Origin of the sequence: Streptomyces sp. NPDC091271, assembly GCF_044757505.1 — a bacterium.
Classification (GTDB): domain Bacteria; phylum Actinomycetota; class Actinomycetes; order Streptomycetales; family Streptomycetaceae; genus Streptomyces.
Genome location: NZ_JBIVVD010000003.1, coordinates 57,672 through 115,342 on the forward strand (window position 1 = coordinate 57,672; position 57,671 = coordinate 115,342).

The 57,671-nt window shown below is 70.9% G+C and carries 49 protein-coding genes and 1 other RNA gene (2 of these 50 cut by a window edge); 32 read left to right on the plus strand and 18 right to left on the minus strand.

The features are described from left to right. A protein-coding gene (prfB, locus tag ACIQM3_RS12015) for a peptide chain release factor 2 (RefSeq protein ID WP_401622540.1) crosses the window boundary here: on the plus strand, positions 1-1,090 show its 3' portion. Its footprint begins 17 nt before the window's first position; the window shows 1,090 of its 1,107 coding nt (coding positions 18-1,107); its start codon lies beyond the left edge, outside the window; it ends in the stop codon at positions 1,088-1,090. A 109-nt stretch (positions 1,091-1,199) separates the two neighbouring features. Here prfB and ACIQM3_RS12020 read toward each other — a convergent pair whose 3' ends face one another. The 12 genes from ACIQM3_RS12020 to ACIQM3_RS12075 all read right to left on the minus strand — a co-directional run bounded on the left by ACIQM3_RS12020 (position 1,200) and on the right by ACIQM3_RS12075 (position 14,108). Continuing rightward, a complete protein-coding gene (locus ACIQM3_RS12020; RefSeq protein WP_401622543.1) occupies positions 1,200-2,393 on the minus strand; it encodes a hypothetical protein in 1,194 nt (397 codons plus the stop codon). Between the two features lie 83 nt (positions 2,394-2,476). Further along, complete coding sequence (locus tag ACIQM3_RS12025; protein ID WP_401622546.1) at positions 2,477-3,763, minus strand: MFS transporter; 1,287 nt, start codon at positions 3,761-3,763, stop codon at positions 2,477-2,479. Then, positions 3,760-5,070: a hydrolase gene (locus tag ACIQM3_RS12030; protein WP_401622549.1), complete on the minus strand. Its 1,311-nt coding sequence runs from the start codon at positions 5,068-5,070 to the stop codon at positions 3,760-3,762. The genes ACIQM3_RS12025 and ACIQM3_RS12030 overlap by 4 nt, the downstream gene beginning before the upstream one ends. Next, positions 5,070-6,323 (minus strand): ATP-grasp domain-containing protein, encoded by a 1,254-nt coding sequence (locus ACIQM3_RS12035; RefSeq protein WP_401622552.1) that lies wholly within the window; start codon positions 6,321-6,323, stop codon positions 5,070-5,072. The genes ACIQM3_RS12030 and ACIQM3_RS12035 overlap by 1 nt, the downstream gene beginning before the upstream one ends. Positions 6,324-6,358: 35 nt before the next feature. Then, positions 6,359-7,318 carry a transketolase family protein gene (locus ACIQM3_RS12040; protein WP_401622555.1) on the minus strand — a complete coding sequence of 320 codons (960 nt, stop codon included), beginning with the start codon at positions 7,316-7,318 and terminating at the stop codon, positions 6,359-6,361. Beyond that, entirely contained in the window at positions 7,315-8,160 is an 846-nt protein-coding gene (locus ACIQM3_RS12045) for a thiamine pyrophosphate-dependent enzyme (RefSeq protein WP_401622559.1), read from the minus strand. Before ACIQM3_RS12045 ends, ACIQM3_RS12040 begins: the two co-directional genes overlap by 4 nt. Next, positions 8,160-10,013, minus strand: a complete 1,854-nt coding sequence (locus ACIQM3_RS12050; RefSeq protein WP_401622562.1) for a M20/M25/M40 family metallo-hydrolase — start codon at positions 10,011-10,013, stop codon at positions 8,160-8,162. The genes ACIQM3_RS12045 and ACIQM3_RS12050 overlap by 1 nt, the downstream gene beginning before the upstream one ends. Further along, entirely contained in the window at positions 10,010-11,083 is a 1,074-nt protein-coding gene (argC, locus tag ACIQM3_RS12055) for an N-acetyl-gamma-glutamyl-phosphate reductase (RefSeq protein WP_401622565.1), read from the minus strand. The genes ACIQM3_RS12050 and argC overlap by 4 nt, the downstream gene beginning before the upstream one ends. Further along, entirely contained in the window at positions 11,076-12,395 is a 1,320-nt protein-coding gene (locus ACIQM3_RS12060) for an aminotransferase class I/II-fold pyridoxal phosphate-dependent enzyme (RefSeq protein WP_401622567.1), read from the minus strand. Before ACIQM3_RS12060 ends, argC begins: the two co-directional genes overlap by 8 nt. Next, on the minus strand, positions 12,392-13,021 hold the full coding sequence (locus ACIQM3_RS12065) for a DegT/DnrJ/EryC1/StrS family aminotransferase (protein WP_401622570.1): 630 nt from the start codon (positions 13,019-13,021) through the stop codon (positions 12,392-12,394). Before ACIQM3_RS12065 ends, ACIQM3_RS12060 begins: the two co-directional genes overlap by 4 nt. Before the next feature lie 20 nt (positions 13,022-13,041). Then, complete coding sequence (locus ACIQM3_RS12070; RefSeq protein WP_401622573.1) at positions 13,042-13,923, minus strand: RimK family alpha-L-glutamate ligase; 882 nt, start codon at positions 13,921-13,923, stop codon at positions 13,042-13,044. Next, complete coding sequence (locus ACIQM3_RS12075) at positions 13,920-14,108, minus strand: lysine biosynthesis protein LysW (protein WP_104786329.1); 189 nt, start codon at positions 14,106-14,108, stop codon at positions 13,920-13,922. Before ACIQM3_RS12075 ends, ACIQM3_RS12070 begins: the two co-directional genes overlap by 4 nt. A gap of 230 nt (positions 14,109-14,338) precedes the next feature. Between ACIQM3_RS12075 and ACIQM3_RS12080 the strand changes: the two genes are divergently transcribed. Beyond that, positions 14,339-15,268 (plus strand): hypothetical protein, encoded by a 930-nt coding sequence (locus tag ACIQM3_RS12080; protein WP_401622576.1) that lies wholly within the window; start codon positions 14,339-14,341, stop codon positions 15,266-15,268. A 40-nt stretch (positions 15,269-15,308) separates the two neighbouring features. Here ACIQM3_RS12080 and ACIQM3_RS12085 read toward each other — a convergent pair whose 3' ends face one another. Next, on the minus strand, positions 15,309-15,998 hold the full coding sequence (locus tag ACIQM3_RS12085) for a 50S ribosomal protein L11 methyltransferase (protein WP_401622579.1): 690 nt from the start codon (positions 15,996-15,998) through the stop codon (positions 15,309-15,311). Between the two features lie 343 nt (positions 15,999-16,341). Here ACIQM3_RS12085 and ACIQM3_RS12090 point away from each other — a divergent pair, with 343 nt between their 5' ends. After that, positions 16,342-18,291, plus strand: a complete 1,950-nt coding sequence (locus ACIQM3_RS12090) for a helix-turn-helix domain-containing protein (protein WP_401622582.1) — start codon at positions 16,342-16,344, stop codon at positions 18,289-18,291. On the opposite strand, the gene ACIQM3_RS12095 is transcribed toward ACIQM3_RS12090, so the two are convergent. Next, positions 18,267-19,637 carry an IS701 family transposase gene (locus ACIQM3_RS12095; protein ID WP_401622585.1) on the minus strand — a complete coding sequence of 457 codons (1,371 nt, stop codon included), beginning with the start codon at positions 19,635-19,637 and terminating at the stop codon, positions 18,267-18,269. The genes ACIQM3_RS12090 and ACIQM3_RS12095 overlap by 25 nt on opposite strands. Before the next feature lie 308 nt (positions 19,638-19,945). Between ACIQM3_RS12095 and ACIQM3_RS12100 the strand changes: the two genes are divergently transcribed. Next, positions 19,946-21,481, plus strand: coding sequence for an arginine decarboxylase (locus ACIQM3_RS12100; protein WP_401622588.1), 1,536 nt, complete (start codon positions 19,946-19,948; stop codon positions 21,479-21,481). A gap of 4 nt (positions 21,482-21,485) precedes the next feature. After that, positions 21,486-23,045 (plus strand): class I adenylate-forming enzyme family protein, encoded by a 1,560-nt coding sequence (locus tag ACIQM3_RS12105; RefSeq protein ID WP_401622591.1) that lies wholly within the window; start codon positions 21,486-21,488, stop codon positions 23,043-23,045. Between the two features lie 32 nt (positions 23,046-23,077). On the opposite strand, the gene ACIQM3_RS12110 is transcribed toward ACIQM3_RS12105, so the two are convergent. Next, positions 23,078-23,269 carry a hypothetical protein gene (locus ACIQM3_RS12110; RefSeq protein WP_401622594.1) on the minus strand — a complete coding sequence of 64 codons (192 nt, stop codon included), beginning with the start codon at positions 23,267-23,269 and terminating at the stop codon, positions 23,078-23,080. Between the two features lie 258 nt (positions 23,270-23,527). On the opposite strand from ACIQM3_RS12110, the gene ftsE reads away from it, so the two are divergent. From ftsE to ssrA, 5 genes are all read left to right on the plus strand, one after another. After that, on the plus strand, positions 23,528-24,217 hold the full coding sequence (gene ftsE / locus ACIQM3_RS12115; protein ID WP_031100680.1) for a cell division ATP-binding protein FtsE: 690 nt from the start codon (positions 23,528-23,530) through the stop codon (positions 24,215-24,217). Between the two features lie 23 nt (positions 24,218-24,240). Beyond that, positions 24,241-25,161, plus strand: a complete 921-nt coding sequence (gene ftsX, locus ACIQM3_RS12120) for a permease-like cell division protein FtsX (RefSeq protein WP_356708698.1) — start codon at positions 24,241-24,243, stop codon at positions 25,159-25,161. A gap of 68 nt (positions 25,162-25,229) precedes the next feature. Further along, entirely contained in the window at positions 25,230-26,417 is a 1,188-nt protein-coding gene (locus tag ACIQM3_RS12125) for a S41 family peptidase (protein WP_401622598.1), read from the plus strand. An 18-nt stretch (positions 26,418-26,435) separates the two neighbouring features. Beyond that, positions 26,436-26,924 (plus strand): SsrA-binding protein SmpB, encoded by a 489-nt coding sequence (gene smpB, locus ACIQM3_RS12130; RefSeq protein ID WP_104786319.1) that lies wholly within the window; start codon positions 26,436-26,438, stop codon positions 26,922-26,924. 124 nt (positions 26,925-27,048) lie between these two features. After that, positions 27,049-27,436, plus strand: a transfer-messenger RNA (tmRNA) gene (gene ssrA, locus ACIQM3_RS12135). A 66-nt stretch (positions 27,437-27,502) separates the two neighbouring features. On the opposite strand, the gene ACIQM3_RS12140 is transcribed toward ssrA, so the two are convergent. After that, entirely contained in the window at positions 27,503-28,711 is a 1,209-nt protein-coding gene (locus tag ACIQM3_RS12140) for an MFS transporter (RefSeq protein ID WP_401622601.1), read from the minus strand. An 83-nt stretch (positions 28,712-28,794) separates the two neighbouring features. Here ACIQM3_RS12140 and ACIQM3_RS12145 point away from each other — a divergent pair, with 83 nt between their 5' ends. The 7 genes from ACIQM3_RS12145 to ACIQM3_RS12175 all read left to right on the plus strand — a co-directional run bounded on the left by ACIQM3_RS12145 (position 28,795) and on the right by ACIQM3_RS12175 (position 37,434). Further along, a complete protein-coding gene (locus tag ACIQM3_RS12145) occupies positions 28,795-29,766 on the plus strand; it encodes a LysR family transcriptional regulator (RefSeq protein WP_401622604.1) in 972 nt (323 codons plus the stop codon). Positions 29,767-29,921: 155 nt separating this feature from the next. Continuing rightward, a complete protein-coding gene (locus ACIQM3_RS12150; protein ID WP_401622606.1) occupies positions 29,922-30,587 on the plus strand; it encodes a hypothetical protein in 666 nt (221 codons plus the stop codon). After that, positions 30,588-32,786, plus strand: a complete 2,199-nt coding sequence (locus ACIQM3_RS12155; RefSeq protein WP_401622609.1) for a glycosyltransferase — start codon at positions 30,588-30,590, stop codon at positions 32,784-32,786. Continuing rightward, positions 32,783-34,087, plus strand: coding sequence for an acyltransferase (locus ACIQM3_RS12160; protein WP_401622612.1), 1,305 nt, complete (start codon positions 32,783-32,785; stop codon positions 34,085-34,087). Before ACIQM3_RS12155 ends, ACIQM3_RS12160 begins: the two co-directional genes overlap by 4 nt. A gap of 154 nt (positions 34,088-34,241) precedes the next feature. Continuing rightward, positions 34,242-35,573 (plus strand): nitrate/nitrite transporter, encoded by a 1,332-nt coding sequence (locus ACIQM3_RS12165; protein WP_401622615.1) that lies wholly within the window; start codon positions 34,242-34,244, stop codon positions 35,571-35,573. 131 nt (positions 35,574-35,704) lie between these two features. Continuing rightward, positions 35,705-36,850, plus strand: a complete 1,146-nt coding sequence (locus ACIQM3_RS12170; RefSeq protein ID WP_401622618.1) for a uroporphyrinogen-III synthase — start codon at positions 35,705-35,707, stop codon at positions 36,848-36,850. A gap of 20 nt (positions 36,851-36,870) precedes the next feature. Further along, a complete protein-coding gene (locus tag ACIQM3_RS12175) occupies positions 36,871-37,434 on the plus strand; it encodes a GNAT family N-acetyltransferase (RefSeq protein ID WP_401622621.1) in 564 nt (187 codons plus the stop codon). Here the strand turns inward: ACIQM3_RS12175 and ACIQM3_RS12180 are convergent. Next, positions 37,367-37,972, minus strand: a complete 606-nt coding sequence (locus ACIQM3_RS12180) for a GNAT family N-acetyltransferase (protein ID WP_401622624.1) — start codon at positions 37,970-37,972, stop codon at positions 37,367-37,369. The two genes, ACIQM3_RS12175 and ACIQM3_RS12180, sit on opposite strands and share 68 nt — an antisense overlap. Positions 37,973-38,079: 107 nt before the next feature. Between ACIQM3_RS12180 and ACIQM3_RS12185 the strand changes: the two genes are divergently transcribed. The 6 genes from ACIQM3_RS12185 (at position 38,080) to ACIQM3_RS12210 (ending at position 45,230) form a co-directional block, all read left to right on the plus strand. Further along, positions 38,080-38,667, plus strand: coding sequence for a CGNR zinc finger domain-containing protein (locus tag ACIQM3_RS12185; protein WP_401622627.1), 588 nt, complete (start codon positions 38,080-38,082; stop codon positions 38,665-38,667). 121 nt (positions 38,668-38,788) lie between these two features. Further along, positions 38,789-39,376 carry a sigma-70 family RNA polymerase sigma factor gene (locus ACIQM3_RS12190; protein ID WP_401622630.1) on the plus strand — a complete coding sequence of 196 codons (588 nt, stop codon included), beginning with the start codon at positions 38,789-38,791 and terminating at the stop codon, positions 39,374-39,376. Beyond that, a complete protein-coding gene (locus ACIQM3_RS12195; RefSeq protein ID WP_401622633.1) occupies positions 39,373-40,233 on the plus strand; it encodes an anti-sigma factor family protein in 861 nt (286 codons plus the stop codon). The genes ACIQM3_RS12190 and ACIQM3_RS12195 overlap by 4 nt, the downstream gene beginning before the upstream one ends. 103 nt (positions 40,234-40,336) lie before the next feature. Next, complete coding sequence (locus ACIQM3_RS12200) at positions 40,337-42,706, plus strand: HelD family protein (RefSeq protein WP_401622636.1); 2,370 nt, start codon at positions 40,337-40,339, stop codon at positions 42,704-42,706. Between the two features lie 406 nt (positions 42,707-43,112). Further along, on the plus strand, positions 43,113-44,546 hold the full coding sequence (locus ACIQM3_RS12205) for an NAD-dependent malic enzyme (protein WP_401622639.1): 1,434 nt from the start codon (positions 43,113-43,115) through the stop codon (positions 44,544-44,546). A 402-nt stretch (positions 44,547-44,948) separates the two neighbouring features. Further along, on the plus strand, positions 44,949-45,230 hold the full coding sequence (locus tag ACIQM3_RS12210; protein ID WP_003968811.1) for an HU family DNA-binding protein: 282 nt from the start codon (positions 44,949-44,951) through the stop codon (positions 45,228-45,230). A gap of 349 nt (positions 45,231-45,579) precedes the next feature. Here the strand turns inward: ACIQM3_RS12210 and murA are convergent, their stop codons facing one another. Next, a complete protein-coding gene (murA, locus tag ACIQM3_RS12215) occupies positions 45,580-46,920 on the minus strand; it encodes a UDP-N-acetylglucosamine 1-carboxyvinyltransferase (protein ID WP_329037820.1) in 1,341 nt (446 codons plus the stop codon). A 297-nt stretch (positions 46,921-47,217) separates the two neighbouring features. Between murA and ACIQM3_RS12220 the strand changes: the two genes are divergently transcribed. The 9 genes from ACIQM3_RS12220 to ACIQM3_RS12260 all read left to right on the plus strand — a co-directional run. Then, a complete protein-coding gene (locus ACIQM3_RS12220; RefSeq protein WP_401622642.1) occupies positions 47,218-47,790 on the plus strand; it encodes a YqgE/AlgH family protein in 573 nt (190 codons plus the stop codon). A gap of 30 nt (positions 47,791-47,820) precedes the next feature. Beyond that, complete coding sequence (locus tag ACIQM3_RS12225; protein ID WP_042837321.1) at positions 47,821-48,123, plus strand: DUF3039 domain-containing protein; 303 nt, start codon at positions 47,821-47,823, stop codon at positions 48,121-48,123. Between the two features lie 294 nt (positions 48,124-48,417). After that, a complete protein-coding gene (locus tag ACIQM3_RS12230) occupies positions 48,418-49,722 on the plus strand; it encodes an extracellular solute-binding protein (RefSeq protein WP_401622645.1) in 1,305 nt (434 codons plus the stop codon). 2 nt (positions 49,723-49,724) lie between these two features. Beyond that, a complete protein-coding gene (locus ACIQM3_RS12235) occupies positions 49,725-50,696 on the plus strand; it encodes a carbohydrate ABC transporter permease (protein WP_401622648.1) in 972 nt (323 codons plus the stop codon). Beyond that, on the plus strand, positions 50,693-51,541 hold the full coding sequence (locus ACIQM3_RS12240) for a carbohydrate ABC transporter permease (RefSeq protein ID WP_401622650.1): 849 nt from the start codon (positions 50,693-50,695) through the stop codon (positions 51,539-51,541). The genes ACIQM3_RS12235 and ACIQM3_RS12240 overlap by 4 nt, the downstream gene beginning before the upstream one ends. Positions 51,542-51,544: 3 nt before the next feature. Further along, entirely contained in the window at positions 51,545-53,182 is a 1,638-nt protein-coding gene (locus ACIQM3_RS12245) for a beta-N-acetylhexosaminidase (protein WP_401622653.1), read from the plus strand. Between the two features lie 249 nt (positions 53,183-53,431). Next, positions 53,432-54,328: an FAD binding domain-containing protein gene (locus ACIQM3_RS12250; RefSeq protein WP_401622656.1), complete on the plus strand. Its 897-nt coding sequence runs from the start codon at positions 53,432-53,434 to the stop codon at positions 54,326-54,328. Next, on the plus strand, positions 54,325-55,842 hold the full coding sequence (locus ACIQM3_RS12255; protein ID WP_401622659.1) for a 2Fe-2S iron-sulfur cluster-binding protein: 1,518 nt from the start codon (positions 54,325-54,327) through the stop codon (positions 55,840-55,842). The genes ACIQM3_RS12250 and ACIQM3_RS12255 overlap by 4 nt, the downstream gene beginning before the upstream one ends. A 79-nt stretch (positions 55,843-55,921) precedes the next feature. Further along, positions 55,922-57,671, plus strand: the 5' portion of a protein-coding gene (locus tag ACIQM3_RS12260; protein ID WP_401622662.1) for a xanthine dehydrogenase family protein molybdopterin-binding subunit. It continues 584 nt past the right edge of the window; the window shows 1,750 of its 2,334 coding nt (coding positions 1-1,750); it begins with the start codon at positions 55,922-55,924; its stop codon lies off the right edge, out of view.

A 57,671-nucleotide genomic window follows, 5' to 3' on the forward strand; every position in this document is an offset into this window, starting at 1 on the left:
TTCCGAAGAGCTGAAGTCCCTCTCCTCGACCATGGGGTCGATCGAGGCCGTCCTGGACCTCGATGCGCTGAGGGCTGATATCGCCGCGCTCGAGGAGCAGGCGGCGGCGCCGTCCCTCTGGGACGACCCGGAGGCGGCGCAGAAGATCACCAGCAAGCTTTCGCACCTCCAGGCCGAGGTCCGCAAGACCGAGGCGCTTCGTGGCCGGATCGACGATCTCGGCATCATGTTCGAGCTCGCCGAGGACGAGGGTGACGCCGATGCCCTCGGCGAGGCGGAGGCCGAGCTGGAGTCCGTGCGCAAGGCGCTGGACGAGATGGAGGTCCGCACCCTCCTCTCCGGCGAGTACGACGCGCGCGAGGCCCTGGTCACCATCCGGGCCGAGGCCGGTGGCGTCGACGCCGCCGACTTCGCCGAGAAGCTCCAGCGCATGTACCTCCGCTGGGCCGAGCGGCACAACTACAAGACCGAGGTCTACGAGACGGCGTACGCCGAAGAGGCCGGCATCAAGTCGACCACCTTCTCGGTGGAGGTCCCGTACGCCTACGGCACGCTCTCCGTGGAGCAGGGCACCCACCGGCTCGTCCGGATCTCGCCGTTCGACAACCAGGGCCGCCGCCAGACGTCCTTCGCGGGCGTCGAGGTGCTGCCCGTGGTCGAGCAGACGGACCACGTCGAGATCGACGAGTCCGAGCTCCGCGTCGACGTGTACCGCTCCTCGGGCCCCGGCGGCCAGGGCGTCAACACCACGGACTCCGCGGTGCGCCTGACCCACCTGCCGACCGGGATCGTCGTCTCCTGTCAGAACGAGCGCTCGCAGATCCAGAACAAGGCGTCGGCGATGAACGTCCTCCAGGCGAAGCTCCTCGAGCGCCGCCGCCAGGAGGAGCAGGCGAAGATGAACGCCCTCAAGGGTGACGGCGGCAACTCCTGGGGCAACCAGATGCGTTCCTACGTCATCCATCCGTACCAGATGGTCAAGGACCTGCGTACGGAGTTCGAGATCGGCAACCCGGAAGCGGTCTTCAACGGCGAGATCGACGGCTTCATCGAGGCCGGCATCCGCTGGCGTAAGCAGAGCGAGAAGTAGCGGCGGTCGTACGGCTGTTGGGCCCGGACAGGCTTTCCTGTCCGGGCCCTTCCGTGTTCTCACCCCGCCGGGAACGCAGGGGAGTTGAGGGGGAGCTGTGGTGAATGAGTCACAGTCGTGGTTCCGAATACCCGTCAAGAACCCCCATAGCGGCCCGAATGCCCCGGAACGGCCTTGACGTAGTCCTTAACTCTGGACAGGGTGCTAGAGCAGCACGCGTATGTCTGGGACAGGTGTGAACGGGGGCGGGCGGGATGACCACGGTACGGCGTGGCCCTGCAGAGAGTGTGACCCCGCAGGGCCGTGGACCGCATAGGGCTGCTCCATCGACGAGATCAGCTACTGGGGGTAGCAACATATGACCAAGAAGACGCGAATCCGCGTCGCGCGGATAGCCGCTGGTGCGGTTATCGCCGCGGGTGCCTCGCTTACCGCAGCGGGCGCAGCGCAGGCCGTGGGCATCGGCATCGGCATCGGTGTCGACGAGAACGGTGTCGACGCACAGGTCAACGCGACGACCGACGGCGGCCTGCTCGGCGGCGTTGACGGCGGTGCCGATGGTGGTGCTGACGGCGGTGCCGACGGCGGTGCCGACGGTGGTGCCGATGGTGGCGCCGACGGTGGCCTGCTCGGCGGCGTTGACGGTGGTGCCGATGGTGGTGCTGACGGTGGTGCCGATGGTGGCGTTGACGGCGGTGCTGACGGTGGTGCCGATGGTGGCGCTGACGGCGGTGCCGATGGTGGTGCCGATGGTGGCGCTGACGGCGGTGCCGATGGTGGTGCCGATGGTGGCGCTGACGGCGGTGCCGATGGTGGTGCTGACGGCGGTGCTGACGGCGGTGCCGATGGTGGTGCTGACGGCGGTGCCGATGGTGGTGCCGATGGTGGTGCTGACGGCGGTGCCGATGGTGGCGTTGACGGCGGTGCCGATGGTGGCGTTGACGGCGGTGCCGATGGTGGCGCTGACGGCGGTGCTGACGGCGGTGCCGATGGCGGTGCTGACGGCGGCGTTGACGGTGGTGCCGATGGTGGCGCGACCGGCGGCGACACCGGCGCGCCCACGGCTGAGCCCTCGGACCCGTCCTACCCGGACACCGGTGACAACACCGACACCGACAGCATCGGCAACCAGCCGGTCGAGCAGGGCAAGGGCAAGGACGAGCTCGCCGAGACCGGTGCGGCCGAGACCACGTTCCTGCTGCTCGGTGCCGCGACGATGATCGCCGGTGGCATCGGCTTCCGCATCCTGCCGCGTCTGGCCGGCGGCGGTCGTACGGCCGCCTAGCAGCCGACGGCGGTACACGCACACACAGAGGGGCCCGGTCCGCGCATTCGCGGGCCGGGTCCCTCTGCGTGTGGGGGTGTGTGGGGGGATGGAACGAACCGTCAGGCCGTGGTGTCGGCCGCCTGCCGGGTTTCCGTGGCGGCGGGCGGCTCCTCGGCCTGCACGAACGCCGGTGTGCTCTCCGCCGAGACGCTCTCCTTCTTCGCGGAGGAGAAGCTGACGGCGGCGCAGACCACCGCGATCGCACCGACGACGTACCAGTTGAGGCCCGGGATGTCGGTGGAGTGCGAGAGGTCGTAGAGCGCGCCGGCGGCGAGGGTGCCGACCATGTTGCCGAAGCTGCGGAAGAAGTGCATGGCGCCCATCGCCCGCGCGAGGCGGTCCGCAGGCATCCGGTTGGCGACCCAGAGGTCGAAGGACGGCGTGAACAGGATGTCGCCGAAGACCACGACCAGGCAGCCCACGACCACCCACACCGAGGTCTGCCCGGCACCGAACAGGGCGTACGCCGCCGCCATCGCGAGGAACGCGACACCCATGACCTGACCGGGCCGCAGGCGCTTCGACATGTAGCGGAACGCCGGGTACTGAAGCACCAGGAGCGCCAGGCCGGTGATCCAGAAGGGGGTGGAGACCGGAAGGTCCGCGGCGAACTCCTCCATGTGCAGCGGCATACCGACCAGGAAGCTGATCGACAGGATCCAGAAGACGCTGGAGAGCAGGAAGTAGCTGCCGCCACCGCCGAGCTGCAGGCCCTTGAGGATCGCCACGTTGACCAGCGGGGTGTCCTTGGCCGCCGGGGCGGCCTGCCCGCCCGCGTCGGCCGGGATGAACGAGGCCGCGGCCGCGCAGTAGCCGGCGAACAGGACGAACACCACCAGGAACAGGACCGTCATCGAGGAGCCGAGGAACAGACCGCCGATCACGGCACCCGCGATGACACCCAGCTGGCAGGACATCTGGAACGAGGAGAAGGCCTTGGGCCGGTCCGCCTCCGGCAGCGTGCCGAGGATGTTCTTCAGCCCCGGGAAGGAGATCCCCGAGCCGAATCCGACGAAGAAGGCCAGCAGGCTGTAGAACGGCACCCCGTCCGCGAAGCCCATCCCGCCGAGCGCGACGGCCTCCACGGCGATGCCCGCGATGATGCTCGCGCGGGTTCCGAACCGGGCCGCGACACCCTCGTAGAAGAAGGTCGCGCTCAGCCGTCCCACGTACGTCAGGAACATCACGAACCCGGCCCAGAAGCCGCTGTACTCCACGCCGAGCGTCGAGATCAGATGCGGGAACCAGATGTAGTTGCCGATGTGGGCGAGCGCGATGCCGGAGTTGACGCCCAGCAGCACCTTGCGGGTCTGTGGGCTCAGGACATGGCGTTCCTGGCTGCTCATGCGGTGACCTTTCCTCGGGTTGGGGTGGCGCGCAGGTCCTGGATGGCCGCGACGACCGCCGCACGGTCCACGGCCACGCCCCGCACGTACGTGGCCCGGGGAAGCTGCGACAGCTGCTTACCGGCCGCGGCCGGGTCGATCAGGTTGAACGTGGCCGGGCGGCCCTCCGCGATGAGATCCGTGCCGGGCTCGCGTCCGGACAGTTCGTCGAAGAAGCCACGGGCCGTGGTCGTCGCCGTACGCAGCAGTGCCTCGCGCAGACCGGGCTTGCCCAGGTCGTCGCCGGCCAGCAGGTCCAGCTCGCCCTTGAGCGCGTCGCCGTGGAACGCACCGGTGTTGCCGCAGTCGGTGCCGATCAGCAGCGCGCCGCGTTCCAGCGCCGCCAGGCTGTTGTCGCGCATGTTGACCAGCGCCGCGGTCCGGGTGTCCTGGACCTCGTACTGGATGCCGAACGGTTCCTCGATCTTCGACACGTAGTCGAGGTTGGCGAGGTCCTGGGTCTCGCGGAACCCGGGCCTCTCGTACTCGCGCAGGAAGTCCTCGCGCTCCATGATCATGGGGCGCAGGCCGCTGAGCGTGGACACGAACCGGGCGCCTTCGAGCGCCTGCCAGTCCGCGGCCGAGAGCATGAGGTCCCGCACCGGGTGGGCGAAGATGCGGAAGCCGAAGGCGTAGGCCTGCATCACCTCGTCGCGGGTGTTGCAGTCGATGACCGTCTTCAGGCCCTGCTCGGCGGCGAGGCGGGGTACGTGCGCCAGGAGGTTGCCCGGGAGCCGGGAGAAGCGCTTGGTGCTCTCCGGCTGTTCGGCGCCCTCGGTGTACATGACCTTCAGGAAGGTCGCGCCGCGTGCCTTGTTGGCCGCGAGCACCGTGGCCAGGTCCTCCTGGACGCTCAGCATGAAGACGGGGGCCGGGAATTCGACGCCGTGGCCGTAGTGGCCGTCGAGGTCCTTGGTCGCCGTGGCCGCGTAACCGCAGTGGGCCACCTCGGGCCAGGGGAGCGGCGACTCCTGCCTGCCCTTCTCCCAGCCCTCCTTGACCAGCGGGAAGCCGAACATGTCCACGACGTGCGTGACCCCGTGGTAGAGGTACTGCATCGCGGAGATGCGCGGGTCGTCGAGCGAGTCGTCGAAGTTGGCCGGGAGCGCCAGGTGGGCGTGGGCCTCGGTGAAGCCGGGCCACAGCTCCGGGGTCTCCGCGTCGTTCACGTCGCGTTCGGCGACGGCCCGGACGGAGGAGAAGTGCCCGTCGTCGACGGTGACGTCGTACAGGGTGGCCGGATCGAGTTCCGGAATCGCGACGCGCATCAGCGGGCCACCTGGACCTTGATGGTGAAGTCGATGTCGTCGAGGGCGGCCCGGACGCGGCCGGTGGCCTCGTCGCGGTCCTTGCCGGTGTAGATGAGGTGGCCGAGCCAGTCGAAGTTGCTCTTGGAGAGCCGGGACACGGTGCGGCCGGGCTTGGCGTAGGCCAGCGCCTCCTCGAAGCCCGGGGTCCCCTTGAGCTTGTCGAAGCCGATGGAGACGAGCTCCCCGTCGACGGGCGAGCCGAACCAGTGGCCGCCCGCGATGACGTCACCGGGGATGGGCAGTTCGGGCGTCTCGCCGAGGGCCTGGCGGATGACCTCCAGGTAGGGGTTGACGCCGCTGGAGAGCTCCATCAGCTGGGGCACGATGCCACCGGTGAGCCGGCCGTTCACCTCGCAGAGGACGGGTCCGTCGGCGGCGAGGAAGTACTCGGCGTGGATGAAGCCGAAGTCGACACCGAGACCCTTCAGCACCTGCTCGTTCATCGCGAACAGCTCGTCCTGCAGCGGGTGGCCGCTGAAGTAGGTGAGACCCATCTCGATGAAGTACGGGAAGCCGCTCAGGTTGCGGTCGGTGATCCCCAGGTTGACGATCTCGCCGCTCTGCAGCACGCACGCCTCGACCGAGACGAGCTCGCCCTCGATGAACTCCTCGACGACGATCTCCGGGATGCGGGTGACGCCGCGGCCGTAGTCGTCCACCTTCGCCAGCTCGGCCAGGTAGTCGGTGAGCTCCTGGTCGTCGCGGAGGAGGAGCACGTGCAGGCTGGCGGTGCCGTCGGACGGCTTCACCACGCAGGGGAAGCCGATCTCGTGGACCGCGGCCGCCATGTCCTTCGGGTCCGAGACGGCGACGAAGCGCGGCTGGCGTACGTCGGTGTTCTCCAGCGTGAGGCGGGTCCGGTGCTTGTGGCGGGCGTTGAGGGCGCCCTCCACGCTCATCCCGGGCAGGCCGAGCGAGCGGGCGACCGAGGCGGCGTGCACCGTGTGGTACTCGCTGTAGGTCATGACGCCGTGGACGGGCTTTCGCGCGTTGATCTCCTTGGCGAGCCGCTCCAGCTCGTCGATGGAGAAGGCCTCGGTGCTCTTGATCACGTCGCACCTGTCGTGTGCGAAGGCGGCCTCGGCCAGCGGCGAGGCGCCGAGGTAGAAGTCGGGGTCGGCGGAGACGAAGGTGACGTCGTGGCCCAGCTCCAGGGCGTTGGCGATGCCGGCGATGCCGTTCGGGTTGCATTCGACCATGAGGATGTGCATGAGAAATCCTTAGTTTCGAAGGGGGTTCGGAGAGTTCAGGAGAGGCCCTGGTGATCAGGCCTGCGCAGCTCGGCAGCCGCGGAGAGGACGGCGGGCAGGTCGAATCCGAGCCGGGCCATCACCTCGTGGTGGTCGCCGCCCTCGGCCGGCCAGGAATGACCCGCGTTCACACCCACGACCTCGCACCGGGGCATCAGCAGCGCCAGGGCCTCGGCGACACCGCCCTCGCGCCGGTGCTCCTCGACGACCACGAACCGGCGGTGGCTCCCGGCCAGTTCGGCGGCCGCCCGGGTCAGGTTGTCGTGGTCCAGGTACACGAGGTGGGCGTGGGCGAGCTCCGGGTGCCGCTCCCGTGCTTCCAGAGCGAGGCGGGTGCCCTCCTCGCCCACGGAGACCAGGCAGGGTTCGCCGCTTGTACCGGTGGAGTCCCAGGCCACCAGGGAGAGTTCGCCGTCCTGGCCGGGCAGCGAGGTGTATGCCGCGTTGCGTCCGGTACGGATGTAGTGCGGCTTCCCCGACCGGGCCGCCGCGCGTACGACGGCCCGCATCTCGGCCTCGCCGTACGGCGCCGCGATGGTCACGCCGGGCACGCTGCGCAGGACGGCCAGGTCCTCCAGGCAGTGGTGCGTCGTGCCGAACCACGCCCCGGAGACACCGGCGTACGGTGCGACGACGGTGACCCCCGCGTTCAGATACCCCAGCGTCAGCTTGAGGCTCTCCGCCGCCCTGAGCGCCGCGAACGGCGCGAAGGTGGAGAGGAACGGCCGGTAGCCGCCGACCGCCAGTCCGGCGGCCATGTCGACCATGGCGCCCTCGGCGATGCCCAGGTTGAAGAACCGGTCGGGATGGGCCCGTTGGAACGGATGGTTCTTGCCGCCGAGGTCCGCTTCCAGGCAGACCACCCAGGGGTCCTCCTCGGCGATCCTGGTGAGCTCGTCGCGGTAGGCGTCCCGGCCCGGGAGCGCCACGCGGGGCTCCGTGATCGTCGCCGTCATCGGATCGCTCGCTTCCACTTGGCGGCGCGCGCCGCGTCGATGGTGACGTAGTGGGAGGCGGCCTTGCCCTCCACGGCGGGCACGCCCTTGCCCTTCACCGTGTCGGCGACGACCGCGAGCGGCCGGGTGGCGTCCGAACGGTCGCCCGACAGCACCTCGGTGAGAGCGTCGAGATCGTGACCGTCCACCTCGGCCGTCTCGAATCCGAAGGCGGCGAAGCGCTCGGCGAGCCGCGGCAGGGGCGAGACGTCCGCGACCATGCCGTCGTTCTGGCCGCCGTTGCGGTCGACGACCAGCACGAAGTTGCCCAGCTGCTGGGCGGCCGCGACCTGGCAGGTCTCCCAGACGAGGCCTTCCTGCAGTTCGCCGTCGCCCGTCACGGCGATGCCGAGACCGGGCTTGCGGCCGAGCCTGCGGGACATCGCCCAGCCGGCCGCGTACGGCACACCGTGTCCGAGGCTCCCGGTCGGGAACCGCACACCGGGGACCTTGGGGCCGGGATGGCCGGTGTACGGGTGCCCGGCCATGCCGTACAGCGGCGCCGGGTTCTCGGGCAGGATGCCGTTCACGTACAGCGCCGCGTACAACCCCGCGGCGGCGTGGCCCTTGCTGAGGACCACCTCGGTGCCGTCACCCGACGAGGCCCGGTGCAGCGCCGCGATCAGGATGTCCAGCACGGACAGGCTGCCGCCGAGATGGCAGCCGCGCGGACTCGCCGCCATGTCGACGACGAGCCCGCGGGCCTCCAGCGCCCGCTCGGCCAGCAGGATGTGGCCGGCGTCGGGGGCGCCCACGGTGTCCGCCGTGTCGGCGGAGTCCAGGGTGTCGGTCAGCACGGTCATCATCGGCTCCCTTCCGGCAGGGCGAACCAGCGGGCCACCGCGTCGGCCAGGAGCGACCGCGCGGTGCGGTACTCCTCGGCGCCGATGCGCTCCTCGTCGGTGTGGTCGAGCGCGGAGTCACCGGGGCCGTACGCGACCATCGGCACCCCGCGCCAGGTGGTGGCGAGGGTGTTCATGTCGGAGGTGCCCTTCTTGACCACGAACCTCGGCCGGATGCCGGCCTGGCCGAAGGCGCGGGAGAAGACCTTCACCAGGGAGCTCGTGCGGCCCCCGCTGTGGCCGGGGGTGGCCCGCTCCACCGCGATCTCGAGGGCGTCGTCGCCGTGCGAGAGGGCGGCCGTGCGCAGGGCGTCGAGGTCGGCGCCCGGCGGTACCCGGAAGTTGAGGATGCCGACGGCGCGGTGCCGCTCCCGGCCGGTCTCGCAGCGGATGTCGATGACGGCGCTGAGGGCGTCCGGAGCCTGCTCCAGCACCGAGGCCCTGATGGACTCGACGGCGCGGATCAGTGTGTCGGGTGCGGAGACGGCGTCCATGCCGGCCGAGTGACCGCTGTCGACCCAGGCCGTGACCCGCAGCTTGAACAGGCCGTAGTAGCCGAGCGTCAGCTTGTCGCTGCCGCTGGGCTCGCCGATGACGACGGCGTCGGCCGGATAGTGGTCGCGGGCGTGGAAGGCGCCCTTCGAGGAGGAGATCTCCTCCTCGACCGCGCCCACCACCCGCAGCCTGCCGTCGGCGGGGACCTCTGCGGTGGCCAGCACCTCGAGGAAGGCCGCCAGGCTGCCCTTGGCGTCCACGCTGCCGCGGCCGTGCAGTTCGCCCTCGCGCCACTCGGCGGGCCAGTGGTGCGGAACGGTGTCCAGGTGGCCGAGCAGCAGCAGGCCCCGGTCCCCGGCGCCCTTGGTGGCCACCAGGTTCCCGGCAGCGTCGATCTTGGCGTCGATGCCCCGCTCGGTGCACCAGTCGACGAGGTAGGCGGCCAGTTCGTGCTCGTCGCCGGAGACGGAGGGCACCCCGACCGCACGGCCGAGCAGCGTCAGGTCCGTCTCCGGGGCGCTGCCGCGCCAGAAGCGGGTCCAGCCGGCCGGATCGGCCAGCGTGTGCGGGCCCGTGATGGCGATGTCGGCGCTGCCGCCCTCCAGCGCCATCTCGGCGGCGCGCACCTTCTGCCGCATCCTGCCGCCCGCGTACCGGGCCGCTTCGCCCTGGTGCGCGTGGGGCAGCGTCGAGGCCGGGTCCGAGGGGTCGGTGAGCAGCCCCGCGGTGCCGGTGACCAGGCGCAGGTGGTCGGCGCCCAGCGCGTTGGACAGGGCGGCGGCGAGCACGTCGGCGTCCACGTTCAGCGGGGCGCCGCCGTCCCGGTCACGTACCGGAGCGGAGAGGCACACCACGTCGTACGCCTCCAGCAACGCGTTCAGCCGGGCGGTGTCCGCCTCGACCGGTACGCCTGCCCGGTGGTCGCGGACCACTCGGGTGCGGCCCTCGGGGCTCACCGTCTTCAGCGGCCGGTTGGCGCGGCCGCTGACCAGGCCGCCGCGTGCGGCGACCGCGGTGAACACGTCGAGACCGAGCGCGCGCAGGCCGTCCTCGGCGGCGGGCAGGGTGACCCGCTCGTAGGCGTCGACCAGGTGCGTCATCTCGGCGGGCGGGCAGTAGCGCACCGCGTCGCCGTTGGCGAGCCGCAGTTCGGGCATCGGCCGGCCGAGGGCGGCGTAGTGCTGCTCGATGCCGACGGCACCCCCCGCGACCAGCAGCAGACGCGCGCCGCGGGCGACGAGTGCGGCCAGTTCGGTGTGGATGGTGCCGCGGTCGAGGGTGGCACTGCCGACCTTGACCACGTACAGGGGGCGGGTCACGGCGCCACCGCCGCACAGCTGAGACCGGTCCACTCGGTGTAGCCGAGGGCCAGGTTCATCGCCTGGACGGCCTGGCCGGCCGCACCCTTGATGAGATTGTCGATCGCGGAGATGGACACGCACTGGTCCCCCTCGACGGAGACCGCGACCTCGGCGATGTTCGAGCCGACGACGGCCTTGAGCATCGGGAAGTCCTGCGGGGCCTTCGGCGACGGCCGCACCCGCACGAACGCCTTGCCCGTGTACGCCTTGGCGTAGGCGCGCTTGACGTCGAGCGGGCTGACGCCTTCCTTGAGCCGGCTGTACGCCGAGATCAGGATGCCGCGCGGCACGTCCAGGCTGTGCGTGGAGAAGCGCAGCTCGGGTGCCGTGCCGGTGAAGTGCTTCAACGCCTGGGTGATCTCCGGCAGGTGACGGTGCCCGTGCAGCTTGTGGACCCGGAAGTTCCCGGAGCGCTCCGCCGGCTGCTCGGAGCCACCGCGGCCGCCGCCGGTGGAGCCGGTCTTCGCGTCGACGACCACGTCCTGCTCGGCGAGGTCCTCGGCGAAGAGGGGGTACAGCGCGTAGACCGTCGCGACGGCCATGCAGCCGGGCAGGTTGATGAACCTGCCCTCCGGCAGGGACTCCGACAGGTCCGGTACGAAGTAGTCGAAGGCGTCGGCCGGCGGGTGGGCCACCGACGCCGGGTAGTGCTTCGCCAGTTCCTGCGGGTTGTCCAGCCGGAAGTCCCCGGCCAGGTTGAGCACGTACTTCGCGCGGTCCGCGATCTGCGGGAGCCGCTCGGGCAGCGCGCCGGTGGGCAGGCAGGTGATCGCCACGTCGACCTCGCCCAGCTGGTCCAGCGGACGCAGCTTGATGCCGGCGAGCCGCGGGTGGTTGCGCAGCCACGGGTGGACGGCGCCCACCTGCTTGCCCGCACCGCGCTCGGCGGACAGGAACGCGAGTTCCACATGGGGGTGGTTGAGGAGCAGCCGGATGACTTCGCCGCCGGTGTAGCCGCTCGCGCCGATGACGGCGACGCGGATCTTCCCGTCGGAGAACGTGCTCTGGAAGGTCGTCTGCTCAGCCAAGGCGGGCCGCCTTCTCATAGGGACGGCGGTAGTCGCCGGCCTCGACGAGCTTGCGGATGGCGTCCGGGCGCCGGGCGACCTTGGTGAAGGCGTCCGCGTAGCGCAGCGCCCGCTCGTACTCGACCGGGGAGCGGAGCTCGCGGCAGAGGACCAGGGTCGAGTCGAGCATGGCGAGCGTCGCCGGGAAGTCCTCGGGCCTGTGGTCGCGTACCGCACCCGGGTTGAGCGTGAACGGGTAGCCGTTGCCGAAGCCCGTGCGGTGCACGAACGGCAGGTGGCAGGGGATCGGGGTGTTCTGCCACTCGCGGGCCGGCACGCCCTCGGCGACGAGCAGTTCGTGCACCGCCTCCTTGACCGCCCACACCGGGAGGTCCTCGAGACCGATGGCCTCGGGCACCAGGGTGATCCGGTACATGTTGTAGGCGTGGACGTGGCCCTCGGGGACGTGCGGCGCCCGGAAGAATCCGGTGGCGTCGATGGTGTCCGCGATCAGGCGCGCGTTTCGGGCCCGTATCTCGTCGTAGTAGGGCAGGCGCTCCAGCTGGCTGTGGCCGAACGCCGCGGCGACCCACGACATCTCGTAGTCGATGCCGTTGCGCAGGGTGTAGTCGGACGCGCGCCGGTGGGCCTCCTCGGTGGCGAAGAAGGCGATACCGCCCTCGCCGCCGAGCGGGAAGTTCTTGTCGGCCATCAGGCTCTGGCCGGCGGCATCGCCGAACGAACCGGCGATACGGCCGCCGATGCGGGCCGAGTGGGCGTGCGAGGCGTCCTCGACGAGCGCGATGCCGTGCTTGTCGGCGAGGGCGCGCAGCGCGGGCACGTCGGCCGGCAGGCCGTGCACGTGTACGGGCATGATGGCGCGGGTCCGGTCCGTGACCGCTGCCGCAGCCGCCGCGGGGTCCATGCAGTACGTCCGCGGGTCGATGTCGACGAACACCGGGACGGCGTGGGCGGCGACGACGGCCTGCGCGGTGGCGATGAAGGTGAACGCCGGGACGATGACCTCGTCGCCCGGCTGCACGCCGGCGCCGACGAGGGCCAGGTGCAGGCTGGAGGTGCCGCTCGCGGTGGGCAGGGCGTACTCGGCGCCCACGTAGGCGCGGTAGGCCTCGGCGAAGTCGGCGACGACCTTCTCGGGCGCTCTCCGCTGGGAGAGCATCAGGTTGAAGACGTCTTCCTTGGTGATGATCGGGAAGAGCGTGCGGCGCAGCTCCTTGGGGATCAGCGCATCGCCGCCGAGGGCGGCCAGCTCCGAGGTGAGCTCCTCGGCGGAGGGCAGCGGAAGCGGGGCGGAGGGAAAGTCGGTGATCATGACGTGGCTCCGGTGGTGAGGGGACGCACGGCCTGGCTGAGGGCCATGCGGGCGCAGGCCGCTACGAGCGGGCTCAGCCGGTAGTTGAACTGCACGCCGGGGATCAGGTCCGCCTCCGACTCCTCCTGCGTCCACATCGTGCGCAGGTCGTAGGCGCCGAAGATCTTGAGCCGCTCGGCGCGTGCCCAGACGGTGCGGTCGTCGGTCAGTACGGCGGCGGCGGGGCCGAAGCCGAGACCGGTGAGGTCGACGACCAGGGCCGGTGCCCGCAGGGCCCGTGCCTGCTCGTCGAGCAGGTGGGCCCGGCCGGCGTCCAGCGAGATGTGCTCGAAGACGGCCGGACCCGGGTCCTCCGCCACGCCGACGCCGAGCCAGTTCAGGAACGCGGCGTCCTTGGAGGACAGTTCAGGCACGCTGACGGTGTCTCCGTGCCCGATGCCCTGACCGGCGAGCGCCGCGTGCACGGCCGCGCTGCGGCTGTTGACGAGTACGGCGTGCGCGCGCCCGGTCCGCTTGGTCAGCAGGCGTTCCAGGCCGGGCAGTTCACGGTCGCTCTTCTCGATGCTCATGACCACACCGGAGGTCATCACCCGGGTGAGCACGGTGGCTGTGTCGAACAGTTCCATGAGATCTGTCTTCCTTCGTGTCACGCGGCCGCGGGAAGCGTGGTGTCGCTGCACAGTTCCGCGATGTACGCGGCCAGATGGCCTGCCACGTTCACGCCGTGTACGGCGGACGAACGGGCGAAGTCGGGATTCGCGTTCACTTCGAGGACCAGGAGCTCGCCGGTGGCGAGATCCTCGATGAGATCGATTCCGTAGAAGCCCTCACCCAGTGCGTCGACGACCTGCGCACAGAGCTTCTCGATCGGTCCGGTGATCTCCAGCCGTTCGATCCGGGCGCCCAGGTGCGTGTTGGTGCGCCAGTTGTCCGAGACCCGCTGGATGGCGACCACGGGGGTGCGCCCCACCACCACGACCCGGAGGTCGTGGCCCGGCTTGTCGATGTACTGCTGCACCAGGACGGGGAACAGCTTGCCGCCGGCGTCCGCCGACTCGCGTCCGCCGACCCACGCCTCGAGGCAGTCCGTGTCGGTCACCTTGGTGACCCCGCGCCCCCAGGAACCGCTGACGGGCTTGATGACGGCAGGCAGGCCGAGCTCCGTCACGGTCCTGCGCACCTGGTCGTAGCTGAAGGTGTGGCGGGAGACCGGGTGGGGAACGCCGTGCCGGGCGAACAGCAGGGCCTGAAGACCTTTGTCGTTGCAGGTCTCGATGGTGGCGGCACGGTTGAGGGCCGTCACGCCGGTGAATTCGAGTCGTCGGGCGACCCCGACCGCCTCGCGGTGGGAGAGGTTGCGGATCACCGCGAAGGCGGGCGGGGGCGTCACCCCCGACACCACCTCGGCGAGGTCCTCCGCCAGCAGCGGCCGGACGTTCAGTCCCTCTTCGCGCAGGGCGTTGAGGAGGAGCTTCTCGTCCGGCCGCAGCATGGTGACCGAGAGCAGTACCTCGGGGGCGTCGGTCACTCGCCCCAGTCCTCTTCGACCTCGGGGGCCAGGGCGACGCGTACGACGGCGTCATCCTTCTCGACGATCTCGTGCTCCTGCCCGCAGGCGCCGCACTCGGTTATCTCGCCCCGCTCCCAGTCGTCCTGGATATCGAAGTCCGTGTCGCACACGAGGCACTGCGGTACGGAAATGGTTGCAGGCATTGCGGTCCTCTCGTCTCGTCGGGCACCGGGCCGGTGACCGCAACGAACATCCCGTTCCCGTGGCGAGGCGGCAAAGGGCGAGGAGGAATTCCGTCAACTGCCCCGGAATAAGTCAACTGTGCGCTGCGGTAATGACGGAGAACGGCGGACCTGACGGAAGAACGGCGGACCTGACGGAGAGCGGGAGCGCGGCTGTCGCGTGCGTGCGGGCTCCTCTAATCTCGGCTCCCATGATCAGCCCATTGGCAGCCGCGCTGTTGCGGCAACTGGCCGCCGAAGGCGTGGCCGGCTGGCTGGCGGAAGACGCGTCGGCACCCTTCGCACCGGCCCGGCTGCGCAGGTTCGCCGAGGACGGGAACTTCAGCGGTCTTCTCTCCGCCTCCGGGTCAGCCGACGCCGTACGCGAGGCCTGCGACGCGCTCCTGTGGGTGTACGAGGCGGCGGACGGCGACGCCGGACTGGTGTCCGCCGCCGTGGACCACGAGACGAGCCTCGCGGTGGACAGACCCAATCTGCTGGTGCGCATCGCGCCCGACGGCCCCGGCCTCCGGGCGGTCACCGCGACGGTCGCCGCCGGGCTCGGCGTCGACGTGTCGCCCGTCCGCTCGTTGGACAGCTGTGTCGAGGCCATGGACGCGTACTTCAGCGGACTGGAGCTGGCGCTCGCCGCGGGGCTGAGCCTGCGCCGGCTGGCCGCCGTCATCTCGGTGCCGGTGGGGGAGATCGACGCGGAGGTCGACGCCCGGCTGGCCCGGCTGGCGTCGCCGGAGGCCCTGCGGCATCGGGGCACGGCGGCGCTGGCGGTCGCCAGGCTGGCGTTCCGGATGCGTGAGGAGCGGCTGGGCGAGGAGTGGTGGCGGGTGCTCCGCGCCGCCGGTGCGCGGCCGCCCCGACTGGTGTGGACGGCGCCCCTGCCGCACCGGCTGACCGCACTGGTGGGGTGGCGGACCGCGCAGGCGGTGTCCGTGGAAGTGCTGGAGGAGGCCGTGGCCCATGGGGTGCCGAACGGCGACACGCTGCTGAAGGCGGACGAGGCGGGGCGGGCCGCCCTCGCGGCCCTCGACGAGGTGGGCATCGACATGACGGAGGTGTTCCGGGTCCTCGGCGCGACGTGCCGGGAGGACACGGGCCCGGTGAGGCAGGAGCGCCCGGCCGGATGACCCGGCCGGGCGCTTCTGCCTCACGATGCCTGCGGCACCCTCAGTCCGACGCGGCGACGACCTGGAGCAGCAGGTGCTCGACCACGTCGCTGCCGTACTCGCCCTCGGTGATCCGCTCGCTCGCGACCGTGCGCAGCTCGCGTCCGCACTCGGCTGCGATCTCGTACAGCCGCGCGACGTCGCCGCGGTCGCTGAAGTGCAGCAGCACCCTGCCGTCCGCGGTGACGGCGCCCGGGCCGTCGGTCAGGAAGCGGCGGTGGGCGCGGTAACCCGGATCCACGTACGCCGCCTCGTGGATCGACCCGTAGGAGTACGTGTCAGGGGCGCGCACGTAGTTGGAGCTCCAGAAGACGGTGTCGAACCGCTCGCCGCCCAGCCCGGAGAACAGGTCGCTGTGCACGGCGTCGAGTCGCTCCCGTACGCCATGACGCGCGGCGTTCATCTCCGCGTTACGTACGGCGGGCAGACTGATGTCGGCGGCGACCACACGCGTGCAGCCGGCCAGCGCGCTCAGCACGGCGACGACCCCGGTGCCGCAGCCGATCTCCAGGAACGAACCGCTCGGGGCGCCGGGCGGCCCGTCCGCCAGTCCCAGGAACCCGAGCGCCGTCTCCGTGGACGGCGAGAAGACCGGTGCGAACACCTCGTCCATCAGGTCCCACTCATGGCCGGCCATGCGGAAGACGGCCGGCCGGTCCTCCCGGGTGAGGGAGGCCCGGCTGCGCCGCAACGATCTCTCGTAGCCATGGACTTGTGGCACGGCCCGTGTCACGACGTGTGTCCCGGCTTGTGTCACCCTGGGTCCCCGTTCCGGTCCGTCATCGGTCGAGCGCCCGGTGCGGCGCTCCGGTCATGACGATGCCTTCGGCGGGATCACCGCAGGAAGGTGCTCCGGTCACAGCCTCGGGGACCGGGGCGGTGACCCGGCCACCCTCGACCCGCTCTGACCAGGGGCTTGACTTCTGCCCTGGGGTGGTTGACCGATCCAGCTCGCAGGTTTTAGGTTCACGGAAGGATGTTCGCGGTCCTACGTCCCGGAGTCCCCGGGGCGGCCCTGGGGGAGGGAACGACCATTGCCGAGCGACGACCATTCTGTACGTGAGGCTCTGTTCAGGCTGTTCGAGTTACTGGCGACGGAAGCACCCCCGGAGCGCTTCGAGGAAGTGATCCGCACCGCGCTGCCCGACCCCGCGGACACCGCGTCGGCCGCGCTGCTCGACCGGGCGAGGGGCCTCGCCCTGGACATCCACAGTCTCTTCGCCCGCAGGCATCAGCGCGAGGCCGGGCTCGCCGCCCTGGTCGACACCGCGAGGGAACTGACCCTGCCCTACGAGCTGGACGTGCTGCTCAAGGTCATCACCCGCCGCGCCCGGCTGCTGCTCAACCTCGACATGTCGTGGATCAGCTTCCACGATCCGGCCGAGGACTGTTCGTACGTCCGGGCCGCCGACGGGCACGCCTCCGCGATCACCGTGGGCTTCCGGATCCCCGGGACCGGCGGTCTCGGCAACCGGTCCAGGTCGCAGTCCATCCCGTTCTGGTCACCCGACTACCTGGACGACGACGGCTTCCCGCACTCCGGGGCGATCGACGACGTGGTGCGTGCCGAGGGGCTGCGGGCTCTGATGTCGGTGCCGCTGCACGACGGCGACCACGTCTTCGGGGCGCTGTACGTCGCCGACCGGAAGGTGCGCCACTTCGCACCGGACGAGATCACCCAGATGTCCTCGCTCGGCGACCTGGTCTCCGTGGCGATCAAGAAGGCCCGGCTGCTCGCCCAGGCCAGGGACGAGATATCCGAGCTGGAGCTCGACTCCTCCCGTGCCATGGACTTCTTCTCGGCGGCCCGCCATCTCCGCGAGACGCAGAGCCGCTTGATCGACCTCGTGCTGCGCGGCCGTGATCTGCACGAGCTCACCACCGCCGCGGCCGGAGCGCTCGACGGCACCCTGCTCGTACGTGACGTGGCCGGCCGCGACCTGGCGGCCACCGGCGTGGTCACCGCCCTCGACGAGGACGAGCTGCTCAAGACGGTCCTCGACGCGCACACCGAGCGGGCCCCGATCCGGTCGGCCGAGGGCCTCTGGTGCTGCCCCGCGGCCGCTGGCGACGAGATCCTCGCCACCCTCGTCTTCGAACCACGGGAGGCGGCCACCGACATCACCGCCCAGCTGCTGAGGATCGTCGCCCAGGCCGTCGCCGTACAGCTGCAGGTTCAGCGCAGTGCGGCAGCCGCCGAAGGACACATGCGCGACCAGCTCTTCCACGAGCTGCTCAGCTCCTCGCGCTACACACCGGAACAGCTCGCCCAGCGGGCCCGGAGGCTGGCCGTCGACCTGACGGAGCCGCATGTCGCCGTCGTGGCCCGCCCGGAGGGCGGGGCGCAGGGCAAGGCCGTCGTGTGGGCGTCCTCGTACGCCTACCGGCTCTCCGGCCTGAAGACCACGGACGGCGGGTGCATCGTCCTGCTGCTGCCGGGCACCGACCCGGGGGCGGCGGCGCGCGCCGTGTCGAGCGAGCTGTCCTCGGTCCTCGGCCACCCGGTGACGGCAGGTGCGGCCGGGCCGATCACCAGTGCCGTGACGATCGTCCAGACGTACCAGGAGGCGCGGCGCTGCCTGGACGCGCTGACCGCGCTGGGGGGTGACGGCGCCACCGCGTCGCCTCAGGAGCTGGGTTTTCTTGGCATGCTCCTGTCCGAGCAACCGGACACCGTCGCCTTCATCGCGTTCACCATCGGCCCCGTGCTGGACTACGACACCCAGCAGTGCACCGAGCTGGTGCGCACCCTCGAGGCCTACTTCGCCGCCGGGAGCAGCCCCACCCGCGCGGCCGAGAGTCTGCATGTGCACCCCAACACCGTCTCGCGGCGGCTGGAGCGCATCACCGACCTCCTGGGCGCGGGCTGGCAGGAGCCCGTGCGCGCCCTGGAGGTCCAGCTCGCCCTACGGCTGCACCGCGCCCGGCACACGCTCCGCAAGGGCAGCGCCGCGCCGCCTCACGCCGAGGCGCCCGCGACATAGGGGCTGGGCATGCGCCCCGGCCGGACCGTGCGGACCTGCCCCGGCGCGGAGGAGACGGACGGCACCAGCGCGGGCCCCGTGGAGTGCAGATGGTCCCGTGAGCGGGCCTGGTGGGGCATCGTGACCGGGATGTGCGTGGCGACCGGGAAAGGCGCCCGCGGGGCGTTCTCGCCCCAGCCCGTCCCGCCCAGCAGCGCCGCCGCGTGGGCGACGGAGGCCAGGGTGATGTGCCGGTGCCAGCCGCGGAAGGAGCGGCCCTCGAAGTCCCGCAGCCCGACCCGCTCCCCGACCTCCGTGTAGTCCCGCGAGACCCGGCGGGCGAGCCTGCTCATCCGCAGGAGCGCGGGCACGGGGGCCTGCGTCATATCGGTGAGCAGCAGCTCCCCGGCCGGCCGCAGCGGATCGTTCCACACCCCGAGCAGCAGCAGGCTGCGCTGCCCGCGCCCCGGCACGACGGTCCGGGCGAACGGCGCCCGCTGCGCGAACGCCACCGGCACGGCGACGACGAGCGCGCCCGATCCGTCCCGGCGTACCGCGTGGCGAAGGCCCTTGACCGCCTCGACGATCTGCTGTGCGGACACCGCGCCGGCGCCGTAGCCGGGGAGCGCCGGATCGGCCACGGCCAGCCGGCTCGACGGCCCGATCCTGGCCAGTACGGGGACACCGGAGTCGCCGAACTCCCGCATCAGCATGGGGAGGTCGTGCCCGCAGGCGTTCAGCAGCAGCGGCCGGCGCGGCACCGGCCAGCGGTTCATCGTCTCCAGGACCGTCGCGACCGCGCACTCGTCCGGCGACTCCGCGACGGTCTCCGCGGGAATGTCCGCGCGCCGCCGCCTCGAGCTGTCCTGCAGCCAGCACTCCGGCAGATGCAGCCGCCAGTTGACCGGGACGCTCATCTCCTCCGAGGCGAACCACAGGCCGAAGGCCCGCTGGCCGGGCGCCTCCCCGCCCGCCGCCGGACCCGCGGTCACCCCCACCGACTGGTCACCCGCCTTGGGGATGGACATCTGCTGCAGCACCCACGCCTGGGGCGGCACGGTCCGCTGCACATAGCAGGCCAGCGCCTCCCGGACCGGCGCCCAGTCCCAGGTGGAGCTGGAGATGAAGTGCTGCAGGCTCTGCTCGGCGGCCGAACCACCCACGAGGGAAGCGATGTTGCGCATGGTCTTGCGGCCGCCCACGGTCAGCAGCCCGCGCAGGTACTGCTCCCCCTTCGCGCGCTGGTCCCTCCTCCGTAGCGAGGCGGAGAACACCGCGGCGGCGAGTTCGGAGACCACATCGGACGGCTCGGCGCCGTCCGGGAATCCGGCGAACACATCCTTGGTCTGTTCCAGGTCTCCACTCATACGTCAACGGTGGCCCCTGGAGGGGGTGGCGGACGAGGTGCGCCGGGCACCAGATCGCTCCCGGTGATGGTGGGCGGACCACCACCACCCCGGCTTTCCGTGGCCCCGAACCCCCGATGTGCGGCCCGGCAGGGTGTGGCGTGACCACCTCTCCCACTGCCGAGGTGACGGAGCAAGTGACGGAACACCTGACGAAGTCACTTGCATCTGACGGGGCCGGGCGGCGGCCCTGTCGTATCAGGTTGTGGGTACGGAGAGTGGGTCCACGGCACCCTCGCGGGTGTTCCCTCACCTCCTGGAGCACTGCCATGCCAGAAGCCGGCAGCGGTACCGCAGTACGTCCGGGGCCCGGGGCCCTGCCCGCCTCGGCGAGCGGTGCACCGCTCGCCGAGGCGGTGCTCTCCGTCGCCCGCCGGGACATCGCCTCGTTCCACGCCCTTCCCCTGTCTCACGGGGGGTCCATCAGGAACTCGAAGATCCGTGATGTCTACGAAGCGCTGTTCGGGCAGGCGCAACTCGCCTCGGAGGTGTCGTACAGCGGCACGATGCTCGACTCGTTCTTCCGTCCACGCGGACCGCTGCGTGCCGCGCAGCAGCTCGCGGCGGCGAGCTTCGGCGCGGACTCCACCATCTTCCTGTCCGCCGGGACCAGCACCGCCAACCGGGTCGCGCTCGGGGCCCTGGTGCCGCCGGGCGGCCGGGTGCTCGCGGACCGCAGCTGCCACCAGTCCGTGCACTTCGCGCTCGGCGACATGACCGCCACGACGGAGTACGCGCCGATGCGCCGCTGCTGCGCCGACTGCCCGCGGACCTTCGCCGATCTGCGGCAGCTGCTCGACATGTTCGCCCTCGCCGTCGCCGAAGGCGTGCCGTACGACACGGTCGTGCTGTCCGCCGTCTCCTACGACGGTGTCCGCTACGACATGCCGGCGCTGCTGGGCGCCCTGGCCGAACTGCACCCCGCCGTGTCCGTCCTGGTCGACGAGGCCTGGGGTGCCGTCCACCGCTACCACCCGCGGCTCCAGCCGCTGACCGCCCTGGAGGCGGTGAGGCAGCTGCGCGAGTCCGATCCCGGGCTGCCGATGACCGTCGCGGTCACCCACTCCGCGCACAAGTCCATGTCGGCGCTGCGGCAGGGGTCGTACCTGCATCTGATGGGCGACGGCGAGATGCAGGAGCGGATCGCCCAGACCTTGTTCCAGTTCCACACCACCTCGCCGAGCTGGCCCGTGCTGGCCAGCCTCGATCTGGCCAGGCTGCAGGCAGAGGTGGAGGGCGAGGCGCTGCTGGACCGCTCGCTGAACCTGGCCAGGACCCTGCGTACCGAGATCCGGACGGACCCCCGGCTCTCGGCCTACCGCACGCTCGGACCCGAGGGACATCTGGGCGAACCGGGCCTGCTGGTCCACGACGACCCCACCCGCGTCCTGGTGGACATAGGCGCGCTGGGCATCACCGCGGCGGAGTTCCGCCGCATCCTGTTCGACGAGTACGCCCTGTACGTCGCGCGGGAGAGCGGCGACGCCGTCGTCTTCCACGTCCACATCGGCGTCGACGAAGGGATACTGCTGCGGCTGCTGGACGCCCTGCGCACCGTCCAGCGCACCTACCGGGCCGCTTCCGAAGCCCTGGCGGGGGATGTCGCCGAACACTTCATCATCGCGTACCCGCCGGGCATCCCGATCACCGTGCCCGGCGAGAAGCTCTCGGACCGGACCCGCGGCGAGCTCGACGCGCTGCGCACCAGCGGGGTCGAGATCTACACGTTGCGCCAGGGACGCACAGCGGCGGTCGCCCCCCTCGGCGGAACGGCGGACACGGCGGCCACAGCGGATACGGAGTGAACAGATGCTCAAACTCACGGACATTCGCAGGAACGCCTCCCGGCGCCCGGACGACACAGCGATCGTCGACGGCCCGGACCGGCTGACCTGGCAGCAGTTCGAGGACCGGACGGCCCGGGTGACGGCCGGACTGCACGCGGTCCTGCCTCCCGGGCGCCCGGCCCGGGCGGCGTTCGTCGCCGAGAACAGCTGGCAGCTGGTCGTCGTCATGGCCGCCTGTGCGAGCCTCGGCATCCCCTGCGTCGGCCTCGACTACACCGCGTCCCCCGAGGCGACGGCGCGCGCCCTGGAGCAACTGCGGCCCACCGTGCTGATCAGCACCACCAGGTGCCGGCCGCTCCTGGAGAGCGCGGGCATACCCGACCTCGACCCTGCCGACGTGCTCACCGTCCACCTGGACGGCTCCACCGAGGGAGCCCCGACGTACGCCTCCCTCGCGGCCACCGGCCCACGCGAAGTAAAGCCCGTGGAACAGCCGTTCGCGACGTACTGCTTCACCTCGGGTACGAGCGGTACGCCCAAGATGGTGATCCGGAACTTCTCCTTCGAGGAACGCCGACTCACCGCGCTGGTCGACCAGTTCGCGTTCGGTCCCGACGACGTGCATCTGGTGACGGTCCCGCTCTACCACTCCTCAGGGCCCGGCTGGGCGCGGGTCTTCCTGGCGCTCGGCGGCAGAATCGTCCTGTGCCCGGAGGGGGACGGGGCGGACATGGCCCGGCTGATCCGGACGGAGGGCGTCACCACCAGCCTGATGGTTCCGCCGGTTCTCGCGTCCCTGGTCTCGCACCCCGACTCCGGGGACCTGGCCGCCACGTCCCGGCTGCGGTTCGTGCTCTCCGGCGGGCGGCAGCTCAACCGGTGGCTGATCGCCACTGCCTGGGAGCGCCTCGGGCCGGTGCTGCACCTGTACTACGGCACCACCGAGACCGGTCTGAACACCCTGATCACACCGGACGAGCTGCACACCGTCCCCGGCAGGGCCGGGCGGGCCTGGGAGGGCAGCACCCTCGCGGTGGTCGACTCCCAGGGGCATCTGCTGCCGCCGGGCGTACGGGGCCGTGTCGCCATCGCGAGCTACCAGCTCATGGACGACTACGCCAACGCGCAGCCCGTGTTCCTGGACCTCGACCCGGGCGACGGCGACGGATCACGGCGCTTCCTGCTCACCGGCGACAGCGGGGTGCTCGACGCACAGGGTCACCTCGAACTCACCGGTCGTACGGACGGTGTCTCCAAGGTCGACGAGACGGCGCCGCTGGATGTGAACGTCTTCGGTCTCGAGTACGACCTGATGGACCTGCCCTGCGTGCGGGACACGGTGGTCCTCCGTGTCGACCTGCCCACGCTCGGTGACGCGCTGGTGGTGCCCTTCGTCCCCGTCTCCGCGGAGCGTGAGCCGGGAGGCCGCCGGGCCGTCCGGGCCGCCTGCGCCGGCCGGGTGCCCTGCCTGCCCGCCCATGTGCTGCCGGTCGCGTCGATCCCGTACAGCCCGACGGGCAAGGTGAGGGCGGCCGAGCTGCTCGAGCAGGTGCTTCCGCGGGTGCTCGCGGGAGAGGCCTGAGGAGGCCTTCGTGACCGGGTGTGACCGCCCGGTCACACGGCCTGGTGCACGAGCAGCGCCAGGGCGGCCATCAGGATCACCATCAGGGCGACCAGCATCGCGGGATTCAGTCCAGCGAACGGGCCGTCCTCCTGCATGCGCTCCCGGCTCGCCCGGCAGACGCTGCAGCGGCCCTCGCTCACGGGAGCCGCGCAGTTCGCGCACACCAGTCGGTCATAGGTCATGCGCTTTCCTCCTCCCGCGCGGCGGAGCCGCATACGCTTGCTCTCCGCACAACGCTCCGGGAAACCCAACCGTTCCCCCTACCACTCTGCCAGGTCGCGGGGGTTTCGGCGCGGCTCACGGGTCCAGGTCCGGCACGCCCCGGTTCGTGCGCCGTCGCGTTCCGTCACATAACGCCCATTGCCGGACGCCGACTGCACGCGTGAGTCCGGTTCGCGTATGGTCACGCTCACCTACTCCCGGCCGACCGTGGTGCATCCGTGATCCGATTCGACAACGTCTCCAAGACCTACCCGAAGCAGAGCCGTCCAGCTCTCCGGGACGTCTCACTCGACATCGAGAAGGGTGAGTTCGTCTTCCTGGTGGGCTCCTCCGGCTCCGGCAAGTCCACCTTCATGCGGCTCATCCTCCGCGAGGAGCGCGCCAGTCAGGGCATGGTCCATGTGCTCGGCAAGGACCTCGCGCGGCTGTCCAACTGGAAGGTGCCGCAGATGCGCCGCCAGCTGGGCACGGTCTTCCAGGACTTCCGGCTCCTCCCCAACAAGACCGTCGCCGAGAACGTGGCCTTCGCGCAGGAGGTCATCGGCAAGCCGCGCGGTGAGATCCGCAAGGCCGTGCCGCAGGTTCTCGACCTCGTGGGCCTCGGGGGCAAGGAGGACCGGATGCCCGGTCAGCTCTCCGGTGGTGAGCAGCAACGTGTCGCGATCGCGCGGGCGTTCGTCAACCGCCCCATGCTGCTGATCGCGGACGAGCCGACCGGCAACCTCGACCCGCAGACCTCCGTGGGCATCATGAAGCTGCTGGACCGGATCAACCGGACCGGCACCACCGTGATCATGGCGACCCACGACCAGAACATCGTCGACCAGATGCGCAAGCGCGTCATCGAGCTCGAGCAGGGCCGTCTCGTCCGTGACCAGGCGCGTGGCGTCTACGGCTACCAGCACTGAGCATCGAGTACTGAAAGGACGCCATGCGCGCCCAGTTCGTCCTGTCGGAGATCGGCGTCGGTCTTCGTCGTAACCTCACGATGACCTTCGCGGTCGTGATCTCCGTCGCCCTCTCGCTCGCCCTGTTCGGCGGTGCGCTGTTGATGCGCGAGCAGGTCAGCTCGATGAAGACCTACTGGTACGACAAGGTCAACGTCTCGATCTTCCTCTGCAACAAGAACGACGCCAAGGACGTGCCCAAGTGCGCCAAGGGCGCCGTCACGGCGGAGCAGAAGAAGGAGATCAAGGCCGACCTGGAGAAGATGGAGGCCGTCGAGAAGCCGGTTCTCTTCGAGACGGTCGACCAGGCGTACAAGCACTACCAGGAGCAGTTCGGCGACTCGCCGATGGCCGGCAACATCACGCCGGACCAGATGCAGGAGTCGTTCCGCGTCAAGCTGAAGGACCCGCAGAAGTACAAGGTGGTCGCGACGGCCTTCGCGGGCCGTGACGGGGTGCAGTCCGTCCAGGACCAGCGGAGCATCCTGGACAACCTCTTCGGGCTGATGAACGGCATGAATGTGGCCGCGATCTTCCTGATGGGGCTGATGCTGGTCATCGCGCTGATGCTCATCGTGAACACCGTCCGCGTCTCGGCGTTCAGCCGGAGACGGGAGACGGGCATCATGCGGCTGGTGGGGGCCTCGGGCTTCTACATCCAGATGCCGTTCATCATGGAGGCCGCCTTCGCCGGCCTGATCGGCGGACTCCTCGCCTGCGTGATCCTGATAGCGGCGCGGTACTTCCTGATCGACGGCGGACTCGCGCTCCAGGAGAAGCTGAACCTGATCGACTTCATCGGCTGGGAAGCGGTTCTCACGAAGCTTCCGCTGGTCCTCGCGATCGGGTTGCTGATGCCCGCCGTTGCCGCTCTCTTCGCGTTGCGCAAGTACCTCAAGGTGTGACGAGCGCCCCGTCCCGCATGCGGCCAACGAACCGTGTGCGGCCGGGGCGTTGTCCTAGACTCGGCCACATGCCGGGCCTTACGTACCATTTGAAACCCCGCGGTCTCTGCCGCGGGGCGGCCCTGACGTTGGTTTTCGCGAGCGTGCTGGCCACCGCCGCGGCCACCGGGTCCCTGCCCCGCGAGGACGGTGCGGGCACGGACATAGAGGCCCGTGCGGTGTCGTCCACCGTCGCTCCCGTGGACCGCGAGGAGATCGCGGACGCGGTCGCCGACGCGGAGGCCGACGGCAAGTCCGGTAAGGACGCCGCCGAGGAGGTCGTCAGCCGCAGCGGGGACCGCTGGGGCGCGGTCTACGACGAGCGGGAGTACGAGGAGTTCGAGCAGGCCCTCGACGGCTCGTACACCGGGGTGGGGATCTCCGCCCGCCGCTCGGCCCGCGGCGAGGTCACCGTGACCGGGGTCCGGACCGGCGGACCGGCGGAGCGGGCAGGGGTCCGCAAGGGCGATCTGCTGCGTACCGTGGACGGCCGTCCGGTCGAGAAGCGCCCCGTCGCCGAAGTGGTCGCGCTGCTGCGCGGGGACCGGACGAAGGCGGTGGAAGGCTCCTCCGTGGTGCTCGGGCTGAGCCGGGGCGGGCACTCCTGGGCCACGACCCTGCGCAGGGCCAGGCTCAGCACGGACCCGGTCAGCGTCCGGCGCCTCGGCCGGGCCCCCTCCTCGGCTGTCCTGATCAAGGTCGCCGCGTTCACCAAGGGCACCGGCACCGCGGTCCGCGACGCCGTGGACGAGGCGCCCGGGGACGCCGGGATCCTCCTGGACCTCCGGGCCAACGCGGGCGGCCTGGTCAGCGAGGCCGTCACCGCCTCCTCGGCCTTCCTGGACGGCGGGCTCGTCGCCACCTACGACGTGCACGGTGAGCAGCACGCCCTGTACGCCGAGCCCGGCGGGGACACCGGCCGGCCCGTGGTCGTGCTGGTGGACGGCGGCACGATGAGCGCCGCCGAGCTGCTGACCGGGGCGCTGCAGGACCGGGGGAGGGCCGTGACCGTGGGATCACGCACCTTCGGCAAGGGTTCCGTGCAGCTGCCCAGCAAGCTCCCGGGCGGTTCGGTGGCCGAGCTGACCGTCGGGCAGTACCGCACCCCGGCGGGCCGCACCGTCGAGGGAAGCGGCATCACGCCGGACGTGGGGGCGGGTCCGGAGGCCCAGCAGCGGGGCGAAACAGTATTGAGTGGCCTCGGGGGTGGGTCGTAGTGCGAAAATGACCGCACTATGGCCAAGGAAAAAGACACCGGGCGCAAGATGATTGCGCAGAACAAGAAGGCGCGGCACGACTACCACGTCCTCGACACCTACGAGTGCGGCCTCGTGCTCATGGGCACGGAGGTCAAGTCGCTGCGGATGGGCAGGGCGTCGCTGGTCGACGGCTTCGTCCAGATCGACAACGGGGAGGCGTGGCTGCACAACATCCACGTCCCGGAGTACGTGCAGGGCACCTGGACCAACCACTCGGCCAAGCGCAAGCGCAAGCTGCTCCTGCACCGGGCCGAGATCGACAAGCTGTCGTCCAAGTCGCAGGAGACGGGCCACACGATCGTGCCGCTCGCGCTGTACTTCAAGGACAGCCGCGTCAAGGTCGAGATCGCGCTCGCGAAGGGCAAGAAGGAGTACGACAAGCGCCAGACGCTGCGCGAGAAGCAGGACACGCGGGAGACGAACCGCGCGATCTCGGCGGCCCGCAGGCGCCAGCGCAGCGCGTAGCCGGACCGGCGCGGCCGGGGCCCGCGCCCCGGAGCTGCCGGAATACAGTGGCATCCGCGTGCGTTGGTCACGTACGATGGGCCGTGCACCCCACAGAGGGTGTGCGCATTTGACAAAACAACATGGGGATGATCGGTTTCGACAGCGGATGTCGAAGCAGGGGAAGCGAGTCGAGGAAGCGGCAATGATCTCGTAAACCATATGTCGCAAACAATAATCGCCAATTCCAAGCGCGATTCCTCCGCCTTCGCCCTCGCTGCCTAATTAGCAGCTAAGCGAAGACTCTGCGGAGTGTCAGCCCGGGGTTGATCCCGACCCGGATCCTGGCATCAACTAGGGATCTAAACTTCTAAGCCCGGTCACGGGGCTCAGAAGGAAATCAAACAGTGACTGGGCCTGTCGGAGGCTTGTTCGCGTGACCTCCGGGGCCGAGAAAAGCGTAGCGAACTGCACTCGGAGAAGCCCTGGTTCCGCACCGTTGGACGCGGGTTCGATTCCCGCCATCTCCACAATTCCCATGTGAACGAGGACCCCGTTGCCCCTGGCAGCGGGGTCCTCGTTTTTATACGTGGCTCCCTTCACGCCCTGCGCGTTCCCACGGATGCCACGGCCAGGGCGAGGGCCGCCGCGCACACCGGCGCCGCGTAACCGCTCACCGTCCCGGCGTGCTCCACCGTCCAGCCGCCCGCCGCGGACCCTGCCGCTATGCCGCCGAGCAGCGCGGTGACGGCCAGCGTCATGCCCTCGTTGAGCTGCGCCTGCGGGGTGAGCCGCTGGATCAGCGTCATGCCGGTGACCATGGTGGGCGCCGTCGCCGCCCCCGCCAGCAGCAGGCAGCCCGCCAGGACGAGCAGCGAGTCGGTCGTGGCCGCGGCGATCAGGGGGAGCGACATCAGGACGGTCATCCCCGTCAGGCAGAGCAGCAGCCGGCGCCCGACGGCCGCTGCCGGGCGCAGTGACCCGTACAGCAGCCCGGCGACGCAGGAGCCGCCGGCCTGGAGCGCGAGGATCGCGCCTCCGGCGTGGGCGATGGAGACGACCTCCATCGCCCCGAAGACCGCCCCCGTCGCGAGGAAGACGGCGAGCAGGGCGGGGATGCCCGGGGTGCGCAGGGGGGAGGCCGCCCGTGTGCGGGAGGCCACCGGCGGTTCGGTCGCACGCTGCGCGGCGAAGACCAGGACGCCGGTCATGAGCAGGATCGCGCCGGTGAGGGTGCCGGCCTCGGGGAAGAGCGCCCCGCACAGGGACGCCGCGAGGACCGGGCCGAGCATGAAGCACAGCTCGTCGGCGGCCTGTTCGAAGGAGTTCGCCGTGTGCAGGGCCGCCGGGTCGCCCCGGTGCAGATGGGCCCAGCGGGCCCGCGACATACCGCCGGTGTTCGGGGTGGTGGCCGTAGCGGCGTAGGCGGCGAAGAGTGTCCAGACCGGTGCGTCGTAGTGCACGCAGAGGACCAGGGACAGCGAGCCGAGTACGGCGACCGCGGTGGCGGGTACGGCGATCCTGGCCTGCCCGTAACGGTCGACGAGGCGCGCCGTCCAGGGGGCGACCACGGCGGTCGCGGCCAGTCCGGTCGCGGTGACGGCCCCCGCCAGGGCGTACGAGCCGTGCGCCCCGGCGATCATGATGACGGCGCTGACGCTGAACATGCCCATGGGGAGCCGGGCGAGGAGATTACCCGCGGTGAACGCGCGCGCTCCGGGGGTGGCGAGGAGCCGCACGTAGGGATTGGAGGGGGCGAGGGTGGGCGGGGCGACAGCGAGGGCCGGAGCGGCGGTTTCATGAGGCACGCGTCCACCCTCGGATCGAGCGGCCCGTGGCGTCCAACACCTGATCGGATCTTATTGACGCACTTCTGTTGTAAATTGGTCCGGTGGTCGCAACCGACATCGATCCCCGCCTCCTCCGTGCCTTCGTCACGGTGGCGGAGGAGCTGCACTTCACCCGGGCCGCCGCGCGGCTCTACGTCGCCCAGCAGGCGCTGAGCCGGGACATCCGCCGGCTGGAGCGCGAGCTGGGCCGGGAGCTCTTCGTCCGCACCACCCGGCAGGTGTCGCTCACCGTCGACGGGGAACGCCTCGTCCCGTACGCCCGCCGGGTGCTCGACGCGCACGCCGCGCTCTCCGCCGCCTTCGCGGACCCGGCGGACCGGCCGTTGCTCGTCGATCTCAACACCGACGGGATGACGGCGGCCCGCGTGCTGGCCCGCGCACGGGAGCTCGCGCCGGAGTGCGAGCTGATGGCGCGCTTCGAGAGCGGGCTGACCTGGGCGGCGGGTGAGGTGCTCGCCGGACGGCTCGACGTCTCCTTCGGGCGGGCCGCCGGGCTCGACTCCGCGGTGCTCGCCCAGCTCTCCGTACAGCCGGTGCGGTACGAGCCGATGGCGGTCCTCCTGCCGCACGGTCATCCTCTGGCGGGGCGCGAAGAGGTCGCCATGAGCGACCTGACCGGTGAAACCGTCTACGCCGGGGCGGGCAATGCGCGCACGCTGGAGTGGACGGATCTCGCGGCCGCACTCTTCGCGGAGTGGGACGTCGTCCTGGCTCCACCTGCACCGCTCGCCGTCGGAGTGGCCGAATTCCAGCGGGTGATGGCGAAGACGGGGAACCCCGTGCTGGCCGTCGCGGGCTTCCCGCCGCTGCCGGGGACGGTGCTGCGCCCGCTCGTGCGGCCGGTGCCGCTGTCGCCGCTGCTGATGGTGTGGCGCAAGGGGCTCGACCACCCCGGCCTCTCCGCGTTGCGTGCCGCGGCGGCCGAACTCGCCGGAACAGAAGGATGGATGGTACGGCCATCGACATCGTGGCTACCGGAAGCCGATGTGTCACTTATGAGTCACTGTTCATGAACAAGAGGTGATACCGCCCTCTTCCGGCCGCCGGCGTGCGCTACATTCGGGGTTTCGGGTGCTCGGTGGCAGGTGGCGCGCGGATGGGGTGGGGGCCCGGTCCGATAGCACGATTCCAGTCATTTCCCGCGCACCCGTTTCATTGAGTGGGGGAAGTGCGATCACCTGTGGAAAATTGGCGCGAAGGTACCCGTACCGGGCACACGCATGAGCCGAACGACGTCACCGTCCAACTGGACGGACTCGGGCGTCAGCTCTCCGAACTACCCGTCGAACCCGGCCCTCCGGACCCTTCCGACGGTCCGGTCTTCGTCGACGAGAGCGGTCGCCGGAGCAAGACGTACAGGCGTGTGGGCTGGGTGCTCGCCGCGATCTGCGCGGTGTACGCGGTGACCCTCGTGGTCGCCGTGCTCGGAGGGAACTCCAGCGCTCCCTGGCTGCCGCTCTCCAGGCAGGAGGAGAAGCACGCGGAAGAGGTCGAGGTGCGGCCCGCTCCGAGTGACGCCGCCGTGTCCGAGAGCCCCGGAGCGACGCCGAGCGCCTCCGCCTCGGCCTCCGGCACCGGGGTGGCCCCTCCACCGTCCGGCGCCTCCGCGTCCGGCTCCGCCGGGCCCGGCGCGAGCGCCTCGGCCTCCGCGGCCGCCAAGCCTCCCCGGACCGGCACCTCTTCGGCCCCCGTCGTCCCGGGCGACGCGGTCTCCGAACAGCCGACCGGTGACCCGTCGCCGCCGGCCACCACCGAGCCGGCCGTCGACGACAGCCCGCCGGCCTCCCCGGACCCCTCGGAGTCACCGGTGCAACCACAAGAAGGCGCTCAGTAGATGACAACCCCCGTTTCGCGGGGCAGACACAACCGGAAGAAGAAGCGGACCGTCAGGCGCAGGCTTCCCATGCGCTATCTGCTTCCGTCACTCCTTCTTGTGGCCCTGCTCGCCATGCTCATGCTGCGTGGATACGTGCACAGCGAGATCCTCGCCGACCACCGTGTCCAGCCACCCGCTCCCACCACCCAGGTACCCGACAAGGTGCTCGAGGGCGGTCCGGTGATCGACGCCCGCGCGGCGGGCGAGGAAGCCGAGACGCTCCGGATACCCGACCACAAGATCGTCCTGACCTTCGACGACGGCCCCGATCCGGTCTGGACCCCGCGGGTCCTGGACGAGCTCAAGAAGCACCACGCGCACGGCGTCTTCTTCGTCACGGGCACCATGGCCTCGCGCTACCCGGACCTCGTCGAGCGGATGGTCGACGAGGGGCACGAGGTCGGGCTGCACACCTTCAACCACCCCGACCTCTCCTTCCAGTCCACCAGCCGCATCGACTGGGAGCTCTCCCAGAACCAGCTGGTGCTGGCGGGCGCGGCCGGCATCCGTACGTCGCTGTTCCGACCGCCGTACTCCTCGTTCTCGGACGCCATGGACGACAAGTCCTGGCCGGTCACGCAGTACATCGGCAGCCGCGGCTACCTCACCGTCGTGAACAACACCGACAGCGAGGACTGGAAGCGCCCCGGCGTCCACGCGATCATCGAGCGTGCCACGCCCGAGCACGGCAAGGGCGCGATCATCCTGATGCACGACTCCGGAGGCGACCGGTCCCAGACCGTGGCCGCCCTGGGGAAGTTCCTGCCGAAGATGCAGGAGCGGGGTTACGACTTCACCAACCTGACGTCGGCGCTCGGCGCCCCCAGCGCGCACACCCCGGTCACCGGGTTCGCGCTCTGGAAGGGCAAGGCGTTCATAGGAGCGGTGGGGATCTCCGAACACATCACCGGCGTCCTGGTGGTGGGCCTCGCCGTCATCGGCGTGCTGGTGATGGTCCGCTTCGGTCTGATGCTCCTGCTGTCCTTCCTGCACGCCAGGAAGGTGCGCCGCAGGAACTTCAGCTGGGGCGAGGAGTTCACCCGGCCCGTCTCGGTCCTCGTTCCCGCGTACAACGAGCGTGAGTGCATCGAGGCGACCGTCCGGTCGCTGGTGGCGAGCGACTACCCGATCGAGGTCATCGTCATCGACGACGGCTCGACGGACGGCACGGCCGACCTCGTCGAGGCGATGTGGATCCCGAACGTCCGGGTCGTGCGCCAGCGCAACGCCGGCAAGCCAGCGGCCCTCAACAACGGAATCGCGCACGCCCGTTACGACATCGTCGTGATGATGGACGGCGACACGGTCTTCGAACCCTCCACCGTGCGCGAGCTCGTGCAGCCGTTCGCCGATCCCAGGGTCGGAGCGGTCGCCGGCAACGCCAAGGTCGGCAACCGCGACTCGCTGATCGGCGCCTGGCAGCACATCGAGTACGTGATGGGCTTCAACCTCGACCGCAGGATGTACGACCTCCTGGGATGCATGCCCACCATCCCCGGTGCGGTCGGTGCCTTCCGCCGGGAGGGGCTGGACCGGATCGGCGGCATGAGCGAGGACACCCTCGCCGAGGACACCGACGTCACCATGGCGCTGCACCGCGACGGCTGGCGCGTCGTCTACGCGGAGAACGCCCGGGCCTGGACCGAGGCCCCCGAGTCGGTGCAGCAGCTCTGGTCGCAGCGCTACCGGTGGTCCTACGGCACGATGCAGGCCATCTGGAAGCACCGCCGCGCGGTCATCGAGAAGGGGCCCTCGGGCCGCTTCGGACGTGTGGGCCTGCCGTTCGTCTCCCTGTTCATGGTCGTCGCCCCGCTGCTGGCGCCCCTCATCGACGTCTTCCTGCTGTACGGACTGGTCTTCGGCCCGACGGGGAAGACGGTCGCGGCCTGGTTCGGCGTCCTGCTGGTGCAGGCCGTCTGCGCCGCGTACGCCTTCCGGCTCGACCGGGAGCGCATGACGCATCTGATCTCCCTGCCGCTCCAGCAGATCCTCTACCGGCAGCTGATGTACGTCGTGCTGCTCCAGTCCTGGATCACCGCTCTCACCGGTGGCCGGCTGCGCTGGCAGAAGCTGCGCCGCACGGGCGTGGTGGAGGCGCCGGGCGGCACACAGAACCGCCGTAAGGACACGGACAGGGACCGGAGGCCGGTGGCATGACCTACCCCGACCAGAGGCACGCACCGGCCGGTGCCTACCCCGACCAGAGGCACGCACCGGCCGGTGCCGGGTACACCGCGCCACTGCCCGTCCCACCCGCCCCCGCGGCGTACCCGGAGTACGCCCCTGCCGCCCCGGAGGCCGCGGGGAAGGCTCCCGCGCCCCGTGCCAAGCCCGGCCGTGACCGCTACCTCGATCTGCTCAGGGCCGTGGCCCTCGTCCGTGTCGTGGTCTTCCACCTCTTCGGCTGGGCCTGGCTGACCGTTCTCTTCCCGTCCATGGGCGTGATGTTCGCCCTGGCCGGTTCGCTGATGGCCCGCTCGCTGGCCCGGCCGGCGGGCAGCGTCATCCGCAGCCGGCTGCGGAGGCTGCTCCCTCCGATGTGGGCGTTCTCGCTCGTCGTCGTGCCGGTGATGTTCGCGCTGAGCTGGAAGCCCGTCCGGGAGGAGGGGCTGTGGTGGTTCATCAAGCTCGGCAGCTACCTCTTCCCGCTCGGCTCGCCTCCGTACCCCGAGGAGAGCGGTTCCACCGGCGGGTGGCTGGAGCTGAGCTGGGCCGACCAGGCGGCGGGGCCGCTCTGGTACATCCGTGCCTACCTCTGGTTCGTGCTCGCTTCGCCGCTGCTGCTCAAGGCGTTCCGCAGGCTGCCGTGGGCCACGCTGCTCGCCCCGGTCGCGCTCACCGCCGTGATCGGCACGGGCCTCGTGACCGTCCCCGGCACCTTCGGCGAGGGTCTCCTCGACTTCGCCGTGTTCGGATCCTGCTGGGTCCTGGGCTTCGCGCACAACGACGGACTGCTCAAGGAGATCCCGCGCTATCTGGCGGTGTCCTCCGCCGCGATCGTCATGGGCTTCGGCCTGTGGTGGGCGGCCGGGCACCTCACCGAGGAGGGCTGGAACCTGGACGAGATCCCACTCGCCCAGGCCACCTGGTCCCTCGGCTTCTGCGCGATCCTCCTGATCTACGCCCCGTCCTGGAAGAAGCTCCCCGGCAGGCTCGCCGGCTGGGACAGCCTGGTCACGCTGGCCAACAACCGGGCCGTGACGATCTACCTGTGGCACAACCTGCTGCTGATGGCCGCCGCGCACCTCGTGGACGAGCTCTGGAACATCCCGTGGTTCGGCGACACGTTCGGTACGTATATAGAACAGTCGTACGAAGTGCTGGTCCTGATCGCGATCTGGCCGCTCATAGGGCTCGCCATCCTGGCCTTCGGCTGGGTCGAGGACGTCGCCGCCAAGCGCCGGCCGCGCCTGTGGCCGAACGGGGCGGTCCGGGCGGGCGGGTCGCGCAGGGCCTGATCCGGACGGCAGGGGGTGCGGCGGGCCCGGCTCACCGCACCCCCGGCGCCCGAGTGAGAGCAAGGTTGCGCACCGGTCACCTCACGGCACCGCACCGAAACGCGGGCTCACTAGCGTCGTCAGGACAACACCCCGACCCCTGTGGAGGCGCGTGATGGCCGGTCGTTGGATCGAGCAGTGGGAGCCGGAGGACGAGACCTTCTGGCGAGAGACGGGCGAGAAGGTCGCCCGGAGGAACCTGTGGTTCTCCGTGCTCTCCGAGCACATCGGGTTCTCGATCTGGTCCCTGTGGTCCGTCATGGTCCTGTTCATGGGGCCGGAGTACGGCATCGACCCGGCCGGGAAGTTCTTCCTGATCTCCACGGCCACCCTGGTCGGCGCCATCGTCCGGGTGCCGTACACCTTCGCGGTCGCGCTGTTCGGCGGGCGCAACTGGACCGTCTTCAGCGCACTGACGCTCCTGGTGCCGACCCTCGCCGCCTTCTGGGTGATGGAGCCCGGCACCTCGTACACCACGTTCCTCGTGGTCGCCGCGCTCACCGGCATCGGGGGCGGCAACTTCGCCTCGTCGATGACGAACATCAACGCCTTCTTCCCGCTGCGCAAGAAGGGCTGGGCGCTCGGCCTCAACGCGGGCGGCGGCAACATCGGCGTCCCGGTCGTCCAGCTCATCGGTCTGCTGGTGATCGGTACGGCGGGCGCCACGCACCCGCGGATCGTGCTCGGGGTGTACGTCCCGCTGATCGTCGTCGCCGCACTCGGCGCGGCGTTCCGGATGGACAACCTGCGTCCCGTACAGAACGACACCGGGGCGGCGCTCCAGGCCGTACGCGAGCCGCACACCTGGATCATGTCGGTGCTCTACATCGGCACCTTCGGCTCGTTCATCGGCTACAGCTTCGCCTTCGGACTCGTCCTGCAGACCCAGTTCGGCCGTACTCCGCTGCAGGCCGCCTCGCTCACCTTCATCGGCCCGCTGCTCGGGTCCCTGATCCGGCCCGCGGGCGGCTGGCTCGCCGACCGGTACGGCGGCGCCAGGATCACCCTGTGGAACTTCGCGGCCATGGCCGCGGCCACCGGTGTCGTCGTCTACGCCTCCGGCATCGAGTCGCTGACGGTGTTCCTCGTCGGCTTCATCGCGCTGTTCGTGCTGACGGGCCTCGGCAACGGCTCCACGTTCAAGATGATCCCGGGCATCTTCCACGCGCAGGGCATCGCCAAGGGACTCCGGGGCGAGGAGGCCGCCGCGTACGGACGGCGGCTCTCCGGGGCCGCCATGGGACTCATCGGGGCGGTCGGCGCCCTGGGCGGCCTCGCGATCAACCTCGCGTTCCGTCAGTCGTTCGCCACCTCGGGCGCCGGAACGGCCGCGTTCTGGTGCTTCCTCGGCTTCTACGCCGTCTGCTTCACCCTCACGTGGGCGGTATACCTTCGGCGTAACGAAGCGGTGGCCGCGAAGCCCCAGCTCAGCTATGCCGAGGTGTGAGGATGACCACAGCGCGTCGCAGGACGTAACGGGCGGGAAATACAGGAGAACCGAGACTGTCACGCAGGGTTGACAGTCTCGGTCCTCCGCATCATCGAGCAACAGCGGGACGAGAGCCGGGTAATCACGCCATGCACGACGACGACGCACAGCACGGGCCCCTGGCGGGCTTCACGGTCGGGGTGACCGCAGCCCGTCGCGCGGAGGAGCTGGGGACGCTCCTCACGCGCAGGGGCGCCGCGGTCCTGCACGCGCCCGCACTGCGGATCGTGCCGCTCGCGGACGACAGCGAACTCCTGGCCGCCACCAAGGAACTGGTCGACAACGCGCCCGACGTCGTGATCGCGACCACGGCCATCGGCTTCAGGGGCTGGGTGGAGGCCGCCGACGGCTGGGGCATCGGTGACGAGCTCCTCGAACTGCTGCGCGGTATCGAGCTGCTGGCCCGTGGTCCCAAGGTCAAGGGCGCCATCCGGGCTGCCGGGCTCACCGAGGCGTGGTCGCCGCAGTCCGAGTCGATGGCCGAGGTGCTGGACCGGCTGCTGGGCGAAGGCGTCTCGGGCCGACGGGTCGCCCTCCAGCTGCACGGTGAACCGCTGCCCGGCTTCGTCGAGTCGCTCCGTGCGGCGGGCGCCGAAGTCGTCGGTGTGCCCGTCTACCGGTGGATGCCCCCGGAGGACATCGCCCCGCTCGACCGCATGCTCGACGTCACCGTCGCCCGCGGCCTGGACGCCCTCACCTTCACCAGCGCCCCCGCCGCCGCGTCCTACCTGAACCGGGCGGAGACCCGCGGGATGCTCCCGGAGGTGCTGGACGCCCTGAGCCACGACGTCGTCACCGCCTGCGTCGGACCGGTCACGGCCCTGCCCCTGCAGGCCAAGGGCATCGACACCGTCCAGCCCGAGCGCTTCCGGCTGGGGCCGCTCGTCCAGGTGCTCTGCGCCCAGCTTCCCGCCCGGGCCCGCGCGCTCCCCGTCGCCGGCCACCACGTCGAGATCCGGGGGCACGCCGTGCTGGTCGACGGGGCCCTGCGCCCGGTGCCACCGGCCGGCATGGCCCTCCTGCACACCCTGGCCCGCAAGCCGGGCTGGGTGGTCTCCCGCGCCGACCTGCTGCGGGCGCTGCCCGGCAGTGGCAGCGACGAGCACGCGGTGGAGACGGCGATGGCCCGGCTGCGTACGGCGCTGGGGGCGCCGCGGCTGATCCAGACGGTCGTCAAACGCGGCTACCGGCTGGCGCTGGACCCCTCGGCGGACACCAAGTACGACGCTTCCTGACGGGCCGCTACGGTGCGGGGATGATCAATGACGTCCATTCCCTGACCGACGGTGTCCGGCTGAGGCCTGTGACCCTCGACGACGCCGCGTCGTTCGCCGAGACCCTGACCCGCAGTCGCGCGTACATGCGGCGCTGGGATCCCGTGCGCCCCGAGGTCTACTACACGCCCGAGGGCCAGCTCCGGCGGCTGACCGCGCTGCTGGCGGACCGGGACACGGGGCGCGCGATGCCCTGGGCGCTGGCCGACGACGAGGACCGGGTCGTGGGGGCGATGACGCTCGCCGCCATGGAAGGCGGGGCCTTCCGCAACGCCCGGCTCGGCTACTGGATCGACGTCGACCGGGCGGGCCGGGGCCTGGCCACGGCCGCCGTCACCCGGGTCTGCGAGCTTGCACGGGACGGGCTCGGCCTGCACCGGGTCGAGGCCGGGACGGTCCTGGACAACGCGGCCTCGCAGCGGGTGCTGGTGAAGTGCGGGTTCGAGCTCTACGGCACGGCGCCGCGCTACCTCCACATCAACGGGGAGTGGCAGGACCACCGGATGTTCCAGCGCATCCTGCACGACGGCCCGCCGCAGCGCTGAACGGTGCCTCCCGGGAGTGCCGGTGGCCGCCCAGGGGATAGCGCGGAGGCCGGGCGGGGACGAGTTCGGCCAGCGGGAAGCCGGACTTCCCGGCGACCCGGCAGGACGCCTCGTTGCCGACCGCGTGGAACAGGTCCAGGTGCCGGAGCCCGTCCTCCGCGAACGTGGCGAACGCCCAGTCGGTGAGCGCCCCGAGAGCGCGCGGGGCCACGCCCCGGCCGCGCGCCGGCGCCGTCGTCCAATAGCCGGCCTGGGCGCTCTCCGCCCCGGGACCCGGACGGTTCAGCGCGAGGTTGCCGACGAGTTCCCCCTGACCGGCCGTGTCGGTCACCGCGAAGCTGAACCGCCTGCCGGACGCCCACCCCTCCTCCTGGACCGTCATCCAGCGTTCCGCCTCCCGGGCGTCGGGGACCTGGGTCCGCAGCCACCGCCGCATCGCCGGATCGTCGTACGCCGCGAGCAGCGCCGGTATGTCGTCCCGCCGCCAGGGGCGCAGAAGCAGGGTGCCGGCCCTCAGCGTGACCGTGGCGTCGTCCATGCGGACACGGTACGGCGGTGTCCGGAGGGGTTCCGGGCCGGGCCGGATACGGGCACTCTGGGGGTGACCCTCCCCCCACAGGTGACCCCCGAGGCGGTGACAGGCTCATGGCGGCGGGCACGGGCGCGTACGACCGGCGGTTCGACTCGGGGCGTGTCTGTCTGGACCTGGTGGCGACGGGGCCGGCCTCCGGCGCGTGCGAGCGGCTCGACTGCCCGGCGCGTCTCGCCGAGTGGCTGGTGGCCTCGGGGCTGGTCCCGTGCGGGACGCCACTGGCGGCGGTCGACGCGACCTGGGTGGCGCGCTTTTGGCAGTTGCGTACGGGAATCGACCGGCTGATGACGGCTCAGCTGACCGGCGGGAGGGCCGACAGCGCCCTGGAGCGGGTCAACGCGCTGGCAGCGGGCGCCCCGCCGGGGCTGCGGGCCGTACGGGGCCGGGGCGGGGCCCTCGTACGGGCGCCGATCGCGGACCCGGGGTGCGGGGAACTGCTCGCCGCGGTGGCCCGGGACGCCGTCGACCTGCTGACGGACCCGGTCGCGCGGGATGGGCTGCGCCGGTGCGAGGGCGATGCCTGCCGACGGCTCTATCTGGACACGTCGCGGGGGCGGCGCCGCCGCTGGTGCTCCAGCGAGGTCTGCGGCAACCGGGAGCGGGTGGCCCGTCACCGGCGCCGGGTGAGGGCTGTGACGTGAGGTCGTGAATGGCACCGAATGCTCGCTTCCGAAAGAAAGTTGACCGGCTTCTGAATGAACCGGCGCCCGCATCCGTACCGATGGCCACAGAGCTCGACAGGGTCTCGACCGGGAGGTTCGGGTGCGCAAGGATGCGGCCGTGGCCGATGACCGTCCGCACAGGGCTCGACATCGCAGTGCACCGCCCCGCCCTCCCTCCGACGTCCCCGACGAGGAGTTGATGCGGGCGGTCTACCGCGAACACGCCGGCCCGCTGCTGGCCTACGTCCTCCGTCTCGTCGCGGGTGACCGCCAGCGGGCCGAGGACGTGGTGCAGGAGACGCTCATCCGTGCCTGGAAGAACGCCGGTTCGCTCAACCGGGCCACCGGCTCCGTCCGCCCCTGGCTGGTGACGGTCGCCCGGCGCATCGTCATCGACGGCCACCGCAGCCGGCAGGCCCGGCCCCGCGAGGTCGATCCGTCGCCGCTGGAGGTCATCCCCGCGGAGGACGAGATCGACAAGGCGCTGTGGCTGATGACGCTCTCGGACGCGCTCGACGATTTGACCCCGGCCCACCGGGAAGCATTGGTCGAGACCTACTTCAGGGGCCGTACGGTCAACGAGGCCGCGGAGGTGCTCGGCATCCCCAGCGGGACCGTGCGGTCCCGGGTGTTCTACGCACTGCGTTCCATGAAGCTGGCACTGGAGGAGAGGGGGATCACGGCATGAGCGACCAGGAATGGCAGCCCTTCGGGCCCCGGCGCCCCTCGGGCCACTCCGGTCCTCCGGACGACCCCTTCGCGCCTCCCGCGCCGGGCCCGGGGCACGACGCCGCCGGCGCCTACGCGCTGGGCATCCTGGACGACGCCGAGGCGAGTGCCTTCGAGGCCCATCTGGCCGGCTGTGCGCCGTGCGCAGCCCAGCTCGACGAGTTCGCCGGGATGGAGCCCATGCTGGCGATGCTCGCGGAGTCGCCGGCCGCCGTCCCGGGCGCGCGCCCGGTGCCGCACGTCCCGGAGCCCCCCGCGCCCCGGGTGCTGGCCGGGCTCGTCGACGAGGTCGCGCGGAAGCGCTCGCAGGCGCGGCGCCGCGCCCGGTATCTGATCGCCGCGGCGGCCGTCCTCGTGATCGGTGGCCCGGTGGTCGCGGTCACCGCCACGGCAGGCGAGGACTCGGGCCGGCAGGTCGAGGCGGCCGATCCGCATCCCACGAGCCCCGCCGAGGACGCCTTCTTCCACCACATGCCGGAGAAGCTGACGGCGACCGACCCCGCCACCCGGGTCGACGCCACGGTCGGCATGGAGCCCAAGGCCTGGGGCACGCACACGGTCCTGGAGCTCAAGAACGTCGAAGGCCCGCAGAAATGCAGCCTGGTCGCCGTGTCCAGGACCGGCGACGAGGAGGTCGTCACCTCCTGGTCCGTACCGAAATGGGGATACGGGATCGAGGATTCCTCCCACCCGGACGCGCGCCACCCGCTGTACGTGCACGGGGGCACGGCGATGGCGCGCGCGGACATCGACCATTTCGAGGTCCGCACCTTCGACGGCGAGCGGCTGGTGGAGATCGACGCGGCCCCGGCCTGACCCGGACGAAAGACCCGAAACGCCATCCGGGTGGCAGGTGCGCTCGGGGCCTCCTTTCGCGTACGGTTGACGGCTGCCCGATGCACGTCAGAAGGGGGCCTCGGTGGCCGCGCAGGATGCCGCTGTCGATTCGTTGCGGGACCGGGAAATCGGTGTCGAACAAGAACATCTGGACCGGGTCTACCGCCGTCTCGAAGAGAAGATCGACGAGGCGGAATTTCTCATGCAGGACGCCAGTAAACGGGGCCAGGTAGGCACCCCCGGGGCACTCGCCGAAAGGGACGCACAGGTCTTCCGTGCCGGCGTCCATCTGAACCGGCTGAACAGCGAGTTCGAGGACTTCCTCTTCGGGCGGATCGATCTGCTGCGCGGCAAGGACGGTGAACGCGGCCCGGACGGCGCCTTCACCTCCGTGGAGGCGGCGGACGACGCCGTGGGGGAGGACAGCACGGCCGAGATCGCGGAGACCCTGCACATCGGCCGCATAGGAGTGCTCGACTCCGACTACGCACCGCTGGTGATCGACTGGCGGGCGCCGGCCGCCGCGCCGTTCTACCGTTCGACGCCGAAGGACCCGGGCCGGGTCGTACGCCGCCGGGTCATCCGCTCCAAGGGCCGCAGGGTCCTCGGGGTGGAGGACGACCTGATGCGTCCGGAGCTGACCGCACGGCTGAAGGGCGACGAGCTGCCCGTCATCGGCGACGGCGCCCTGATGGCCGCGCTGGGCCAGGCCCGCAGCCACACGATGCGGGACATCGTCTCGTCGATCCAGGCCGAGCAGGACCTGGTGATCCGTGCCCCCGCCGCCTCCGTCACCGAGGTCTCGGGCGGCCCCGGCACCGGCAAGACGGCGGTTGCCCTGCACCGGGCCGCGTACCTCCTCTACCAGGACCGGCGCCGGTACGCGGGCGGCATCCTCGTCGTCTCGCCGACCCCGCTCCTGGTCGCGTACACCGAAGGGGTCCTGCCCTCGCTCGGCGAGGAGGGCCAGGTCGCGATCCGCGCGGTCGGGTCGCTGTCCGACGAGGCCGCGGGCGTGGAGGGCGCGACCACGTACGACGAGCCCGCCGTCGCCCGGATCAAGGGCTCGTCCCGGATGCTCCACGTGGTGCGCAAGGCGGCCCGCGGGGCGCTGGAGCAGCCCGCGCCACGGCCCGCCCCCCAGGAGGGCCAGCTGGAATTCGGGGAGGCCCCCGCCGAGGCGGGGACGCCTACCCGGCTGCGGGTGGTGGCCTTCGGCGCGCGCGTCGAGCTGGAGGCCGACGAGCTCCGGCGGATCCGGCACAACGTCCTCGGCGGTACGGCGCCGGTCAACCTGCTGCGCCCGCGCGCCCGCAAGCTGCTCCTGGACGCCCTGTGGAACAAGTCCTCCGGCCGGGGCCGCTACACCGACCCCGAGCTGGTCGCGGAGCTGCGCTCCTCGTTCGACGAGGACGTGTCCACCGAGACGCCGTTCCTCACCTTCCTGAACGCCTGGTGGCCGGAGCTCACCCCTCGCCAGGTGCTGGCCGCGATGTCCGACGAGCGGCGGCTGAGCAGATGGGCGCGCCGGATCCTCAACCAGGGCGAGGTGCGCCGCCTGGCCCGTTCGCTGAAGCGGCTGGACGAGGACGGCAAGGGCCCGCTCTCCGTCCACGACGTGGCGCTCCTGGACGAGCTGCAGACCCTCCTGGGCACCCCGGCCCGCCCGAAGAGGCAGCGGGAGGCGGACCCGCTGGACCAGCTCACGGGTCTGGAGGAGCTGATGCCGCAGCGCGAGGAGACGCAGCGCGAGCGGGCCGAGCGGCTGGCGGCGGAGCGTACCGAGTACGCCCACGTCATCGTCGACGAGGCGCAGGACCTGACGCCGATGCAGTGGCGGATGGTCGGGCGCCGCGGCCGGCACGCGACCTGGACGATCGTCGGTGACGCGGCGCAGTCCTCATGGTCGGACCCGGACGAGGCGTCCGCCGCCCGTGACGAGGCGCTCGGCAACCGTCCGCGGCGCCGGTTCACCCTCACCGTGAACTATCGCAACCCGGCGGAGATCGCCGAGCTCGCGGCCAAGGTGCTGGCGCTGGCCATGCCGGGGATGGAGTCCCCGGTGGCGGTCCGCTCGACGGGCGTCGAGCCGCGCTTCGAAGCGGTGCGGGACGGGGACCTCGCCTCGACCGTCCGCGAGGAGGCCCGCAGGCTGCTCGGTGAGGTGGACGGCACCGTGGGTGTGGTCGTCGCGATGAGCCGCCGCGCCGAGGCCCGTGCCTGGCTGGCGGAGCTCGGCGAGCGTGTCGTGGCGCTGGGAAGCCTGGAGGCGAAGGGCCTGGAGTACGACGCCACGGTGGTCGTCTCGCCCGCGGAGATCGCCGACGAGTCGCCGGCCGGACTGCGGGTGCTGTACGTGGCACTCACCCGTGCGACGCAGCAGCTCACCGTGGTTTCCGGGGAGCGCGACATGCCGGACGAGGACGGGGTCCCGGACCTGCTGAGGGACTGAGGGAGGGGTGGCGGGCACCTGCGTGCGGAGTGCTTCTCGGAGTCAACACGTCGCACGGGAATCACTTTTCCGGGGTGTTTGTTAGCCTGGTGTCGGCACCGGCTCGATCCAAGCCCCCGGGCCCAACCTTAGTCGCTACGAGCGACCACTTGCCGCGAGGCGAGCATGGCGGGCCGGTGTCACCTGACTCGAAGAAGACAGACCCGCGTCACCTGTTGGTGGCGCGGGTCTGTTTCTTTTTACGGGTTACGCATCCCGACTACTTCTCGTATGGTGGAAGAAACTTTCCGAAAGGTGGCAGTCATTACCTGCTACCGGTCGGTAGGTGCGACGATCGGAACGCACGTGCGGGGCTGAGCCCCGTCCGCGTGCGGCAACGAAGCTCAGGAAAGCGAAGGACTCGGCCATGGCAACGGCGCCCAGCGTCTCGTACTCGATGACGGTCAGGCTGGAGGTGCCCGCGAGCGGCACAGCGGTCTCCCAGCTCACCACGGCCGTGGAGTCCTCCGGAGGCTCGGTCACCGGCCTCGACGTGACCGCCTCCGGCCACGAGAAGCTGCGGATCGACGTCACGATCGCGGCCTCCTCCACCTCGCACGCGGACGAGATCGTCGAAGGTCTGCGCGACATCGAGGGCGTCATCCTCGGCAAGGTCTCCGACCGTACGTTCCTGATGCACCTCGGCGGCAAGATCGAGATGGCGTCCAAGCACCCCATCCGCAACCGTGACGACCTCTCGATGATCTACACCCCCGGTGTGGCGCGGGTCTGCATGGCGATCGCCGAGAACCCCGAGGACGCCCGCCGCCTCACCATCAAGCGCAACTCCGTCGCGGTGGTCACGGACGGCTCCGCGGTGCTCGGCCTGGGCAACATCGGCCCGATGGCGTCGCTCCCGGTGATGGAGGGCAAGGCGGCCCTCTTCAAGCGCTTCGCCGGCATCGACGCCTGGCCGATCTGCCTGGACACGCAGGACACCGACGAGATCGTCGCGATCGTCAAGGCGATCGCCCCCGGCTTCGCGGGCATCAACCTGGAGGACATCTCCGCCCCCCGCTGCTTCGAGATCGAGGCACGGCTGCGCGAGGCCCTGGACATCCCCGTCTTCCACGACGACCAGCACGGCACCGCGATCGTCGTCCTGGCCGCGCTGACCAACGCGCTCCGCGTGGTGGGCAAGTCGATCGGTGACGTACGCGTCGTCATGTCCGGCGCCGGCGCGGCCGGTACGGCCATCCTGAAGCTGCTCATCGCGGCCGGGGTCAAGCACACGGTCGTCGCCGACATCCACGGTGTGGTGCACGCGGGCCGCGAGGACCTGGTGGACGCCACCCCGGACTCGCCGCTGCGCTGGATCGCCGACAACACCAACCCCGAGGGTGTCACCGGCACCCTCAAGCAGGCTGTCGTCGGCTCCGACGTCTTCATCGGCGTCTCCGCCCCGAACGTCCTGGACGGCGCCGACGTCGCCGCCATGGCGGAGGGTGCGATCGTGTTCGCGCTCGCGAACCCGGACCCCGAGGTCGACCCGGCAATCGCTCGCGAGACGGCGGCCGTTGTCGCCACCGGGCGCTCCGACTTCCCGAACCAGATCAACAACGTGCTGGTCTTCCCGGGCGTCTTCCGCGGTCTGCTGGACGCTCAGTCCCGCACCGTCAACACGGAGATGATGCTCGCCGCGGCGCGCGCCCTCGCGGACGTGGTCGCGGAGGACGAGGTGAACGCGAACTACATCATCCCCTCGGTCTTCAACGACAAGGTCGCGGGCGCCGTCGCCGGCGCCGTCCGGGAGGCCGCGAAAGCGGCCGGCGTCGCCGAGGCGGCGTCCGACCCCGCCTAGGGTCTTTCCCCCTGACGGCCCTGCCACACGCCGTCCGCGGGGGTCGGCCACGACTCCTGCGGACGGTGCCGTAGCTCACGTCCGGGCGGCCCGTACGGCGCGTCGCGGGTCGCGGCGTCCCAAACGCCCCTTTAGGGTGGGCGGGCAGCGAGCCCCACAGGCCCGGCATCCGCTGCGGACCGCTCCAACAAGTCGACGGAACGTCATCACAGGCAATCGGTGGTGCTTTTCGTGTGACGACGAGGGGTTCCGGATTGGCGTTAGCGCCGCAGGTGGGGGCAGGATGCGTATTCGGGCGCGAGGGTCTGACATCAGACCCGGGTCCGGGGACTGTCAGAGGGCCCTGGCAGCATCGGCTTCGATCTCACGCCTCACAGGCAAGAAGAACACGGGAGTACAAACATGAACCGCAGTGAGCTGGTGGCCGCCCTGGCCGACCGTGCCGAGGTGACCCGCAAGGACGCCGACGCCGTTCTGGCCGCCCTCGCCGAGACCGTCGGCGAGATCGTCGCCAAGGGCGACGAGAAGGTCACCATCCCCGGCTTCCTGACCTTCGAGCGCACCCACCGTGCCGCTCGCACCGCTCGTAACCCGCAGACCGGCGACCCGATCAACATCCCGGCCGGCTACAGCGTGAAGGTCTCCGCGGGCTCCAAGCTCAAGGAAGCCGCCAAGGGCAAGTAAGGCCCCAAGGCATCAATGAAGGGCGGCCGTCCTGAACGGGGCGGCCGCCCTTCGGCATGTCCGCGGCCGTGTCCGGGGGTCTTCATCCCGCCGCACACCGCCCGTGCGGGCGCTGTGAGGCGGTCTGCGGCGCCCCGGCACCCCCTGACGACCCCGGGGAGGGCAGGGCGCCCCGTTCGGCTCTGTACGGCCGTTCTGCGGCGCCTGGACCGATGCCCGGCGCCCGGACGACGGAAAAGTCCGCCGCCCCGGTCCCTCGCGGGGCCGGGGCGGCGGACTGTGGTGCGCGGGTGCGCAATGCTGTGTGCGGCAGCACTGTGCGTACGCCGGAGCGCGCCGGCGCGGAGCGTCAGACGAGCGAGCCGCCGGGAAGCTCGACCTTCGCGCCGAGCTTCTCGAGCTTGTCCATGAAGTTCTCGTAGCCGCGGTTGATCAGGTCGATCCCGTGCACCCGGGACGTGCCCTGTGCCGCCAGGGCGGCGATCAGGTACGAGAAACCGCCGCGCAGGTCGGGGATGACCAGATCCGCGCCCTGGAGCTTCGTGGGCCCGGACACGACCGCCGAGTGCAGGAAGTTCCGCTGCCCGAAGCGGCAGTCGGAGCCCCCGAGGCACTCGCGGTAGAGCTGGATGTGCGCGCCCATCTGGTTGAGCGCCGAGGTGAAGCCGAGCCGGGACTCGTAGACCGTCTCGTGGACGATCGACAGGCCGGCGGCCTGCGTCAGGGCCACCACGAGCGGCTGCTGCCAGTCGGTCTGGAAGCCGGGGTGCACGTCCGTCTCCAGGGCGATGGCGTTCAGCGCGCCGCCCGGGTGCCAGAAGCGGATGCCCTCGTCGTCGATCTCGAAGGCACCTCCGACACGCCGGAAGGTGTTGAGGAAGGTCATCATCGAGCGCTGCTGGGCGCCGCGCACGTAGATGTTGCCCTCGGTCGCCAGCGCCGCGGACGCCCAGGAGGCGGCCTCCAGGCGGTCCGGGATCGCCCGGTGGGTGTAACCGTCGAGCCTGTCGACACCCGTGATCCGGATGGTCCGGTCGGTGTCCATGGAGATGATCGCGCCCATCTTCTGCAGTACGCAGATGAGGTCCTCGATCTCCGGCTCGACGGCCGCGTTGGACAGCTCGGTGACGCCCTCGGCGAGGACGGCGGTCAGCAGCACCTGTTCGGTGGAGCCCACCGACGGGTACGGCAGCCGGATCTTCGTGCCACGCAGCCGCTGCGGGGCCTCCAGGTACTGGCCGTCGGCCCGCTTCTCGATGACCGCGCCGAACTGGCGGAGCACCTCGAAGTGGAAGTCGATCGGCCGGCCGCCGATGTCGCAGCCGCCGAGGCCCGGGATGAACGCGTGGCCCAGACGGTGCAGCAGGGGGCCGCAGAAGAGGATCGGGATGCGCGACGAGCCCGCGTGGGCATCGATGTCGGCGACGTTCGCGCTCTCGACGTGCGACGGGTCGAGGATGAGTTCGCCCGGCTCGTCGCCGGGGCGGACGGTTACGCCGTGCAGCTGCAGCAGCCCCCGGACCACCCGCACATCGCGGATGTCGGGCACGTTGCGGAGCCGGCTGGGCCCGCTGCCGAGCAGCGCGGCGACCATTGCCTTCGGCACCAGGTTCTTGGCGCCTCGGACGCGGATCTCGCCCTCCAGCGGGGTGCCGCCGTGGACAAGCAGGACATCGTCTGTGCCGGTCATGTATCTCGCGTTCCGGAGTGGTCGGGCAGGGGGCCATCAAAAGGGTAATGGGCTCCCGCCCTCCTTCCGTAAGGCGCCGGGGGGCGTACGAACGTCATGAATCCGCCACAACACGTTCTGCTCTCCGTTCCTTGCGGAGGGTCACCGTATGTACGGCCCGTCCGGCAGCCCCCCGAACGTGCGCTCCCCGTGCGCCCGTGCGGCATCCGTGCGCCCTGAGCTGCGGAGGGGCGCGGTCCGGGGGCTGTCGCGCCACTTGGTCCCCGCGGAGGGCCGAGATGCGGGATCATCTGTGCCATGACGGAGGTGTCCTCGCTCACAGGACGGCTGCTCGTGGCCGCACCCGCCCTGGCGGACCCGAATTTCGACCGTGCGGTGGTGTTGCTCCTCGACCACGACGAGGAGGGCTCGCTGGGTGTGGTCCTGAACCGTCCGACCCCGGTCGGAGTCGCGGACATCCTCGCGTCCTGGGCCGGCCTGACCGGCGAGCCGGACGTGGTCTTCCAGGGTGGTCCGGTGTCGCTCGACTCCGCCCTCGGTGTGGCGGTGATCCCGGGGGACGAGGGGCTTTCCCCGGCCCCCATCGGCTGGCGCCGGGTGCACGGGGCGATCTGCCTGGTGGACCTGGACGCGCCGCCGGAGCTGCTGGCGGCGGCGCTCGGTTCGCTGCGGATCTTCGCCGGTTACGCGGGCTGGGGGCCGGGGCAGCTGGAGACGGAGCTGACGGACGGCGCCTGGTACGTGGTGGAGTCGGAGCCCGGCGACGTCTCCTCGCCACGCCCGGAGAACCTCTGGCGTGCGGTTCTGCGGCGGCAGCGCAGTGAACTGGCGATGATCGCGACGTATCCGGACGACCCTTCGCTGAACTGATGCGCGGAGCTTTCAGTACGCTTGGCAGTTATGAGCACTCTTGAGCCCGAGCGCGGGGCAGGTACGGGGACCCTCGTGGAGCCGACGCCGCAGGTGTCGAACGGCGACGGTGACCACGAGCGCTACGCCCATTACGTCCAGAAGGACAAGATCATGGCGAGCGCCCTGGAGGGCACTCCCGTGGTGGCGCTGTGCGGGAAGGTCTGGGTTCCCGGACGCGACCCGAAGAAGTATCCGGTCTGTCCCATGTGCAAGGAGATCTACGAGTCCATGGGCGCCGGCGGCGACAAGGACAAGGGCAAGGGCGGCAAGGACAACAGCGGCAAGAAGTAGCCCACCCCGCTCTTGTCGCCCCTTAGCTCTTTTATCTCTTTCCGGACCCTGACCACGGCCCCCGGGGCGCGCGGAGACGCGCGCCCCGGGGGCCGTTCGCATGCCGGGGAGCCCCTGTGCGTGCGTCCCCGGCACGGCGGGAGAGCGGGCCCGCGTTGCACGGGCTGCACCGCGAGGTCACAGAGTGGTTGAGACCACTTGTCGGCGTGCTGGGGCGCCCTTAGTCTCCTGCGAGTTGTGCAGAACGAAACGCACGTTGCATAGAATGCAACGATTGACCGGTAGGGGTCCCGGATGAAGCTTTCTGCCCGAATCGCCGCTCCGGCCACGGCACTTGTGCTGGCCGGCCTCACTGTCACCGCCTGCGCGCCGGGGACCTCCGACACCGGCGCCGAGGGCGACAAGAAGTCCGGGACGCTCCGCGTCTGGCTCTTCCAGGAGGTCGGCAACAAGCCCAAGGAGAAGGTCGTCGACGCCGCCGTCGCCGACTTCGAGAAGTCCCACGAAGGGGCCGAGGTCGAGGTCGAGTACATACCCGTCGACACCCGCGCCCAGCGCATCAAGGCCGCCTTCAACGACCCGAAGAGCGCCCCCGACCTCATCGAGTACGGCAACACCGACACCGCCGGATATGTGAAGGACGGCGGACTGGCCGACGTCAGCAAGGAGTTCACCGCCTGGGACGAGGCCAAGGACACCGACCCCACGGCCAAGCAGTCCGTGACGGTGAACGGCCAGGTCTACGGGGCCCCGCTCTTCGTCGGCGTACGGGCGCTGTACTACCGCACCGATGTCTTCGAGGAGCTCGGCATGAAGCCCCCGAAGTCCCAGGACGAGCTGATCTCCACCGCCAGGAAGATCCACCAGGAGAAGCCGGACCTGTACGGCCTCGCGGTCGGCGGTGCGTACACCTACGGCGCGATGCCCTTCATCTGGGCCCAGGGCGGCGAGCTGGCCGAGGAGACCGGGGTGACCTACCGGTCCGCCATCAACAGTGCGAAGGCCCGGAAGGGCATCGAGGCCTACACCTCGCTGTTCGGCGACGACAACTGCCCTGCGGCCAAGTGCGCGGCCATGGGCGGCAACGCGACCGTGACCGCCTTCGCGTCCGGCAAGGCGGCCATGGCGATCGGCGGCGACTTCAGCCACGCCGCGGTCGAGGCGGGCAGCGTGAAGGGCAAGTACGCCGTCGTGCCGCTCCCCGGCGTGAAGAAGGACTCGATCGCCCCGGCGTTCGCCGGAGGCAACAACATCGGCGTGCTCAAGAGCAGTTCGCACCGCACCCTCGCGGTCGACCTGATGAAGTCCCTGACCGGAAAGAAGACACAGGCGAAGATGTTCGACGCCATGGGCTTCCTGCCGACGTACACGGACGTGCTGGACACCGCCGCGGAGAAGGAGCCCTTCGTCGGCCCCTTCGTCAACACGCTCGGTGCGGGCGCGAAGTTCGTCCCGGCCTCCCCGGCCTGGGGCCAGATCGACGCCTCGCTGGTCCTGCCGACCATGTTCCAGGAGATCGTCAGCGGCCGTAAGGACGTGGCCGCCGCCTCGGACGACGCGGCCAAGAAGATGGACGCGGCGTTCGCCGAAGCGGGCTGACGATGACCGCCGACACCGCACCGCACAAGGTCCCCTCCGTGTCCGGGGCGAGCGGGGCGCCGGCCCGCACGCCCCGGCGCCGCCCGGCGTCACCGGCGCGGCGCTCCGGCTGGACCCCCTGGCTCTATCTGCTCCCGGCACTCGTCCTGCTCGGCGGGCTCCTCGTCTACCCGATCTACCAGCTGGGCCTGATCTCCTTCCTGGAGTACACCCAGGCCCAGGTCAGCGGGGGTGAACCGACCACCTTCCAGGGGTTCGGCAACTACGCCACGCTCTTCGGCGACAGCCAGTTCTGGCAGGTGCTCCTCGCGACCGTGGTCTTCGCCGCGGCCTGCGTGCTCGCCACCCTGTTCGTCGGCTGCGCCCTGGCCGTCCTGCTGACCAGGATCCGCGCCCTGCCCCGGCTCGCGCTCATGATGGCCGCGCTGGGCGCCTGGGCCACGCCGGCCATCACCGGCTCGACCGTCTGGGTCTTCCTCTTCGACCCGGACTTCGGCCCGGTCAACAAGGTGCTGGGGCTCGGCGACTTCTCCTGGACGTACGGGCGCTACAGCGCCTTCGCGCTGGTGCTCCTGGAAGTGCTCTGGTGCTCGTTCCCGTTCGTGATGGTGACCGTGTACGCGGGCATCCGCGCGATCCCCACCGAAGTGCTGGAGGCGGCCTCGCTGGACGGCGCCTCGCAGTGGCGGATCTGGCGGTCGGTCATGGCCCCGATGCTGCGGCCGATCCTCATCGTCGTCACCATCCAGTCGGTCATCTGGGACTTCAAGGTCTTCACCCAGATCTACGTCATGACCAACGGCGGCGGCATCGCCGGCCAGAACCTGGTGCTCAACGTGTACGCGTACCAGAAGGCGTTCGCGTCCTCGCAGTACAGCCTCGGATCGGCGATCGGAGTCGTGATGCTGGTGATCCTGCTGGCTGTGACGCTGGTCTATCTGCGCCTGGTGCGGCGCCAGGGGGAGGAACTGTGAGCGCACGAACGCTGCTGCGCGTCCGCCGGCCCGGAAGGCTCGCGGCGGAGGCCGCGGCCCTCGTCATCGCCGTCGTGGTCGCCTTCCCGCTGTACTGGATGGTGCTCTCCGCCTTCAAGCCGGCGGGCGAGATCCAGTCCACCGAGGCCCGCCCCTGGACCCTGGCCCCGTCCCTCGACTCGTTCCGCCGGGTCTTCGAACAGCAGGAATTCGGCCGCTACTTCCTCAACAGCCTGATCGTCGCCGGCACGGTCGTCGTCGCTTCCGCGCTGATCGCCTTCCTCGCCGCGACGGCGGTGACCCGGTTCCGCTTCAAATTCCGCACCACGCTGCTCATCATGTTCCTCGTGGCGCAGATGGTGCCGGTCGAGGCGCTCACCATCCCGCTGTTCTTCCTGATGCGGGACTTCGGCCAGCTGAACACCCTGGGATCACTGATCCTGCCGCACCTGGCCTTCTCGCTGCCGTTCGCGATCTGGATGCTGCGCGGATTCGTCAAGGCCGTCCCGGACGCTCTGGAGGAGGCCGCCTACATCGACGGGGCGAGCCGCACCCGCTTCCTGTGGCAGATCCTCTTCCCGCTCGTCTTTCCCGGCCTCGTGGCGACCAGCGTCTTCTCGTTCATCTCGACCTGGAACGACTTCCTCTTCGCGAAATCGTTCATCATCAGCGACACCTCCCAGTCGACGCTTCCCATGGCGCTGCTGGTCTTCTTCAAACCCGACGAGAACGACTGGGGAGGGATCATGGCGGCCTCGACGGTGATGACCATTCCCGTACTGGTCTTCTTCGTCCTCGTACAGCGCCGCCTGGTCTCCGGACTCGGCGGAGCGGTGAAGGACTGACACATGGACAACCTGATTCCCGCGCCGGTGCGCACCGGCGGAGACGGCAGCGGCGCCTTCCTCCTCGACGCGGCCACGACCCTCACGGCCGGCCCCGGAACCGGGAGCACGGAACGCTGGCTGCGCACCACCCTCGGAGCCGCCTTCGGTCTGCCGCTGGCCCCGCGCACCCCCGCGGACCAGGCCGGCAACACCGTCGACCTGCGGATCGACGCCACCCTGGAACCCGAGGGCTACCGGCTGTCCGTGGCGCCCGCCAACGGCGTACGGATCACCGGCGGAAGTGCGGCCGGAGTGTTCTGGGGAGCGCAGACCCTCCGTCAGCTCCTCGGCCCCGAGGCGTTCCGCCGCGCGCCGGCCGACCCGGGCGCGCAGAGGAGCATCCCCTTCACGGAGATCGAGGACGGCCCCCGCTTCGGCTGGCGCGGCCTGATGCTCGACGTGGCACGGCACTTCATGCCCAAGGACGGCGTGCTGCGCATGCTCGATCTGCTGGCCGCCCACAAGCTGAACGTCTTCCACTTCCACCTCACCGACGACCAGGGCTGGCGCGTCGAGATCAAGCGCCACCCCCGGCTCACGGAAGCGGGCGCCTGGCGCGCACGCACCAAATACGGCCACCGCGCGTCCGAACTGTGGGACGAGACCCCGCACGGCGGCTTCTACACCCAGGACGACATCCGCGAAATCGTCGCGTACGCCGCCGAGAGGCATATCCGGGTGGTCCCCGAGATCGATATCCCGGGGCACTCGCAGGCAGCGATCAGCGCGTATCCGGAACTGGGCAACACCGATGTCATCGACACCTCCGCGCTTTCCGTGTGGGACACCTGGGGCGTCAATCCGAACGTACTCGCCCCCACTGACAACACCCTGCGCTTCTTCGAAGGGGTCTTCGAGGAACTGCTCGACCTCTTCCCCGCCGAGACCTCGCCCTTCATCCATGTCGGTGGCGACGAATGCCCCAAGGACCAGTGGAAGGCATCACCCGCGGCACAGGCCCGCATGACCGAGGCCGGCCTGGCCGACGAGGACGAGCTCCAGTCCTGGTTCATCCGCCACTTCGACGGCTGGCTCACGGCCAGGGGCCGCCGCCTCATCGGCTGGGACGAGATCCTGGAGGGCGGCCTCGCCGAGGGCGCCGCGGTGTCGTCCTGGCGGGGTTACGCGGGCGGGATCGCGGCCGCCGAGGCCGGGCACGACGTCGTGATGTGCCCCGAGCAGCAGGTGTACCTGGACCACCGTCAGGACGGCGGCCCCGACGAGCCGATGCCCATCGGCTTCGTCCGCACCCTGGAGGACGTCTACCGCTTCGAGCCCGTTCCCCCGGGTCTCTCCGAGGAGGCGGCCCGGCACATCATGGGCGCCCAGGCCAACGTCTGGACCGAGGTGATGCAGAACCGGGACCGTGTCGACTACCAGGTGTTCCCGAGGCTCGCCGCCTTCGCCGAGGTCGCCTGGTCGCGGCTCCCGGCCCCGGTCGAGCGGGACTTCGCCGACTTCGAACGCCGGATGAACACGCACTACGCACGGCTCGACGCCCTGGGTGTCGGCTACCGGCCTCCGGCCGGACCGCACCCGTGGCAACGCCGGCCCGGCGTCCTGGGTCGCCCGATCGAGGGACCGCCCCCGACCGTGTGACCGCCGCCCCACCCGACGGCCAGGGGAACCGAATAAGTCGTACGAACCCGCTGAAGAGCGTCAATTCGTGCGTCGGGCAGAAGGGCTGCCAAAAGTGACTTTTCCCCTGGTCGGGGATGGAAACACCCTTCGCGGACCCTCGCGTCGGACAGCCCGGAAGATGTGCCAGAGTTGCCACGTCCCGGCCGTGAGCACGTACCGTACGGCGGACAGGCGGGACTGCCGGGACACCGGGAAGGGGCAGCTGGGTTGACCACGCACGCACCGCAGGCGATGCAGTCGGTGACGCTCCCGGCCTCGCTCGACGAGGCCGTGGCGGCTCTCGGCGCCATGCCTGCCGCCGTCCCCGTCGCCGGGGGCACGGACCTCATGTCAGCCGTCAACAAGGGCCTCCTGCGGCCCTCGGGACTGGTCGGCCTCGGCCGGATCAGCGAGCTGCGAGGCTGGCACTACCAGGACGGCCACGCCCTCCTCGGCGCCGGGCTCACCCACGCGCGCATGGGGCGGCCCGACTTCGCCGCCCTCATCCCCGCGCTGGCCGCCTCCTCACGTGCCGCGGGCCCGCCCCAGATCCGTAACGCCGGGACGCTCGGCGGGAACATCGCCACCGCGGCGCCGACCGGCGACGCCCTGCCGGCCCTGGCCGCCCTGGAGGCCGATCTGGTCATCGCGGGCCCCGGGGGCTCCCGCCGTGAGATCCCCGTCTCGCACCTGCTGGCGGGCCGCGAGATGCTCGAGCCCGCCGAGCTGATCGGCTTCGTCCGCGTGCCCCTGCTGCACGCCCCCCAGGTCTTCCTCAAGGCGACCGGCCGCACCGGACCCGGCCGCGCCACCGCCTCCGTGGCGATCGTCCTGGACCCGGCACGGCGCGGGGTGCGCTGCGCCGTCGGCGCGATCGCCCCGATGCCCCTGCGGCCCCTGGAGGCCGAACGCTGGATCGCCTCCCTGATCGACTGGGACGGCGAACGCGGCCTGGCCCCCGACGCGCTGGCCGCCTTCGGCGAGTACGTCGCGGCGGCCTGCATCCCTGACCAGGCTCCACCGGACGACGGGGGAGAGGCACCTCCGCTGTCGCCCGCCGTCCTGCACCTGCGGCGCACGGTCGCCGCGCTCGCCCGACGCGCACTGGGGAGGGCACTGTCGTGAGCAATGAAGAGAACCCCGAGCAGCAGCACGGGCAGCCCGACCCGTACGCCGGCTGGCAGCCGACACCGCAGAGCGGGGAGTACGACGCGGAGGCGACCGCCTTCGTCCACCTGCCCCCGGAGGACCTCGCCGACCTCGGGAACGACCCCCTGGCCGCGCCCGGGCACGGCTACGTCCCGCCGATGATCCTGCCGCTGACCCCGGCCGCGGGTCTCGACCCCGCGGCGACCGGCAGCTGGGTCGTGCAGACGCAGAGCCAGCAGGAGCGGGCGGCCGACCACTCCCCGGGCACGGAGTCCGCCCCCGAGGCGGTGCACTGGCCCGACCCGAACCAGCAGCAGGACCCGTACCAGCAGCCGTACCCGGACACGTCGCAGTACGCGCAGACGTCATCCACGACGGCCCAGTGGAATTTCACCGAGACCGTCCCCGCGGAGCCCGAGCCCGAACCGGCTCCCGGGCCCGCCGGCCACACCGGCGAGTGGACGATCCCGGTGGCGAACGGCGACCTTCCGGAGGAGTCCGGCGAGTTCGCGTCGTCGGCGATGGCCTCCCAGTGGTACGCCGACCCGCCCCCGGCCACGCTGCCCGGCGGCGCGCCCGCGCCGTGGGCGACGCAGGAGCGCACGTCCGAGCCCGAGGCCGCCCCCGTGGAGGCCCCGCTCGGCCCCTCGGAGCCCGTGGAGGCCCCGGAGGGCGTGGAGACCGAGGAGGAGCCCCTCGCGGGCTCCGAGGCCGCCGTGGAGGTCGCAGGCGAGCCGGAAGAGCCCCTGGAGGCCCCTGCCCCCGCGACCGAAGCAGCCCCGGAGTCCGCGGCCGATGCACCCGGGACCGAGGCGGCCGAGGCCGGGCCCGGCCTCGAACCCACCCTCGAACACAGCCCCGTGCCCACCGAGGAGCCCGCCGACCCGCCCCCCCTGGCGGGCCCCAGCGAGCACCCTTCGGCCTCGTACGTCCTCCATGTGAACGGCGTGGACCGCCCCGTCAGCGACGCCTGGATCGGCGAATCGCTGCTGTACGTGCTCCGGGAGCGCCTCGGCCTCGCCGGCGCCAAGGACGGCTGCTCGCAGGGCGAGTGCGGTGCCTGCAACGTCCAGGTCGACGGCCGCCTCGTGGCCTCCTGTCTGGTCCCCGCCGCCACGACCGCGGGCAGCGAGGTCCGTACCGTCGAGGGACTCGCGGTGGACGGCGAACCGTCCGACGTCCAGCGGGCCCTGGCCGAGTGCGGGGCCGTCCAGTGCGGATTCTGCATCCCCGGGATGGCGATGACCGTCCACGACCTCCTGGAAGGCAACCACGCCCCCAGCGAGCTGGAGACCCGTCAAGCCCTGTGCGGCAACCTCTGCAGGTGTTCCGGTTACCGGGGCGTGCTCGACGCCGTACGCGAGGTCGTCGCCGGCCGGGAGGCGACCGCGGACGCGGCGGCGACCGCTCCGGACGACGCACCGCGCATCCCGCACCAGGCCGCCCCCGGCGCGGGCAGCGTCCAGGCACACGAGGGAGACGTCCGGTGAACACCGCGCCGTCTCCCGCACCACCGGTCATCCCCACCACCACCAGCCGCCGCAGCGGAGCGAACGACAAGGAGGCGGCGTGACCAGCGACGCAGCCACCGCGACCAGCACCACGCACACCACACCGCCGCCCGAGGGCCCCGACCCGGGCCAGGAGCCGCCGGCGCTCGGACTGGGCACCTCGCTGCCCCCCGCCGACGCCCGCGCCAAGACGGAGGGCACCTTCCCGTACGCGGCCGACCTGTGGGCCGAGGGGCTGCTGTGGGCCGCGGTGCTGCGTTCCCCGCACGCGCACGCGCGCATCGTCTCGATCGACACGGCGGCCGCCGCCGGCATGCCCGGGGTGCGCGCGGTCGTCACGCACGAGGACATCCCCGGGGACGGCTCGTACGGCCGCCGGGTCGTCGACCGTCCCGTGTTCGCCTCCGAGCTCGTACGCCACCACGGCGAGGCGATCGCCGCGGTCGCGGCGGACCACCCCGACACCGCCCGGCTGGCCGCCGCGGCGATCATTGTCGAGTACGAGGTCCTCGAACCGGTCACCGACCCCGAGAAGGCCTTCGCCGCCGAGCCCCTCCACCCCGACGGCAACCTCATCCGCCACATCCCGCTGCGTTACGGCGACCCGGACACCGTGGGCGAGGTCATCGTCGAGGGCCTGTACCGCATCGGCCGTCAGGACCCCGCCCCGATCGGCGCGGAGGCCGGCCTCGCCGTGCCCCGCCCCGACGGAGGCGTCGAGCTCTACACGGCCTCCACCGACCCGCACACCGACCGCGATCTGGCCGCCGCCTGCTTCGGCCTGGACCCCGAGCGGGTCAAGGTCGTCGTGACCGGTGTCCCCGGAGCGACCGGCGACCGGGAGGACCCCGGCTTCCAGATCCCCCTGGGCCTGCTCGCCCTGCGCACCGGATGTCCCGTCAAACTGGCCGCCACCCGCGAGGAGTCCTTCCTCGGGCACGCCCACCGTCACCCCACCCTGCTGCGCTACCGCCACCACGCGGACGCGGAGGGCCGACTGGTCAAGGTCGAGGCGCAGATCCTCCTCGACGCGGGCGCCTACGCCGACTCCTCGTCCGAGTCCCTGGCCGCCGCCGTGGCCTTCGCCTGCGGGCCGTACGTCGTCCCGCACGCCTTCATCGAGGGCTGGGCGGTCCGTACGAACAACCCGCCCTCCGGGCATGTGCGGGGCGAGGGCGCGATGCAGGTCTGCGCCGCGTACGAGGGCCAGATGGACAAGCTGGCGGCGAAGCTGGGCATCGACCCGGTCGAGCTCCGCCTGCGCAACGCCCTCTCCACGGGCGACATCCTGCCCACCAGTCAGACCGTGACCTGCCCCGCGCCCGTCGCCGAACTCCTCGGCGCGCTCCGTGACTTCCCGCTCCCGGCGCTCCCCAAGGACACGCCTGAGGACGACTGGCTGCTCCCGGGAGGCCCGGAGGGCGCAGGCGAACCCGGAGCCGTACGCAGAGGCGTCGGCTACGCCCTCGGCATGGTCCACATGCTCGGAGCCGAGGGTGCCGACGAGGTCTCCACGGCCACGGTGCGGGTCCATGACGGCGTCGCCACCGTCATCTGCGCGGCCGTCGAGACCGGCCAGGGCTTCACCACGCTCGCCCGCCAGATCGTCCAGGAGACCCTGGGCGTCGAAGAGGTCCACGTGGCGGCGGTGGACACCGACCAGCCCCCGGCCGGCCCGGCGACGCACGGTCGCCACACGTGGGTCTCGGGCGGCGCGATCGAACGCGCCGCCAAGATGGTCCGCACGCAGCTCCTCCAGCCGCTGGCCCACAAGTTCGGGATGTCCACGGAGCTCCTCCAGATCGCCG

Bases quoted from the DNA above. Each gene is read 5' to 3' on its own strand.
- ACIQM3_RS12025 (WP_401622546.1), bottom strand. From the start codon at position 3,763: ATGAGCAGCCAGGAACGCCATGTCCTGAGCCCACAGACCCGCAAGGTG.
- ACIQM3_RS12030 (WP_401622549.1), bottom strand. From the start codon at position 5,070: ATGCGCGTCGCGATTCCGGAACTCGATCCGGCCACCCTGTACGACGTC.
- ACIQM3_RS12035 (WP_401622552.1), bottom strand. From the start codon at position 6,323: ATGCACATCCTCATGGTCGAATGCAACCCGAACGGCATCGCCGGCATC.
- ACIQM3_RS12040 (WP_401622555.1), bottom strand. From the start codon at position 7,318: ATGACGGCGACGATCACGGAGCCCCGCGTGGCGCTCCCGGGCCGGGAC.
- ACIQM3_RS12045 (WP_401622559.1), bottom strand. From the start codon at position 8,160: ATGACCGTGCTGACCGACACCCTGGACTCCGCCGACACGGCGGACACC.
- ACIQM3_RS12060 (WP_401622567.1), bottom strand. From the start codon at position 12,395: ATGATCACCGACTTTCCCTCCGCCCCGCTTCCGCTGCCCTCCGCCGAG.
- ACIQM3_RS12065 (WP_401622570.1), bottom strand. From the start codon at position 13,021: ATGGAACTGTTCGACACAGCCACCGTGCTCACCCGGGTGATGACCTCC.
- ACIQM3_RS12075 (WP_104786329.1), bottom strand. From the start codon at position 14,108: ATGCCTGCAACCATTTCCGTACCGCAGTGCCTCGTGTGCGACACGGAC.
- ACIQM3_RS12080 (WP_401622576.1), top strand. From the start codon at position 14,339: ATGATCAGCCCATTGGCAGCCGCGCTGTTGCGGCAACTGGCCGCCGAA.
- ACIQM3_RS12095 (WP_401622585.1), bottom strand. From the start codon at position 19,637: ATGAGTGGAGACCTGGAACAGACCAAGGATGTGTTCGCCGGATTCCCG.
- ACIQM3_RS12100 (WP_401622588.1), top strand. From the start codon at position 19,946: ATGCCAGAAGCCGGCAGCGGTACCGCAGTACGTCCGGGGCCCGGGGCC.
- ACIQM3_RS12105 (WP_401622591.1), top strand. From the start codon at position 21,486: ATGCTCAAACTCACGGACATTCGCAGGAACGCCTCCCGGCGCCCGGAC.
- ACIQM3_RS12110 (WP_401622594.1), bottom strand. From the start codon at position 23,269: ATGACCTATGACCGACTGGTGTGCGCGAACTGCGCGGCTCCCGTGAGC.
- ftsX (WP_356708698.1), top strand. From the start codon at position 24,241: ATGCGCGCCCAGTTCGTCCTGTCGGAGATCGGCGTCGGTCTTCGTCGT.
- ACIQM3_RS12125 (WP_401622598.1), top strand. From the start codon at position 25,230: ATGCCGGGCCTTACGTACCATTTGAAACCCCGCGGTCTCTGCCGCGGG.
- smpB (WP_104786319.1), top strand. From the start codon at position 26,436: ATGGCCAAGGAAAAAGACACCGGGCGCAAGATGATTGCGCAGAACAAG.
- ACIQM3_RS12155 (WP_401622609.1), top strand. From the start codon at position 30,588: ATGACAACCCCCGTTTCGCGGGGCAGACACAACCGGAAGAAGAAGCGG.
- ACIQM3_RS12160 (WP_401622612.1), top strand. From the start codon at position 32,783: ATGACCTACCCCGACCAGAGGCACGCACCGGCCGGTGCCTACCCCGAC.
- ACIQM3_RS12165 (WP_401622615.1), top strand. From the start codon at position 34,242: ATGGCCGGTCGTTGGATCGAGCAGTGGGAGCCGGAGGACGAGACCTTC.
- ACIQM3_RS12170 (WP_401622618.1), top strand. From the start codon at position 35,705: ATGCACGACGACGACGCACAGCACGGGCCCCTGGCGGGCTTCACGGTC.
- ACIQM3_RS12175 (WP_401622621.1), top strand. From the start codon at position 36,871: ATGATCAATGACGTCCATTCCCTGACCGACGGTGTCCGGCTGAGGCCT.
- ACIQM3_RS12180 (WP_401622624.1), bottom strand. From the start codon at position 37,972: ATGGACGACGCCACGGTCACGCTGAGGGCCGGCACCCTGCTTCTGCGC.
- ACIQM3_RS12185 (WP_401622627.1), top strand. From the start codon at position 38,080: ATGGCGGCGGGCACGGGCGCGTACGACCGGCGGTTCGACTCGGGGCGT.
- ACIQM3_RS12195 (WP_401622633.1), top strand. From the start codon at position 39,373: ATGAGCGACCAGGAATGGCAGCCCTTCGGGCCCCGGCGCCCCTCGGGC.
- ACIQM3_RS12205 (WP_401622639.1), top strand. From the start codon at position 43,113: ATGGCAACGGCGCCCAGCGTCTCGTACTCGATGACGGTCAGGCTGGAG.
- ACIQM3_RS12210 (WP_003968811.1), top strand. From the start codon at position 44,949: ATGAACCGCAGTGAGCTGGTGGCCGCCCTGGCCGACCGTGCCGAGGTG.
- murA (WP_329037820.1), bottom strand. From the start codon at position 46,920: ATGACCGGCACAGACGATGTCCTGCTTGTCCACGGCGGCACCCCGCTG.
- ACIQM3_RS12220 (WP_401622642.1), top strand. From the start codon at position 47,218: ATGACGGAGGTGTCCTCGCTCACAGGACGGCTGCTCGTGGCCGCACCC.
- ACIQM3_RS12225 (WP_042837321.1), top strand. From the start codon at position 47,821: ATGAGCACTCTTGAGCCCGAGCGCGGGGCAGGTACGGGGACCCTCGTG.
- ACIQM3_RS12230 (WP_401622645.1), top strand. From the start codon at position 48,418: ATGAAGCTTTCTGCCCGAATCGCCGCTCCGGCCACGGCACTTGTGCTG.
- ACIQM3_RS12235 (WP_401622648.1), top strand. From the start codon at position 49,725: ATGACCGCCGACACCGCACCGCACAAGGTCCCCTCCGTGTCCGGGGCG.
- ACIQM3_RS12245 (WP_401622653.1), top strand. From the start codon at position 51,545: ATGGACAACCTGATTCCCGCGCCGGTGCGCACCGGCGGAGACGGCAGC.